At 71.5% G+C, this 57671-nt stretch carries 45 protein-coding genes (2 of these 45 cut by a window edge); 26 read left to right on the top strand and 19 right to left on the bottom strand.

Annotated elements, in window-relative coordinates:
- From DB32_RS40985 to DB32_RS40965, 5 genes are all read left to right on the top strand, one after another.
- Positions 1–1620, top strand: the 3' portion of a protein-coding gene (locus tag DB32_RS40985; protein WP_053238104.1) for an AMP-dependent synthetase/ligase. 39 nt of this gene lie to the left of the window's left edge; only the last 1620 of its 1659 coding nucleotides appear in the window; the start codon falls outside the window, past its left edge; it ends in the stop codon at positions 1618–1620.
- Entirely contained in the window at positions 1617–2699 is a 1083-nt protein-coding gene (locus tag DB32_RS40980) for an alpha/beta fold hydrolase (protein ID WP_053238103.1), read from the top strand. The genes DB32_RS40985 and DB32_RS40980 overlap by 4 nt, the downstream gene beginning before the upstream one ends.
- 72 nt (positions 2700–2771) lie before the next feature.
- Positions 2772–3998 carry a polyhydroxyalkanoate depolymerase gene (locus DB32_RS40975; RefSeq protein WP_053238102.1) on the top strand — a complete coding sequence of 409 codons (1227 nt, stop codon included), beginning with the start codon at positions 2772–2774 and terminating at the stop codon, positions 3996–3998.
- Positions 3995–4783, top strand: a complete 789-nt coding sequence (locus tag DB32_RS40970) for a 3-hydroxybutyrate dehydrogenase (protein WP_053238101.1) — start codon at positions 3995–3997, stop codon at positions 4781–4783. The genes DB32_RS40975 and DB32_RS40970 overlap by 4 nt, the downstream gene beginning before the upstream one ends.
- A 94-nt stretch (positions 4784–4877) precedes the next feature.
- Entirely contained in the window at positions 4878–6116 is a 1239-nt protein-coding gene (locus tag DB32_RS40965) for an extracellular catalytic domain type 1 short-chain-length polyhydroxyalkanoate depolymerase (RefSeq protein ID WP_075098155.1), read from the top strand.
- Between the two features lie 3 nt (positions 6117–6119).
- Here the strand turns inward: DB32_RS40965 and DB32_RS40960 are convergent, their stop codons facing one another.
- Together DB32_RS40960 and DB32_RS40955 are read right to left on the bottom strand one after the other, a co-directional pair.
- Complete coding sequence (locus tag DB32_RS40960; protein WP_053238099.1) at positions 6120–6950, bottom strand: hypothetical protein; 831 nt, start codon at positions 6948–6950, stop codon at positions 6120–6122.
- Between the two features lie 28 nt (positions 6951–6978).
- On the bottom strand, positions 6979–7629 hold the full coding sequence (locus DB32_RS40955; RefSeq protein WP_053238098.1) for a response regulator: 651 nt from the start codon (positions 7627–7629) through the stop codon (positions 6979–6981).
- A gap of 221 nt (positions 7630–7850) precedes the next feature.
- Between DB32_RS40955 and DB32_RS40950 the strand changes: the two genes are divergently transcribed.
- The 3 genes from DB32_RS40950 to DB32_RS40940 are packed head-to-tail and all read left to right on the top strand — an operon-like array spanning position 7851 to position 10115.
- Positions 7851–8999 carry a response regulator gene (locus DB32_RS40950; protein ID WP_053238097.1) on the top strand — a complete coding sequence of 383 codons (1149 nt, stop codon included), beginning with the start codon at positions 7851–7853 and terminating at the stop codon, positions 8997–8999.
- A gap of 15 nt (positions 9000–9014) precedes the next feature.
- Entirely contained in the window at positions 9015–9380 is a 366-nt protein-coding gene (locus tag DB32_RS40945) for a hypothetical protein (RefSeq protein WP_053238096.1), read from the top strand.
- Between the two features lie 9 nt (positions 9381–9389).
- Positions 9390–10115, top strand: a complete 726-nt coding sequence (locus DB32_RS40940) for a GTP-binding protein (RefSeq protein WP_053238095.1) — start codon at positions 9390–9392, stop codon at positions 10113–10115.
- Here the strand turns inward: DB32_RS40940 and DB32_RS40935 are convergent.
- The 5 genes from DB32_RS40935 to DB32_RS40915 all read right to left on the bottom strand — a co-directional run bounded on the left by DB32_RS40935 (position 10102) and on the right by DB32_RS40915 (position 17646).
- Entirely contained in the window at positions 10102–11334 is a 1233-nt protein-coding gene (locus DB32_RS40935; protein WP_083458382.1) for a metallophosphoesterase, read from the bottom strand. The genes DB32_RS40940 and DB32_RS40935 overlap by 14 nt on opposite strands.
- An 83-nt stretch (positions 11335–11417) precedes the next feature.
- On the bottom strand, positions 11418–12779 hold the full coding sequence (locus DB32_RS40930; protein WP_053238093.1) for a BamA/TamA family outer membrane protein: 1362 nt from the start codon (positions 12777–12779) through the stop codon (positions 11418–11420).
- Positions 12776–14443 carry a hypothetical protein gene (locus DB32_RS40925; RefSeq protein WP_053238092.1) on the bottom strand — a complete coding sequence of 556 codons (1668 nt, stop codon included), beginning with the start codon at positions 14441–14443 and terminating at the stop codon, positions 12776–12778. Before DB32_RS40925 ends, DB32_RS40930 begins: the two co-directional genes overlap by 4 nt.
- 148 nt (positions 14444–14591) lie before the next feature.
- The gene (locus tag DB32_RS40920; RefSeq protein ID WP_053238091.1) at positions 14592–15464 is read right to left on the bottom strand and encodes a DMT family transporter; all 873 of its coding nucleotides are present in this window, start codon (positions 15462–15464) and stop codon (positions 14592–14594) included.
- 121 nt (positions 15465–15585) lie between these two features.
- Positions 15586–17646 carry a GMC family oxidoreductase gene (locus DB32_RS40915; protein WP_169791718.1) on the bottom strand — a complete coding sequence of 687 codons (2061 nt, stop codon included), beginning with the start codon at positions 17644–17646 and terminating at the stop codon, positions 15586–15588.
- A 545-nt stretch (positions 17647–18191) separates the two neighbouring features.
- Between DB32_RS40915 and DB32_RS40910 the strand changes: the two genes are divergently transcribed.
- Both DB32_RS40910 and DB32_RS40905 read left to right on the top strand, forming a co-directional pair.
- Positions 18192–18728, top strand: coding sequence for a hypothetical protein (locus tag DB32_RS40910; RefSeq protein ID WP_157070280.1), 537 nt, complete (start codon positions 18192–18194; stop codon positions 18726–18728).
- A gap of 408 nt (positions 18729–19136) precedes the next feature.
- Positions 19137–29012 (top strand): Ig-like domain-containing protein, encoded by a 9876-nt coding sequence (locus DB32_RS40905; protein WP_157070277.1) that lies wholly within the window; start codon positions 19137–19139, stop codon positions 29010–29012.
- 144 nt (positions 29013–29156) lie between these two features.
- Here DB32_RS40905 and DB32_RS49285 read toward each other — a convergent pair whose 3' ends face one another.
- Together DB32_RS49285 and DB32_RS40895 are read right to left on the bottom strand one after the other, a co-directional pair.
- A complete protein-coding gene (locus tag DB32_RS49285) occupies positions 29157–29594 on the bottom strand; it encodes a hypothetical protein (protein WP_205627122.1) in 438 nt (145 codons plus the stop codon).
- A gap of 11 nt (positions 29595–29605) precedes the next feature.
- The gene (locus DB32_RS40895) at positions 29606–30253 is read right to left on the bottom strand and encodes a DUF1266 domain-containing protein (protein ID WP_083458379.1); all 648 of its coding nucleotides are present in this window, start codon (positions 30251–30253) and stop codon (positions 29606–29608) included.
- A 104-nt stretch (positions 30254–30357) separates the two neighbouring features.
- On the opposite strand from DB32_RS40895, the gene DB32_RS40890 reads away from it, so the two are divergent.
- Positions 30358–31719, top strand: coding sequence for a class I adenylate-forming enzyme family protein (locus tag DB32_RS40890; RefSeq protein WP_169791717.1), 1362 nt, complete (start codon positions 30358–30360; stop codon positions 31717–31719).
- 360 nt (positions 31720–32079) lie between these two features.
- Here the strand turns inward: DB32_RS40890 and DB32_RS40885 are convergent, their stop codons facing one another.
- From DB32_RS40885 to DB32_RS40865, 5 genes are all read right to left on the bottom strand, one after another.
- Entirely contained in the window at positions 32080–32652 is a 573-nt protein-coding gene (locus DB32_RS40885; RefSeq protein ID WP_053238084.1) for a COG4648 family protein, read from the bottom strand.
- Entirely contained in the window at positions 32649–32900 is a 252-nt protein-coding gene (locus tag DB32_RS40880) for a phosphopantetheine-binding protein (RefSeq protein WP_053239129.1), read from the bottom strand. The genes DB32_RS40885 and DB32_RS40880 overlap by 4 nt, the downstream gene beginning before the upstream one ends.
- 171 nt (positions 32901–33071) lie before the next feature.
- Complete coding sequence (locus tag DB32_RS40875) at positions 33072–34292, bottom strand: NAD(P)/FAD-dependent oxidoreductase (protein ID WP_053238082.1); 1221 nt, start codon at positions 34290–34292, stop codon at positions 33072–33074.
- 55 nt (positions 34293–34347) lie between these two features.
- On the bottom strand, positions 34348–35148 hold the full coding sequence (locus DB32_RS40870; protein ID WP_169791716.1) for a beta-ketoacyl synthase chain length factor: 801 nt from the start codon (positions 35146–35148) through the stop codon (positions 34348–34350).
- Positions 35145–36347 carry a beta-ketoacyl-ACP synthase gene (locus DB32_RS40865; RefSeq protein ID WP_053238080.1) on the bottom strand — a complete coding sequence of 401 codons (1203 nt, stop codon included), beginning with the start codon at positions 36345–36347 and terminating at the stop codon, positions 35145–35147. The genes DB32_RS40870 and DB32_RS40865 overlap by 4 nt, the downstream gene beginning before the upstream one ends.
- Positions 36348–36441: 94 nt before the next feature.
- Here DB32_RS40865 and DB32_RS40855 point away from each other — a divergent pair, with 94 nt between their 5' ends.
- The 12 genes from DB32_RS40855 to DB32_RS40805 all read left to right on the top strand — a co-directional run bounded on the left by DB32_RS40855 (position 36442) and on the right by DB32_RS40805 (position 49262).
- A complete protein-coding gene (locus tag DB32_RS40855) occupies positions 36442–37512 on the top strand; it encodes a hypothetical protein (RefSeq protein WP_157070271.1) in 1071 nt (356 codons plus the stop codon).
- Positions 37513–37630: 118 nt separating this feature from the next.
- A complete protein-coding gene (locus DB32_RS40850; protein ID WP_053238076.1) occupies positions 37631–38677 on the top strand; it encodes a tRNA dihydrouridine synthase in 1047 nt (348 codons plus the stop codon).
- Between the two features lie 231 nt (positions 38678–38908).
- Positions 38909–40000: a phosphate ABC transporter permease subunit PstC gene (gene pstC, locus DB32_RS40845; RefSeq protein ID WP_240481314.1), complete on the top strand. Its 1092-nt coding sequence runs from the start codon at positions 38909–38911 to the stop codon at positions 39998–40000.
- Entirely contained in the window at positions 39997–40902 is a 906-nt protein-coding gene (gene pstA / locus DB32_RS40840) for a phosphate ABC transporter permease PstA (protein ID WP_053238075.1), read from the top strand. The genes pstC and pstA overlap by 4 nt, the downstream gene beginning before the upstream one ends.
- 64 nt (positions 40903–40966) lie before the next feature.
- The gene (gene pstB, locus DB32_RS40835) at positions 40967–41710 is read left to right on the top strand and encodes a phosphate ABC transporter ATP-binding protein PstB (protein ID WP_053239127.1); all 744 of its coding nucleotides are present in this window, start codon (positions 40967–40969) and stop codon (positions 41708–41710) included.
- A gap of 513 nt (positions 41711–42223) precedes the next feature.
- Positions 42224–43657: a porin gene (locus DB32_RS40830; protein WP_157070269.1), complete on the top strand. Its 1434-nt coding sequence runs from the start codon at positions 42224–42226 to the stop codon at positions 43655–43657.
- A 24-nt stretch (positions 43658–43681) separates the two neighbouring features.
- On the top strand, positions 43682–44572 hold the full coding sequence (locus DB32_RS40825) for a phosphate ABC transporter substrate-binding protein (protein ID WP_075097747.1): 891 nt from the start codon (positions 43682–43684) through the stop codon (positions 44570–44572).
- 84 nt (positions 44573–44656) lie between these two features.
- Positions 44657–45031, top strand: a complete 375-nt coding sequence (locus tag DB32_RS47720) for a hypothetical protein (protein WP_157070267.1) — start codon at positions 44657–44659, stop codon at positions 45029–45031.
- A gap of 94 nt (positions 45032–45125) precedes the next feature.
- Positions 45126–46805, top strand: a complete 1680-nt coding sequence (locus DB32_RS40820) for a S8 family peptidase (protein ID WP_157070265.1) — start codon at positions 45126–45128, stop codon at positions 46803–46805.
- Entirely contained in the window at positions 46802–47455 is a 654-nt protein-coding gene (locus DB32_RS40815; protein ID WP_157070262.1) for a hypothetical protein, read from the top strand. The genes DB32_RS40820 and DB32_RS40815 overlap by 4 nt, the downstream gene beginning before the upstream one ends.
- 137 nt (positions 47456–47592) lie before the next feature.
- Positions 47593–48267 (top strand): RNA polymerase sigma factor, encoded by a 675-nt coding sequence (locus DB32_RS40810; RefSeq protein WP_169791715.1) that lies wholly within the window; start codon positions 47593–47595, stop codon positions 48265–48267.
- Positions 48264–49262, top strand: a complete 999-nt coding sequence (locus DB32_RS40805) for a tetratricopeptide repeat protein (RefSeq protein ID WP_053238071.1) — start codon at positions 48264–48266, stop codon at positions 49260–49262. The genes DB32_RS40810 and DB32_RS40805 overlap by 4 nt, the downstream gene beginning before the upstream one ends.
- Here DB32_RS40805 and DB32_RS40800 read toward each other — a convergent pair whose 3' ends face one another.
- The 4 genes from DB32_RS40800 to pyk form a co-directional block, all read right to left on the bottom strand.
- Positions 49263–49712 (bottom strand): hypothetical protein, encoded by a 450-nt coding sequence (locus DB32_RS40800; RefSeq protein WP_053238070.1) that lies wholly within the window; start codon positions 49710–49712, stop codon positions 49263–49265.
- Positions 49709–50758: an SMP-30/gluconolactonase/LRE family protein gene (locus DB32_RS40795; protein WP_240481313.1), complete on the bottom strand. Its 1050-nt coding sequence runs from the start codon at positions 50756–50758 to the stop codon at positions 49709–49711. Before DB32_RS40795 ends, DB32_RS40800 begins: the two co-directional genes overlap by 4 nt.
- A gap of 96 nt (positions 50759–50854) precedes the next feature.
- The gene (locus DB32_RS40790; RefSeq protein WP_053238069.1) at positions 50855–52201 is read right to left on the bottom strand and encodes a serine/threonine-protein kinase; all 1347 of its coding nucleotides are present in this window, start codon (positions 52199–52201) and stop codon (positions 50855–50857) included.
- Positions 52202–52381: 180 nt separating this feature from the next.
- Positions 52382–53788, bottom strand: coding sequence for a pyruvate kinase (gene pyk, locus DB32_RS40785; RefSeq protein ID WP_053238068.1), 1407 nt, complete (start codon positions 53786–53788; stop codon positions 52382–52384).
- Between the two features lie 124 nt (positions 53789–53912).
- On the opposite strand from pyk, the gene DB32_RS40780 reads away from it, so the two are divergent.
- From DB32_RS40780 to DB32_RS40770, 3 genes are all read left to right on the top strand, one after another.
- Entirely contained in the window at positions 53913–54683 is a 771-nt protein-coding gene (locus DB32_RS40780; protein WP_053238067.1) for a PDZ domain-containing protein, read from the top strand.
- Entirely contained in the window at positions 54680–55270 is a 591-nt protein-coding gene (locus DB32_RS40775) for a hypothetical protein (protein ID WP_053238066.1), read from the top strand. Before DB32_RS40780 ends, DB32_RS40775 begins: the two co-directional genes overlap by 4 nt.
- A gap of 212 nt (positions 55271–55482) precedes the next feature.
- Positions 55483–57363, top strand: coding sequence for a tetratricopeptide repeat protein (locus DB32_RS40770; protein WP_053238065.1), 1881 nt, complete (start codon positions 55483–55485; stop codon positions 57361–57363).
- Positions 57364–57398: 35 nt separating this feature from the next.
- On the opposite strand, the gene DB32_RS40765 is transcribed toward DB32_RS40770, so the two are convergent.
- Positions 57399–57671, bottom strand: the 3' portion of a protein-coding gene (locus tag DB32_RS40765; protein ID WP_053238064.1) for a crotonase/enoyl-CoA hydratase family protein. It continues 531 nt past the right edge of the window; 273 of the gene's 804 nt are visible here — the last part of the coding sequence; its start codon lies off the right edge, out of view; the stop codon is at positions 57399–57401.

The raw sequence follows: 57671 nt of genomic DNA, 5'->3' as shown, positions 1-57671 counted from the left end.
CGCGCGATCTTCGATGCGCTCCCCGCGCGGCGCGACCTCACACGCTTCGTCGTCGGCGACCGCGCGATCACGTTCGGCGAGGTCGCGCGGGAGATCGAGGACGTCGCGCTCTTCCTCGCGCACGACGGGCACCGCCCGACCGATCGCGGCGCGATCTTCGCGCAGAACCGCGTGGAGTGGATGAGCGCGGCGCTCGCGATCCAGAGCGCGGGCGGCACGATGGTCCCGGTCTATCCGTCGAGCACCACCGAGCAGGTCGCGTACGTGCTCGGGCACTCCGACGCGCGCGTCGTGTTCGTCGCGGGCGAGGAGCTCGTGCGCAGCGTGCTGCGCGCGCTGCCGTCGCTGCCCGCGCTCGCGCGCATCGTGCTGCTCGACGATCGCGACGAGTCGATCCCGGGCGACGTGCGCGAGAAGGTGATCACCTGGTCCGCGGCCCGGGCCCGAGGCCGCGCAATCGCCAACGCCGATCCGAGCGCGCTCGCGCGGATGCTCGACGCGATCTCGCTCGATTCGCCCGCGATCATGCTCTACACGAGCGGCACCAGCGGCCCGCCCAAGGGCGTGCCGCTCACGCACCGCAACGTCGGCGTGAACGGCCGCGACTGGCTCGAGGTGCTCGGGCCGCTCGTCGACGAGGGCATGACCGATCTGCTGTGGCTCCCGATGAGCCACGTGTTCGGCTTCGGCGAGGCGTGCATCGGCAACACGCTCGGCTGGACGAGCTATCTCGCCGATCCCGCGAGCGTCGTCGCGCGCCTGCCCGAGGTGAAGCCCTCGGCGTTCATGAGCGTGCCGGTCGTCTGGGAGAAGCTCGCGCAGGCCGCGATGCACAGCGACGATCCCGCGGAGCGCAAGCGGCGCTTCGACGCGGCGACCGGCGGGAACCTGCGCTTCTGTCTCTCGGGCGGTGCGGGCCTCAAGCGCGAGGTGAAGGAGCTCTTCCTCGAGATGGGCGCGCTCTTGATCGAAGGCTACGGGCTGACCGAGGCCTCGCCGACGCTCACGATGAACCGCCCCGACGCGTTCCGCTTCGACTCGGTGGGCAAGCCGTTCCCGAACGTCGAGCTCCGTCTCGCGGACGACGGCGAGATCCTCGCCAAGGGCGAGAGCATCTTCGCCGGCTATCACAAGGATCCCGCGGCGACGCGCGAGGCGTTCACCGAGGACGGCTGGCTCAAGACCGGCGACGTCGGCGTCTTCACCGAGGACGGCTTCCTGCGCATCGTCGATCGCAAGAAGGACATCCTCGTGACCTCGGGCGGCAAGAACGTCCCGCCCGCGAACATCGAGCAGCGCTTCGCCGACGACCCGCTCTTCCAGCACGTCGTCGTCTACGGCGACGGCAAGAAGTACCTCGTCGCCGGCGTGTGGCTGAACCCGCTCGCGGTCGAGCCGGGGCTCGACGGCGCGGCGCTGCACGCGCTCGTCGAGTCGAGGATCGCCGCGGTGAACGCGCAGCTCGCGAGGTACGAGTCGATCAAGCGCTTCGTGATCCTCGAGCCCGCGCTCTCCGTCGCGAGCGGACACCTCACGCCCACGCTCAAGGTGAAGCGCAAGGCGGTGTACGCGACGTTCGGCGCGCAGCTCGACGCGCTCTACGAGCGGAGCACGCGATGATCGAGCCGCTCGACGTGATCCGCGGGCTCGCCGCGATGTTCGGTCGTCCCGCGCCGCGCGTCGGGCAGACGCCTGCCGACGTGGTGCACGAGGAGAACAAGTGGCGCCTCCTCCGCTACGTACCGCGCCCCGAGGGCGTCGCGTTCCGCACGCCCGTGCTGCTGATCCCGTCGCTGATCAACCGCCACTACGTGCTCGACCTGATGTCGGGCAAGAGCTTCGCCGAGCACCTCGTCGCGCACGGCCACGACGTCTACGTGATCGACTGGGGCACCCCCGAGGCCGAGGATCGCTTCGTCACGTTCGAAGACGTCGTCGTCTCGGCGATCGGTCGCGCGCTCCGCGTCACGACGCGCACCGCGAAGGCGGAGTCGGCGCACGTGCTCGGCTACTGCCTCGGGGGGACGCTCGCGGTGATCCACGCCGCGCTCGCGCCCGAGCGCGTTCGCACGCTGATGCTCGTCGCGGCGCCGGTCGACTTCCACGACGACGGCCTGCTCTCGAAGTGGACGCGCACCCGCACCCTCGACACGACCGCGGTCGTCGACGGCGCGGGCAACGTGCCGTGGCCGCTGATGCAGGGCGCGTTTCATCTGCTGCGCCCGACGCTGCCCCTGGTGAAGGCGGTGACGCTCGCCGAGAAGGCGTGGGACGAGCCCTTCCTCGACGGCTTCTTCGCGATCGAGACGTGGGGCAACGACAACGTCAGCTTCCCCGGCGAGTGCTGGCGCACGTACATCGACGAGCTCTATCGGAAGAACGCGCTGATGACCGGCTCGCTGCGGCTCGGCGGGCGCACGGTCGAGCTCTCGTCGCTGCGCTGTCCGCTGCTCTGCGTGACCTTCGAGCACGACGAGATCGTCCCGCACCGCAGCGCATCGGCGGTGGTCGAGCGCGTCGCGAGCACCGACAAGGAGCACCTGCACGTCCCCGGCGGTCACGTCGGCGCGATGGTGTCGAAATCGGCGTCGAAGAAGCTGTGGCCCGCGCTGCGCACGTTCTGGGCGACGCGCGACGAGGCCACGCGGCTGCGCGGCGAGCTCATGCTGCAGCGCGATATGGCCGTCGCGTCGCGCTGACGAATCATCAATTCTCACCGCACAACGATCGTTGTTGCGGTGCAACACAGCACGTGGCATCGTGCCGATCGAATGCTGTACGTGCTGCACGATCTCTCTCGTCGCGCGCTCGCTCCGGTCGCGACGACGGCGCGTGCTTCGGCCTATCTGCTGCGCAAGTCGCCGTTCCTCGGCGCACCGTTCGCCGCCGCGGGCTGGGAGCTGCTGCACCGGCTGACCAAGGAGTACCCGCGCCCGTCGTTCGACCTCGCGTCGGTGTCGCTCGACGGCGAGTCGATCCAGCTGCGCGAAGAGGTCGTCGTCGCGACGCCGTTCTGTCGCCTCGTGCGATTCGCGCGCCGCGCGCCCGAGGCGACGCAGGCGACGCTCGACGCGCAGCCGAAGGTGCTCCTCTGCGCGCCGCTCTCCGGGCATCACGCGACGCTGCTGCGCGACATGGTCCGCGCGCTCGCGCCCGAGCACGACGTGTACGTGACCGACTGGATCGACGCGAAGCAGATCCCGGTCGACGCCGGGCGCTTCGGGCTCGACGACTACGTCGATCACCTGCTCGCGTTCATGCGCCACCTCGGCAGCGGCGCGCTCCACGTGATCGCGGTGTGTCAGCCCGCGGTGCCCGCGCTCGGCGCGGTGTCGCTCCTCGCGTCGGCGGGCGAGCCCACGCCGCGCACGCTGGTGCTGATGGGCGGGCCGATCGACGGACGTCGATCGCCGACCGACGTCAACCGCCTCGCGACCGAGCACCCGCTCTCGTGGTTCGAGGACAACCTCGTGTACCCGGTGCCGCACGGCCATCCGGGCGTCGGACGGCGCGTCTATCCGGGCTTCCTCCAGCTCACCGCGTTCGTGTCGATGAACCCCGACCGACACTGGAAGTCGTACCGCTCGTACTGGCTCGATCGCATCTCGGGCGAGCGCGAGAGCGCGGCCGCGCACGAGCGCTTCTACGACGAGTACAACGCCGTGCTCGACATGGACGCGGACTACTACCTCGAGACCGTCCGCGTCGTGTTCCAGGAGTTCGCGCTCGCGCGCGGTGCGTGGTCGGTGCGCGGAAAGAAGGTCGTTCCCGGCGCGATCCGCGACACCGCGATCCTCACCGTCGAGGGCGCGGAGGACGACATCACCGGCGCGGGCCAGACCCACGCCGCGCTCGAGCTCTGCACCGGCGTGCCCGCGGCGAACAAGCGCGCGCTCACCGCCGCGGGCTGCGGCCACTACGGGATCTTCTCGGGCCGACGCTTCCGCGAGTCGATCTTCCCCGAGCTGCGCGAGCTGATCGCGCGCCATCACCGATGACGTCGCTCCGCGGCAAGAGCGCGCTCGTCACGGGCTCGACGAGCGGCATCGGCCTCGCGATCGCCGAGGCCCTCGCGGCCGCGGGCGCGAACGTGATGATGAACGGCTTCGGCGACGTCGAGCGCGCGCGCGCGACGGTGCGCGCCGCGGGCGCGGTGCACGGCGCGCGCGTCGAGCACCACGGCGCGAACCTCGCGAACGTCGACGAGGTCGAGGCCATGCATCGCGCGGCGAGCGAGGCGCTCGGCGGAGTCGACGTCCTCGTGAACAACGCCGGGATCCAGCACGTGGCGAAGGTCGAGGACTTCCCGCCGGAGCGCTGGGACGCGGTGCTCGCGGTGAACCTCACCGCCGCGTACCACACGACGCGCCTCGTGCTTCCGGGCATGCGCGCGCGGGACTGGGGCCGCATCGTGAACGTCGCGTCGGTGCACGGCCTCGTCGCGTCGGCGGAGAAGTCGGCGTACGTCGCGTCGAAGCACGGGCTCGTCGGGCTCACGAAGGTCGTCGCGCTCGAGACCGCGCGCACCAACGTGACGTGCAACGCGATCTGCCCGGGGTGGGTCCAGACGCCGCTCGTCGAGGCGCAGGTGCAGGCGCGCGCGGAGCGCGAAGGACGTGATCCGAGCGCGGCGCGCGAGGCGCTCGTCGGTGAGAAGCAGCCGTCGGGCGCCTTCGTGTCGCCGTCGTCGCTCGCGGAGCTCGCGCTCTTCCTGTGCAGCGACGCGGCGCGCGAGGTGCGCGGCGTCGCGTGGAACGTCGACGGCGGATGGGTCGCTCAGTAGCTGCGGCGCACCATCGCGCTCTCGACGTCGATCGTATGGTGTAGAGCACGCGCGTCGCCGCCGAGTGGTGCGACGCAACAACCGGGGAGGGGACATGAAGAAGCTCGTCGCGGCGCTCTGCGTGAGCGCGTGGCTCGTGGGGTGCGAGGCCGGCGAGGACGTGGGCAGCACGGCCGGCGCGCTGAGCGAGGTGAGCAGCTTCGGCGCGAACCCAGGCGCGCTCCGCATGATGCTCTACACGCCGTCGAGCGCGCGCGCGGGCGCGCCGATCGTCGTCGTGCTGCACGGGTGTCTGCAGGCCGCGTCGGACGCGGAGCGCACCGGCTGGAGCACGCTCGCCGACACGTACGGCTTCCACGTCGTGTACCCGCAGCAGACCTCGTCGAACAACGGCGCGACGTGCTTCCGCTGGTTCGAGCCGGCGCAGGTGCGGCGCGACGCGGGCGAGGTCGCGTCGGTGGTCTCGATGGTCCGTCACGTGGTCGCGACGCGCGGTGCCGACGCGTCGCGCGTCTACGTGTCGGGCTTCTCGGCGGGCGGCGGTCTCGCGCCGGCGTTGCTCGCGACGTACCCCGACGTGTTCGCGGCGGGCGCAGCGAACGCCGGCCTTCCGTTCGGCTGCGCGAGCGGCGTGAGCGAGGCGTTCGGCTGTCAGAACGGCGGCGTCGATCGTTCGCCCGCGGAGTGGGCGGCGCGGGTGCGCGCGGCCGCGCCGTCGGGATGGAGCGGACCGTGGCCGCGCATCGCGATCTGGCAGGGCACGTCGGACTCCACGGTGCGGCCGGTGAACGCGACCGAGCTCGTCGAGCAGTGGACCGCGATCCAGGGGCTCGACACGGCGCCCGAGAGCAGCGAGACGATCGGCACGCTGCAGCGCACGCGGCACGTCGCGGCGGGACGCGTCGCGGTCGAGCAGGTGATCGTGCCGGGCATGGGCCACGCGGTCGCGATCCATCCGTCGAGCGGCTGCGGCGCGACCGGCTCGTACACCGCGAGCAGCGAGCTCTGCGCGGCGCGCGAGCAGGCGCGGTTCTTCGGGCTGATCGAGCCGCTGCCCGAGATCGACGCCGGCGTCGCGATCGACGCGGGATCGAGCGTCGATGCGGGCGCGAACGATGCGGGCGCGAACGATGCGGGCGCGAGCACGTGCGCCCAGCACACGTCGTCGAACTACGCGCACGAGCGCGCCGGTCGCGCGACGCGCTGCGGAGCCTACGGCAGCTACGTGTGCGCGGTGGGCTCCGGACAGCAGATGGGCTTCTGGAACGTCTATCAGTCGACGACGCTGCGCGAGCGGCCCGCCGGGTACTTCGAGATCGGCGCGTGTCCGTGACTGCTACTGCGCGATCGTGATCGTCAGCGTCGCGCGCGTGCTGCGGCGTGCGGTGGGGAACCGCACCGCGCGCAGCGCGCGCATCACGCACTGGATGGTCGCTCCGTCGCGCAGCGTGCCGCGGCCGCGCGTGGCGCTCGGACGACCATCGCGCGCGATGAACAGGTTGATCGGGAGCTCACCGCTCGCGGCGGTGCACCCATCGAACGTCGTCGCGGGGATCGCGCCCGCGATCTGATCGGTCGTGAGCGCGCCGCGCGCGGTGTCGACGCGCACCGTCGCGCGCGAGGTCGCCGGAGGCGGCGTGGTCGGCGTGGTCGTCGTCACCGGCGGTGTGGGCGGGGTGACCGGCGCGGCGCTCGGCGGAGGCACGGTGCCGTCGAGCGTCGCGAACACGTCGCCGGGGATCGCGAGCGCGCCGCCGGTGACCCCGGTGCGCGTGAAGTAGAGCGTGAACCGCACCATCGCGCCGCCGTCGGGCGCGGCGTCGGGCAGGCGGAACTCGCGCACCCGCGCGCGCGCGCACTCGTCGAACGTGTCGTCGCCGAGCGTCGACGCTTCTTCGGTCGCGCGGATCACCTGACGCGCCGAGACCCAGAGGCGCAGCCGCAGCGTGCCCTGCAGCGCGGGCGTGCGCGCGAGCCGCTCGCGATAGCACTCGAGCACCGGCCCGAGCGTCGGGCGAAGGCCCGTCGCGAGCAGATCGCGATAGCGATCCGGCGGACGTTGATCGGCCACCGTCAGATCGGCGACCGACACCGTCGCGGTGCCCTGGGCGAGCGTGGTGGACGGGAGCGCGATCAGCAGCGCGAGCGAGACGAGGATGGAGCGCACGGCGCGAGCTTATCAGCCCTCGCGGCGATCACTCCTGACCGCGCGCGAAGAGCGCGGCGCGCACGATGAGCTCGCCGACGCCGCGGATGCCGAGCTTGTTGCGGATGCGCGCGCGGTGCGTCTCGACGGTCTTCACGCTGACGCCGAGCGCCGACGCGATGTCCTTCGTCTCGTGGCCGCGCCCGATCAGCCGGAAGATCTCGACCTCGCGATCGCTGAGGAGCTGTCCCGAGCGAGTGCGCCAGCGCCGCACGAGGTGGGTCGCGATCGACGGGCCGAGGAACACCTCGCCGCGCGCCACCGCGCGCAGCGCGTCGACCAGCGCGATGTCGTCGGTCTTCGCGACGTAGCCGAGCGCGCCGAGATCGATCGCGCGCTGCGCCAGCATCGGATCGTCGTGCGCGGTGAACACCAGCACGCGCAGCTCGGGGAACCGGCTCTTCAGCACGAGCAGCAGGTCCATGCCCCAGTCGCGATCGAGCTCGAGATCGATCAGCACCACGTCGACACCGTGCGCCTCCGCGAGCTTGAGCGCGGCGCGCGCGTTCGATGCCTCTCCCACGACGAGGAACTCGCCGGGCACGCCGTTCAGCTGTGCCCGCAGCGCCGCCCGGATGATCGGATGATCGTCGACCAGCAGCAGCCGGTGGGGGCGTGATTCGTCGGGGGATGATCCCACTGCAGCGACCATACGCGCGGACGTACCGCGCGGATCATCGAACCTGAGGTGCGGCAGACCGCGCAGCAACGTCGGGGCATCCCTTACGTCGTCGGGCGCGGTCCCGACCCTGATCGCCGGCTTTTCCGACTCCCGTTCGCAGAGCGGTGGCTCTACGACTGTGCAGGAAGAGTCTTGTGACCTTGTAGCCGGCCTCGCCCCGTCGAGGCAACGGCCCGGACATGGCGAGCCACGCGAAGGTTCCGATCGAAGTTGCACACGCGCGTGTGCGCGTGTGTGTGATCGACCTCGACGCGCAGTCGCGCAAGCGGCTCGAGAGGGTGCTCTCCGAGCGCGACGACGTCGACCTCGTGACGTCGGGTGACGCGGAGATCGTCGTCGCGCCGTTCGACGGACGCTCCATCCCGCCACCCAGCGGGCGCACGTGGGTGCTCGCCGTCGCGGCGAGCAGCGCGCTCTCCGACGCGCTCGACCAGGGTGCCGACGACGTGCTGCTGCAGCCGTTCACCGCCGAGGAGGCGCGCGCGCGCATCGCGTTCGCGCTGCGCCACGTGAGCCGTCCTCGGGGCGCGACGCCGCGCGCCGCGCTCGCGGAGGCGCTGGCGCATCCGCGCGGAGGCGAGGTGGTGGTGCGCGTCGGTGACGAGACCACGCGCATCCACGTGCACGAGGGCCGCATCGTCTGGGTGCACCGCGCGGGCGAGCCCACGGGGCTCAGCGACGTGTTCCCCGCGCTCGATCGTCGCGAGGCCGCGGAGCTGACGCGCACTGCGCGCGAGACGCGACGGCACTTCGCCGACGTGCTCGTCGATCGCGGGCGCCTCGATGCCGCGGAGGTGCGCGAGGGCGTGCGCCGCTTCGTGGAAGCGCGGCTGGGCCCGACGCTCGACGCCGACGGCGCGGTCGCGCTCTTCGCGCCCGGCACGCTCGCCTATCACGCGCAGCTCTCGTTCGAGCGTCGCGAGGTCGCGCGCCCCACCCAGCCGCCGCCGCTCACGACGCGCGCGTCGGGCACGGTCGAGACGGTCGGGCGCGAGGCCTGGGTCGGCCTCGTCGCGGCGCTCCGCGGGAACGGTGCGTGCTCGGTCGCGATCCTCGACTGCGCGACCGGCGTCGCGGTGCTCGACGACGGCGACGACCTCGACACCGCGATCGCGTGGGGCCTCGCGCGCCTGATCACGCTCGACGGCGCGGCGCGCTCCGACGTGATGCTCGGCGGCGAGCGCGCGCACGTCGCGCGCGCACTGCCCGGCTCCGATCGCTTCGTGGTGTACGTCGCCTACGACGACCCCGCGGTGAACCTCGCGCTCGCGCGGCACGAGCTCGCCGCCGCGCTCGCATCGACCCCTTCCGCCACGCACGGAGCGTGAGCCTCGAGGAGAGACATGGCCGACATCAAGACATCGCTCGCGCAGATCCTGCAGATCGACGGCGCCACCGGCGCCGCGCTCGTCGACTTCCAGTCGGGCATGACGCTCGGCACCGCGGGCGCACCGGGCTTCGATCTCGAGCTCGCCGCGGCGGGCAACACCGAGGTCGTGCGCGCCAAGAAGAAGATCCGCGACAAGCTCGGCGTGCAGATGCAGATCGAGGACATCCTCATCTCGCTCTCGGGCCAGTACCACCTGATCCGCATGGTCGGGACGAGCCTCTTCTTCTACGTCGTGCTCGATCGCAGCCGATCGAACCTCGGCCTCGCGCGCCGCGAGCTCGAGTCGATCGAGAAGGCGCTCCAGATCGACCGTCGCTGAGCGATCGTCGTGGCGCGCTTCGATCGCGAGACGGGGCAGCTGGTGCTGCGGGTCGTCTACGACGGCCCGTCGCGCGCCGGCAAGACGACGAACGTCCGCACGCTCGCGTCGCTGCTGCCCGTCTCGCGCCGCTCGACGGTGCGGACGCCGGCGGAGACGCCGGGCGGATCGACGCTGCGCTACGACCTGCTCGACGTCGACGTCGGTCGCGTCGACTCGGCGCGCGGCGAGCATCCCGCGCGCTGCGAGGTGTTCAGCGTGCCGGGGCAGCTCTCGCTCGCGTCGCAGCGCGTCGCGCTGCTGTCGGCGGCCGACGTCGCGGTGCTCGTGCTCGACGCGACGCCGGGCGCGCACCGCCGGAACCGCGTGTCGCTCGAGGCGCTGCGCGCGTTCCGCGCGAGCGGGCTGCTCGAGGACGTGCCGCTCGTGCTCCAGGCCAACAAGCAGGACGTCGCGGGCGCGCTCTCGGGCGAGGCGCTCGCCGCCGCGCTCGACATCCCCGCGCGCCGCGTGATCGACGCGATCGCGGTGCGCGGGGAGGGTGTGCGCGAGACGTTCTTCGCGGCGCTCGCGATCGCCCGCGACGCGGCGCGTCCCTCGCTCGAGGCAGACGCGGTGCCGGTGCACGAGGGCTCCGATCCCGAGCGCACCGCCGGCGAGCTCGAGGGGCGCGTCGGCGGCGCGATCGATCGCGTGCTGCGCGCGATCGAGGACGACGAGCTCAGCGCTTCGTGAGCTCGACTCCGTCGAACTCGCGACCCGTGCCGTCGATCGCGTGGAGGCGCAGCCGCTCGCGATCGGCCTCGATCGACACGAAGTGGAACGCGGTCGTCGAGAACGCGGTGAACCACGACTTGCCCACGCTGCGCACGCTGCGTCCTCCGCCGCCGGTCACGACGTAGGTCACGCCCTCGATCGGGTTGGTGCGCTCGTAGTCGTGATCGTCGCCGCTCACGACGAGGTCGACACCGCCGTCGATGAAGAGCCGCTGGAACGCGTCGCGCAGGCTGCGATCACCGCCGTGGAAGCCGCTCGAGTAGAGCGGCGTCGAGATCACCGCGATCGTCCACGGCGAGCCCGCGTGCTCGGCGAGGTCGCGCTGCAGGAACGTGCGCTGCGGGCGCAGATCGACGTTCGAGTCGAGCACGACGACGTGCACCGGGCCCCAGTCGAACGAGTAGAAGCGCTCACTGCCGCTCGCGCGATCCGGCAGCGCGAACGCCTCGAGGTACGGCCCGGCCGAGCCCGTCGCGTGATCGTGATCGCCGATCGACGGGAAGAACGGGACCGAGGCCATGAGCTGCCCGTACATCGCGAAGTGCTTCGCCTCGAGCTGCCCGAGCGTGCCGTCTTCGTACGCGAGATCGCCGGTGTGCAGCACCGCGTCCATCGCGACGGTGCCGAGCTGCTCGCCGACCGCGACCTGATCGGCGTTCGCGCCGCCCGAGTCGCCGAACACCACGATGCGCGCGGTGCCCTCACCGGTGCGCGGCGCGGTGCGGAACCCGGTCGGTCCGTACACCACGTCGCCGTCGCGCGTGCGCAGGCGATAGCAGTAGATGCGATCGGGCTCGAGGCCGAGCAGCGGCACGCTCATCTGGCGCGCGTCGCGCAGGTAGCGCGTCTCGTCGAGCGCGGGCTCCGCGACGGTCGGCTCGTCGCCCTCCTGCTGCCACAGCTCGAGCAGCTCCGCGTGCTCGGCGCTGGTCGTCCACACCACGCGCGCCGAGTCGTGCGAGACCGACTGCACGTACGCCCAGCGCTTCACGTCGCCGCCCGGCTCCGCCCACTCGCCGCACTGCGCGCGGATCTCCGCGAACACGTCGACGCGCTGCGCCGGCGGATCGAGCAGATCCCCGGTCGTCGGTGACGCGAGGATGCCGTTCATGTCGTTGGCGCAGCCCGCGAGCACGAGCAGCACGAGGAAGGAGGAACCGACCGGAATGCGAGTCATGCGACGCGAGAACGTCGTGCTCTCGGCACCGACGTAAAGTGGGGATGTTTGCCGCGCTGTGAGCGTGGCGCGTCGCCACGGGATCAGAACCCCTGACGACTGCCGAAGACGAGCTGCACCGAGTCGATGCCCGCGCCGTCGACGAACGGCGCAGTGCCCGCCGCGACGGCGATCTCGACCGCGCCGTCGGGCTCGCCCGCGGTCGCGATGCCCATGCCGAACGAGAGACGCAGCCGCTCGAGCGCGAAGTCCTCGAGGTGCGCCCCGAACGCATTGCCCACCGACACGTGGAGCCGTCCGTCGAGCCGCGTCCAGATCGGATAGCGATACTCGAGCGTCGTCGCGACCGCGCTGCGTCCGCGGAGCTGACCGCGCAGGAAGCCCTGCATCAAGAGCTCCTCTTCACCGAGCGCGATCAGATCGGTGAACGGGATCTCCTCGTCGCCCAGCGGGTCCGCGAAGCGCGCGATGCCCCAGAGGCCGAGCACGCGATGCGCGCCGAGGTCGAGGAACGTGCCGACGCCGCCGCCCCAGCGCGCCCACCGGCGGCGCATCGGATCGTCGAGATCGAACACGAGCTCGCCGTGCGCTTCCACGCGCACGCCGTGGCCCGGCGCGGGCTCGGGCTCGCGGGTGTCGAGCGCGAACGACGCGCGCGATCGCGACACTGCGTACGGGCGATCGAGCCCGGGCGGCGCTTGGATCTCGCCCTGCGCGATGCCCTCCGCCATCGACGGAGAGTTGTTGGACAGCGCCGCGTAACCGCGCGGATCGAATTCGTGTCCGTCGACGCCGGTGATCACCTCGATGCGGCTCTCGCGCCAGAAGCGATCGGCGCGCACGCCGAGCTGCGCCTCGTACCACGCCTCGCGGAAGCGGTACTGCACCGCGCGCGCGTCCCAGCCGAGCCCCGAGAACACGCGGTCGGGGCGACGTCCGCCTTCGCCGCGCAGCTCGACGCGGAACCCCGAGCCCGTCGCGATCGCGTACGACGCGCTGCCCTGCAGGTAGTCGACGCCGCCGAAGTTGAACGAGGCGCCGAGCGAGTGCCCGGGCGCGACGTCGTCGTTCGAGAAGAACAAGAGACCGCCCGAGGGCTGGAGGCCGTACGCGACGAAGAACGTCGGCACGATGCCGGAGCGACGCTCGTTCCAGGTGAGCGCGTCGAGCAGCAGCGTGGGCCAGCGCTCCCGCTCCGCGGTCTCGAGGACGAGCCCGATCGGACGGCGGATGCCGTAGTCGAGCACGAGCGTGACCGGGAAGAAGACCACGCGCGGGACCCAGAGCAGCACCTCGCCCGCGTCGGGGCCCGGCTCGGCGCGACCGTCGTAGTCGGGGCGCGCGCGATGCGCGGTGATCGGCGCGTCCGGAGCCTCTTGCGCGTGCGCCGAGGACGCGACCGCGAGCACCGTGACGATCGCGAAGAAGAGCGCGCGCCACGTCATCGCGTCACCTCGCTCGCACCGTCCGTGCGCCGCTCGAGCCCCACCACGCGCCACGTCTCTCCGCGCTGCGCGAGGTGCACGTCGATCGGGTGCGTCTGCTCGCGACCGATCGTCCCCGAGCGCACGCGCACGATCGCGTAGCTCCGCGCGTGCTCCGGCATCGCGACGCACACGCGCGCGCCGTCCATCCGGATCGGCAGCGCGCCGATCACGCGCTGCTCCTCGTCGATCCACGCCGCCGCATGCGCTCGCGCGCGCACGCCGCGCAGCCCCGACGACACCGCGTGATCTTCGAGGCACAGCGCGCCCTCGTGCACCTCCGGCGACGCGAGCGCCGACACGCGCGTGAGCCATCGCTCGAGCACGCGCTCGCGACGTCCGAGCATCACCTCGAGCAAGCGCTCCTCGACGCGCGGATCGGAGAACCGACCGAGCGCGATCGCCGCGCGCAGGTGCGCCTCGTCGAAGCGCGAGACGATCCGCGCCATCCACGCGCAGTCGCGCTCGGTGCGACGCTCGAACGCGCCGTTCCAGTAGTTCGGGCGCCACGCGTCGGGATCGAACCGCTCGACGTCGTAGTAACCGAGGATCGGCCAGGTGGGCCCGCGCTCCGCGTCGTCCCAGGGCCGTCGTACGAGCCCGAGCGTGAGGAGATCCTCGGCGACGTGCTGCCCGTCGATCCACTGCGAGTGCCCGTAGCGCACCTGCTGTCGATGAGGGCCCTGCAGGTACCCGAGCGTGTCGCCGAAGTCGACGAGCCGGTGCAGCACCCAGCCGCGCCCGTCGCCCGTCTCCTCCCACGTCGCGAGCGTGTTGTGCTGGCGCGCGTCCCAGTGATCGAGCCACGCGTTGATCACGAACATCCCGCGCAGCTCGCGACGATCCTCGTGCGGCACGACGTCGTTGAGGTCGACGTCCCACGTGCCACGGTAGTCCCACGGGCCGAGCGCCGGCGAGTCGAACATCAGGCTCGCGGTCGCGCGCAGGCCGTGCTCGCCCTCCTGGAACACGGCGAGGATCTCCGCGAGATCCTCCTCTGTCATCGCGCGATCGGCGCCGTCGAGGCGCGCGCGCGGATCGAGCGAGACCGACGCGCGCTCGAAGTACACGACGCGGTTGCACGGCACGTGATAGCCGGCGGCGTGATAGAGCGCGGCGACGATCGCGTCCGCCGCGGTCGTCTGCTCGGGCTGCGTCTCGCGATCGGCCTTCAGCACGAAGCGCCGCCCGCTCGCGTCTTCGATCACGAAGCCGCTCGTCGCGCCGTCGCGCTTGCCCGACACGACGCGCCACGGCAGCACCGGCTCCTCGAACCCCTCGCCGCACGCGCCCGCCGCGAGCGCCTCGGGGCTGATCGCGCGCATGCCGATGCGGTTCTCGAAGAAGCTCGAGTCGGGCACCTCGTCGACGGCGTTCACGTTCACCGACTCGCCGCTGGTGTCGAACGCGAGCGCGCGCGCCGCCGGCCGCACGATCAGGTTGTCGGCCGCGTCCCAGATCTCCGGCGCGAAGCGCGCGTCCGGGCGTGGACCGAATGGATGTCGATCGTCGTCGCGCCAGACGATCGGCGTCGTCGTCGCGAACGAACGTGGACCGCTCGCACATCCGAGCGCGCCGACCGCGGCGAGCACGACCGCGACGCGCGTGAACGACCCCGTACCCATGCTCCGGAGCCCTGAGCAAAGGGAGCGCCACGCCAGGCCAGAATTGCGAAATCCTCGCGACTTCCGCGTGATCCGGCGCGAGGCAGCGTGCGCCGGGGAGCGCGTCCTCTGGGGCGTGATCGCAGCGGAGCGCGGCCTTCCGCCACGCTCACGCCGAGCGTCGCATCCCGACCATCACGCCCGCGATCGTCACGACGCACCCCGCGATCACCAGCGGCGTCGGGACCTCGGCGAGGATCGGCACCGCGAGCAGCGTCGAGAGCACGGGCTCGGCGCAGGTGGCGAGCCCCACCATCGTGGGCGTGGCGCGGCGCAGCGCGCGCGTGAGGAGCGTGTGCCCGACCACCTGCGGGACGAGCGCGGACAGCGCGATCCAACCGAGCGCCGCGCCGTCGAGGTGCGCGAGGACGTCGACGCCGAGCGCCGTCTCCGCCGCGCACACGAGGCCGAGCGCCAGCGCGCCGACGCCCGCCGCGACGCTCGAGAACGCGAGCGGCTCGAGGCGCTCGCCGAGCTCGCGCGCGACGAGCAGGTAGAGCGCCATCGCGAGCGCGCCGACGAGCGCGAGCACGTCGCCGATCAACGCATCGCGCGAGAGCGACGCGTCGGCGCCCCCGATCATCACCACGCCGATCGTCGTGATCGCGATCGCCCATCCGTGATCGCGCGTCGGGCGGTCGCGCCCTCGGAGCACGCCGATGATCGCGAGCAGCAGCGGCGTCGCGGTGACGAGCGTGACCGACGCCGCGACCGACGTGAGCGCGAGCGACGCGACCCACGTCCCGAAGTGCACCGCGTAGAGCAGCCCCGCGATCGCCGCGCTCCGACGCACCTGACGATCGAGCGTCCCGGCGCGCGCGGCGCGCACCGCCCACGGCGCGAGCAGGACCGCCGCGATCCCGAGCCGCAGCGCCGAGCTGACCAGCGGATCGACGTCGCCGGCGAGCCGCAAGAAGATCGCGGCCCACGCGATCGCGAACGCCCCGACCGCGAGATCGAATGCGACCGATCGCTCGTTCATGAACGATCGTTCACGAATCGGTTCCAGCTGGAGTGCTCGCCGGCGCAGGGCCCGCACGGGAGCGTGCGGAGCACGTGGATGGGAGGGCCCTGAGTCGGCGAGCCGATGTTTCGACTCCCTCTCAGTCGGCGAGGTGCGCGCTCGCGAAGCGCGTCGCGAGGGCGCGCGCGCCGCGGTGGGCGATCGCCTCGATCGTGAGCATCGGGTTCACGCCCGACGCGTTCGGGAAGCACGACGCGTCCATCACGAAGAGCCCGGGCGTGCCGTGCACCTCGTTCTCGTCGCCGCACGCCGAGAGATGTCGATCGGCGCCCATGCGCGCGGTGCCCATCTGATGGTAGCTGCCGTACGTCGTCTGGCAGGGCCCGTACCCGACCTCGTCGACGCGCGAGAGGAACGACGTGATCGGCTCGCCGCTCGCGGGGCGCCACGACACCGGCACCTGCTGCACGCTGCGCACCTCGCGCGCGCCTGCGGCCACGAGCGCCTCGGTCGCGCGCCGCACGCCCTCGCGCACGTTGACGAGATCGCTCGCGCTCGGCGCGTAGTCCCACACCGGCGGACCGAGCGCGCGCGCGCGCACCGTGCCCCAGCCCTCGTCGCGCAGCAGCACCGCGAACGCGGCCCAGTGTCGATAGCTTCGCAGGAGCGACTTCACGTCCGCGCCGCCGGCCCAGCCCTGCAGCAGCGAGAACTCGAGCGGATGGAGCGCGCCCGACTCGAGGCGGAACCCGTACCCGCGTCCGTCGAGGTTCGCGAACTGCGTCGCGATGCGCGCCTGCATCACGCCGCCCCAGGGATCGGTGCGCTCGTCGAATCGACCCCACGCGCCGGTCACCGGATGCACGCGCAGATAGCGTCCGATCGCGTCGCCGTGGATGCGGCTCTTCTGGAGCAGCACCGGCGTGTAGAGCGCGCCGCACGCGACGACGACCGCGCGTCCGAACACCGTGAGCGGCACGCGCGTTCCGTCGCGACGCGTCACCTTCGCGCGCACGCCGACCGCGCGTCCGTTCTCCATCACGATGCGCTCGGCGTCCGCGCAGGTGACGAGGCGCGCGCCCGCGCTCGACGCGTCCTCGAGCCAGGTGCGCATCGTCGATTGTTTGGCGCCGCTCCGACAGCCGAAGTTGCAGAACCCGCAGCGCTCGTCCTGCGCGCAACCGCGCACGTCGCGCGGCATCGGCTCGCAGCTCCATCCGAGGCGCGAGCACGCCTCTTCGAGGAACCGATCGCGCGCCCAAGGGCGCGACTCGGAGGTGGTCACTCCGATTCGCTCGCTGACTGCCTCGATCGAGCGCTGGAATTCCGCGCCTTCGAACACGTCGCGAAATCCGGCGACACGATCCCACTCCGCGCGAACGGCCGCGGGGGTCGCGAGCGACGTCGAGTAGTTCACGACCGTGCCGCCGCCGAGACAACGACCGCTGATGAGCGCAGTGCCGAGATCGCTGCTGAGCACCGTCGCGTACATCGCGCGATCGGCCTCGCGCGGATCGTGGGTCATGTCGCGCTCGGCGACGTACGGGCCCTTCTCGAGCACCACGACGTCGAGGCCTGCTTTGGCGAGCACGCCCGCGGCGACGCCACCCCCCGCGCCCGAGCCGACGATCACGACGTCGCACGTCCACGTCGCGGGCCGCTCGACGGAGATCGGCGACAGACGACGCGGCACGTCGGGCGGCGGAGAGAGCGGCCCGGGGTACTGCATCGCGTCCCAGATCGGAGCGCGCGAGTGCCCGGCCTCGGAGCTCGTGATCAGCGCGAAGACGAGCTGACGCATCGTCTTGAACGCCTGTCGCACGAAGAGACGCGGAGAGCGCCCCATCTCGAGCAACACCGCTTCTCCCTCGAGCGACGAGAGCGAGTCGAACGCGCGCGCCCGACCGAAGAGCGCGTATCCGCCGGTGCGTGATCCGAAGAGCCTCAGCAGCGCTTTGATCGCGAGACGATCGGCGTCGTGCGGCAGCTCGGCGAGCAGCCCGGGCAGTCGCGCGGCGAGCCCGAGATCGCGCGCCGAGAGACGATCCCCGGGGCGATCGGAGGCGAGCGAAGGAAAGAACGCATCCGCGATCGCCTCGAACGTGCGCAGCTCCGAGCGATCGAGCCGGATCACGCTGGGCCCGGGCGCAGCAGGCATCGTCGGCGGCTCGGGCGGGACCGAGAAGTGCGATGGACGCATCGCGGACGATGATGCCCGAAGTCCGGCGACGATCGCGACGCGCCCGATCTGCATTGGCGTGAACGTCTGCCGCGCACTGCTCGCAGGCATGCGCTACCGCGAACCGACGATCCCAGCCGCGAACGGCCGCCCCACACACATGGTACATGTCCGACGTGGGGACATCGCGATCGCTGTGTGCGCTCGTCGCTCTTGCGGGCGTCGCGGGAGCTTGCGAGGGGCGGAGCGCCGAGCCGCAGGAGCTCCCGAGCCCACCCGCCCTAGCCGGCGAAGCGCCGTCGATCGTCGCTCCGACCGACGTCTCCTCGGCGAGCTTCCCGAGCGACGGACGCGCGGCCGACGACTGCGCATCCCGGGCTCCTCCGTCCGATTTCACATTGATGATCGGAGAGGTCGTCGGGGCGCGTCGCGCGCGATCGGGAGCTCACATCATCATCAGAAGCGACGGTGCCTGGACAGCAGTGGATCCCAGTGTCCATCCGCACGCGGGACCCCCTTGGGCGCCCGACGGAGGCACGCTCTGGTGGCGAGCGAAGATCCGTGGGTTGCTCGATCGTCATGCACTGTCGCGTCTGCTCTGCGTGATGGATCGCGCCGACGTCTGGAGCGCAGTACCGGACGCGAGTGACTGCCGCATCCCTGCCGACCTGGGCTCCGCGACCCGCACGATCGAGATCCGCGCAGAAGGTCGCGCGCGTCGCCTCGAGATCGCGCCCGGAGCGTGCACCGAGACGAACGCTTCGCTCGCCGCGTTCGTCCGCACCGTGCGAGACATGATCGGTTGGGACCTGATTCGCACCGGACCCAACACGATCGTGAGCGAGTGGGGAGCGTCCGACTGCTTCGATGGGTTGCGAGAAGACGTCAGCCTGTCGCTCACGATGATGCTGGGCGCTGACGCCGCCCTGACGCGCGCCGAGCTGCACTCCTTCGCTGGGCCCCGCGCGGAGATCGCGACGTGCATCGAAGCGAGATCTCGTGCGAGCGCGTGGCCGGCCGACGTCCGACGAGCCCTTGGCGCGGGTGGGGCGCGCGTCGTGAGCGTCGATGTGTCGCTGACCGCGGCTAGCCGCGGTCGGTGACCAGTCGGGTCATCCAAACATCCGTCCTCATTCGAACATCGATCGCCGGATTGAGCGCGTCCGCGTTTCGCGCATCATCGCGCCATGACTCGGCGATCCCGTTGGATAGCGACATCCTTCTCCGCGTTCTCGTTGTGGTGGAGCGCGTGCACATCGACGAACGCAGACGTTGCCAGTGCCTCCGCTGCGGGCCGTGAGGCGGGCAGACCCGTTCGGCAGATTGCGTTCGTCCTCCATCCTGGCGCATCCGAAGGGGAAGACTGCGTACCCGACGGGCCCCCGGAGGTTCTCTTCGCATCCTATCGTTGCCGCAGCGGTGGCCCGCGACCGTGGGCCTTGCAGCGCGAGGGCTTGATCAACGCGATTGCGTCCTATCTTCCGGTCGACGGAAGCGTCGCCGTATCGGTCGTGCTCGCGACGGTCGGCCAGATGTCGTCCGACTCGGACGGCGTGGAGCACCTCGAGGGCAGCCGTGTCGCGATCCCGTACCGGGTGATCCGCGGCGCGCAGGCGCGAGCAGCGTTGATCGCGGAGATCCGAGCGCTCGATCTGCCCGTCGTGCGCCACCTGCCGCCCGCGCGGGATCAATGCCTGCCTGGCTATCCCGGGGGCGAGTGCACCCCACCTGCAGATCCCGCTTGGGGGTTCCACGTCGCTGCGGAGCACATCGGGGAACGCGCCCTGCCGCAGGTACGCCAAGAGATCTGCCTGGCCGTCGGCCGTCTCGATCCGCTGTGGATGCCCAACGCGCGCACCGACCTCGGCCACACACGGCCTTACGTACCCAACTACCCCAGGGAGGCGTTCGCGCCATCCGTGGCGTTTGCGTCCGCGCGCGAGCTGAGCAATCCGATCGATCGCGTCTCGGTCGTTGCTGTCGAATCGGACCGAGAATGGGCGCAGCCAGTCGACCTGCTCACGCGAGTCCACTGGACCTCCGAGGGCGATCTGCCGTCCGAAATCCGCCTCCGTTGGCGTGGCTGGGACGGCCTCCACGAGGTGCCCGTGGCGCGCGACCTGACCATCGCGCTCGACCCGCGGTGGGGGGCTGATCAGGTCGCAGTCGCAATCGTCGACGCGATCAACGAAGCCGTCGACGTGCCCGGCATCTTCGACGCCGAAGCGAGCTCGGACGGCTTCATCGCGCAGCGCTACGTCTCTTCGGAGGTCGATGAACCCATCACGCTGGAGCTCGATGCGGTCGCGACGAATCAGCTCCGGCTGGAGCCGTTCCCGGCGGCCGTGACTGGCGCCCGCGCAGTCTCGCAGTGGGGCGCGGCGACTCGACTCACGAACGGGCGGATGGTGGTGGGCGATGATCCCGAGTCGTGGGAACGGGGATTCGGGTCCTGCATCATCCCCGACATCGAGCTCGCGGCAATCGAAGCCAATCAGATCATCCAGGATTGGCACAACACCGTGCCATTGATCGAAGGCAAGGCGACACTCGTGCGTTTGTTCATGCAGCTCTCGCGTGAGGAGCGGCAGCGGAGCAGCGCGGCGCACGGACCGACCGTCACGGTGCGACTCCACGGGTATCGATGCAGTGAGCCCGCACCGGCTCCGTGCGACCGGGTCGAGACGTTCGCGCCGATGATTGGGACGCAGGACGCCGCCGTCCCTCGCGTCGCCGGCCGCGCACATCGCGCAGCATACGCATTTCCACTCCACTTCCGACTACCGGCGGAATGGCTCCGTGGACACATCGAGATCGAGGCTGCGCTGATCGGGGGACAGCTTCGATGCCGCGAGCATGCGGACGCCGAGACTCCCGGCGTGCCGGGGGACTGTCGGGCTCGACTGTCATTCGTGCGGCACGACGGGCCGATGCTGGCGATCTCGCCGCTGCGATTCGACACCGGTCATCCACAGCTCGACGTGCCCGAGACGGATGAGTGGTGGAACGTGATCGGATTCGCGACCGAGATCCTGCCCGTCTCTTCTGGCCAGGAGCGATACGACATGCGGACCGCGCAGCTCCGCACGCCACGCGCGGTTGCGTTCCCGGGGCTCGGCATGAACGCGAACGACGCGAACTACCTGCACCTCGTCCACACGTATGCGTACTACTTGCGCCAGTACGAATGTGACGCTGCGAATTGCGACGTCGGTGTCGTCGTCGCGGCGGTCTCCGCGGAGGCCCGCGACGTCGCCGCAGGCGTGGGCGCCGACGGTGTCGCCACGTTCAGCATGAACAGTACGACCACGGCCGCACACGAGCTCAGTCACGCGTTGGGCCGCCATCACGTGAACTTCTGCATGACGCCGCAGCGCGCCAGTGCGTGTCCCGAGCCGTACCCCTGGATGTTCCTAGCGGCCGGCCTCGACGATCCTGCGTGGGCGAATCCGCAGCTCAGACCGGCGCTCGGCCCGCTCACCCAAGGCCTCGACCGCGAGATTTTCGGCTGTGACCTCCGCGAGGGCCTGATCCACGCTACCGGCGATGCATGGGACTACATGAGCTATTGCTCGGCGCCCGCGAGATGGACGTCGTGGTTCGAGTACGAGCGACTGCTGCGTCCCGTGGAAGGCGGCGCGCATGGCGACAACATCGCTCGATTCACGCGAGCTCCTTGGGAACCGGTCGAATGGGACCTCCTCGAGCCCTGTGACGAGTCGAAGCCAGATTTCTCGCCGCTCGAGCCACCCTATGCCGTGCCGAGCCCGCGCCGCTTGATCGCCGGATGGGTCGATGAGAGCGGCCATGTCGTATTCCTTCCGTCCGTGCACCGCGACCGCCACGTCACCCGTATCACCGCGTTGGATCCCGATGGCACCAGCGCGAGGATCGAGGCGTCGGACGGCACCGTGCTCTTCGAAGGCGGAGTGCCGCTCATCGAGCCCGAAGAACAGGGCGATGACGCGCCGTCGATCTTCGCCGCATTCGTGCCCGTTCTTCCCGATGCGCAGCGGGTCCACATCGTCCGAGGGGGACACGTGCTCGGTACCCTCGAGGCGAGCCCGAACGTCCCTTCGGCGCAGCTGCGGGTCACGACGTCATCGTCGGCAGCGCGCGTGCAGCTCGACGCGTCCGACGCCGACCACGATTCACTGACTGCCATCCTCGAGTACAGTCCAGACGGTACACGCTGGCAGGTCGTCGGAGTCGGCCCGTCCACCGAGACGTTCCACGTTCCGTTCCGCTACCTCCACGGGAGCTCGAACGGGCGCCTTCGAGTCAGCGTGAGCGACGGCTTCTCATCGACTGCCGTCGTCTCCGACGGATTCGTCGTTCCGAACCAACCGCCGTTTGCATCCATCATCGAGCCTCGCGCCGATGCCGTGATTGGACGGCACGAGACTGTTCACTTCCGCGCGTACGCGCTCGATCGAGAAGACGATGGCCTCGGAGCTCGAGCACTCGTCTGGTCGTCGGACCGCGACGGTCTCCTCGGGACCGGATCTCCCGACGTGAATGTGTCGGAGCTTTCCGCTGGCGAACACGTCATCACGGTCACCGCAACCGACAGCGCCGGCAATCAGAGCCAATCCTCGAGTCGAATCACCGTTCGCTCGCCGCGCCCGGCGGGCGCTGACCTCGCACTGCGAACGGTTCTTCCGGATGCGATCCAGATCGGAGAGACTGCGGAGGTCGAAGCGGTCATCACGAACGTCGGCGGCACTTCCACCAGTGGCGACGTCGATCTCGCGATCACGATGCCCGCGGGGATCTCGATTCATGAGATCCACGCCGAAGATCTCGCGTGCACCATGGTCGACGCCGCCGCGCGCTGTACGGCCGACTCGCTGATCATCGAGCCGCACTGGAGCACCGCAGTTCGATTGATCGTCGGCGCGGCCGATCGCGGAGAAGGCTCTTACGAAGCGATCGCCGTCGCGCGCCTCACCGCCGCAGGCGACGTCGACGACCGCAACGACGAAGTCGAGTGGGGCCTCGCCGTGAGCGCGCTCGACGTGGTCGCGCGCGACCTCGATCCCGAGGGTGTGGCACCGGGCGCCGAGCTCTCGGGCGCGGTCGACGTCACCAATCGTTCGAGCGGCGTGGTAGAGGCCCCGTTCGCGGTGGAGACCACGCTCGACGCGCGGCTCGACATCCTCGACGCGAGTGGGCCCGGCTGGTCGTGCGTGCACGTCGCGAGCTCGCTGCGCTGCGATCAAGTGCGCGACGCCCTGCCGGGGAACGAGAGCGCGGCTCCGATCGTCGTGCGTGCGCGCGTGCGTCGCGGCGCGGTCGTATCGAGCGACTGGCGCCTGGACGTCGACGGTCCCGCTTCGCTGGCACCAGGCGAGGAGGGCGAATATCGCATCACCGGCACGAACCACGGTACCGGACCTCATCCGGGCCCGGTGCACGTCGAGCTCGCGTGGCCCGACGCGCACCTCGTCGTGTCGGTGCGGAGCGACGCGTTCGCGTGCGCGGCGCGAGTGAACGCGATCACCTGTCATCGCGAAGCCGAAGTTCCTGCGGGCGTGACGCTCGCGCCGATCTTGGTCCGGGTGCGCCGTGATGCGCCCGGTGACCTGCGCATCACCACGACGCCACCCGACGCGCTGACGCCGGGCGCGGCTGCCGACTACGTCGTTCGTGTGGAGAACGTCGGAGTCGGCACGTTCTACGGGACTGCCACGGTGAGCGCGGCCTTTCCTTCGAGCGAGACCGTCGAGGCCTCGTCCGGCGACGGCTGGCGCTGCACCACGGACGCGCACTCGATCGACTGCGCGCACTCGGACACGCACATCGTCTCGGGCGAAGCACTGCCGCTCTTGCGCGTGACCGTGCGCGCGGAGGCGTTCGGTGAGCTCGACGCGGGTCAGCCCGATCTCGACGGCGGGACGCCAGTCTCCGACTCCGGTGCTTCGATCGACGCGGCGCGCGATTCCGGCCCGACCTGGACGCGCGGAGTCGATGTCTCGGTGAGGGCTGGCGATGTTCGTGCGGTGGATCGGGACCCCTCGCTCGCCGATCCCGGATTCCGGCTCTCCGGCGTGTCCGATGGCTTGTGGTACGACTACGAGTACCCGTTCCGGCCGGGGCGACGCATCAACACGCTGATCCCCGCGTCGGGTGGAACCGACTACGGCGATGGGACGGAGGTGCTCGACGCGCCTCCGGCGCCGCCGAACCAGGTCTATCGGTCGTACCACCAGCCCGTCCAGGGCGGGTATTGGCACTACGACGTCTATCTACGCAACGTCGGCGACGCCCCGACGCTGGGTCCGATCGAGGTCGCGCTCACGCTCCCGCCCGGCGTCCGATTCGATCCGACGGTCGCGCTCACCGGGCAATCGAGCGTCCCGGAGGGCTGGAGCTGTGTGCTCGCGGATCCAGTGCTGACCTGCACGCGCGCCGAAGGGCTCCCGGCGATGCAGCGGCGTGGCGTCGTGCTCCCGATCCGTTTGCGCGTCGAGCTCGATGCGGATCGCGTCCAGCCGATCGACGTCGTGGTGCGCGTTCCGGGCGACGTCGACGCGAGCAACGACGTCGTGCACGACCGGCTGTACGACGTGCATCAGCCCTGGGGCCCCACGATGCGCGAGCGTGCCGAGGATCATCTTCCCCCAGCGCCGCTCGCGATCGATCTCACGACGTCGCGCACCAGCGTGCACGAAGCGAGCGCGCTCGATGTCGCCGTCGCGGTCAGCAGCACGAGCTCATCTCCGCTCGTCGCGCGTGCGATCGAGGTCGAGCTGTTCCGCGGCGAGACGCTCGTCGTCGTCGAGAGCGTGGGTGGCGACGGCTGGTCGTGTGACGCGCGCTGGGGCAGCGCGACCTGCCGTCGAGCCGATGCCGGCGCGCTCGAGCCGGGGGCTACACTTCCTCCGATCACCGCGCGCGTCGCGGCGGGGCCCGACGAGGACGGAGTGATGCCGATCTCCGTTTCGGCGCGAACCGACGACACCCGCCGAGTGTGGCAGTCGACGAGCATCGACGTGCACGAGTCGGATTGGGACCTGACTGGCACGCTCGTGTATTCTGCGTGTCCACCGGACTCCGACTGTCGGCCGCTCCACGATCCCGAGTCGACGGACGACGGCGAGCGCATGCCTCGCGTGCAGCTGCTCGACCTCGCGCGGCGGATCCGCGAGGAGGTCCCGTTCGCGCGCAGCTTCGCGGGCACGGAGCGCCTCGCGTGGGCCTCGGAGACGACGCTCTCGCCGACCGGCGATCGTGTGCTCGCAGTCCTGACTCGCGACACCGAGACCCTCTACGAGGTCTCGCTCGATCGGCGTGAGCCCGACGGCCGTTTGTCGACTCGCTATGTCGGGGGGCCGGAATCTCTCGGCTCTGGCGCGTACTCGGCCGACGGTGGAGCAGTCGTGCTCGGCGGCTCCATGACGCTTCCCGTCAGCGGGTCGGCTCTGTTGCCGTGGGACATCGACCGTCAGAACGACGTCGACGCGCTCGCGCTGCAACCCGCGTTCTCGCCCGATGCGCGGCAGATCGCGTTTCAGCGCGGCATGCCCGCGCAGATCTGGACCATCGACGTCGAGCGCAGCTCGGATGGCACCTGGAGCCCGACCAGCGAGCCGCGACGACTGACCGACGCGGCCGGGCGTCGTGAGACGGCGCCCGAGTACTCCCCCGATGGCAGCTGCGTCGCGTTCGCGACCGACGATGGGATCGTGCTGCGGTCGCTGACCGATGGCACCGAGCGGCTGCTCACGCACGCTGTGCGCGGCGAAGCCGATGGTCGTCCGACGTTCTCGCCCGACGGCCGCTGGATCGCGTTCGAGCGCGGGCCGCGCGAAGGGTTCGTGGAGGACCCGGCGCGGAAGCCGGAGAACTGGCGTCATCGCCGTCGGATCCTCGGCACCGTCTTCTTGCCGTTCGAGCACGGCATCTTCGCGCTTCCCGTCGAGGGCGGAGTGCCTCGGCTGATCGCGCGCGGTCGACACCCGAGCTGGGGCCCCGAGCGCGCCCTCGCGGCAATCCCGACCTCGCTTCCGGTCGCCGCGGCTCCTCCGATCGCACCGCCGGCGATCCGCATCGAGACGTCGCCGAGCGCGTTGGTCGTGCCGGAAGGCGGATCCCTCGAGATCGTCGGGTCGGTCGCTGCTGACGTCGCGCTAGACGGTCCGGTGCATGCGCTCGCGATCGTCGATCAGCTCTCGCTGCCATCCGCGGATCGCCGTACCCGCCGCGGGCTGACGCGACGCGCGGCGCGCGAGGTTCCACCCGACTGGGCGCCGCGCGCCGTCCATCCCGCGTTCTGCGACGTCTCGCGATCGCTCGACCTGTCACGGTGCCAGTCGGTCGCGCTCGTGCGTGGGCTGCGAGACGTGCCGGAGCTCGATGTCTCGGTGATGACGTTCGGCGCCGACATGCAGCACCGAGCGCCGTCGCAACCCTACATCCCGAGCGTCTTCATCGAGGATGTCGGGCCCGCGGAGGGCGTGCAGTCGGTCACCACACCCGCGGCCGATCTGGACGCGGATGGGCTCGCCGATCCCGACGAGACGATCGCGCTCGTCGCGACCACCGCGTGCTCCGACTCCGGCTACGGCGGCCGCTCCACGGCGTTCGCGCCACTGCCCAGCGCGGGCATGACGTGCCGGGTCGAGAACGCGCAACTCACGTACGACGACGTGCTCGCCGCGATGAACACGCATTTCGCGGCGCAGCCCGAAGGACGACGCGTCGCGTACCTCGTGTCGTCTGGCCGCGATCACGTGAGCGAGGATGGCGACTCGCCGCTCGCCGCGGCCATCCGCGCCGGCACGGTCGTGCACGGCGTCGGACGAGCCGCGCAGCCGGCGGCGCTGGATCTCGTCATCATCGTCGACGACCGGCTCGGTCGCGCGCGCGAGGCGCTCGCGCGCGCGATGACGATTCTCGCAGCGTCGAACGAGGCGCACACGCGCGTCCTCTTGGTGTCGGGTGAGAGCTGGCTCGCCGGCACGGCCCTGAGCGCAGATCCGCGCGCGACACATCTGCAGCACTCGTTCGGCGGCGAGTCTCCGATGCGCGCGATCAGCTCGCGGCAGCTCGAGCTCGCGGCGTGGGCACGACGCGACAGCGCGCTGCGCGTGCTCGTCGTGACCGATCACGACGTGAGGCCCCTCGGTGTCGTCACGGTGCTTCACGACCTCGATCGCGTCTTCGGTCGTGCCGCCGAGGTGCACGTGATCGCCCCCGAGGGCGCGCCCGGGCGTCCCGAGTCGTCCCCGTGCGATACGCAGCTCGCGCCGTTCGGTCGCGCGGCGAATCTCTACGAGATAGCCAGCATCACCGGAGGCCGCCGGACGTCGATCTGTCGCGACGACTTCACGCCCGCGATCGAGGCGTTGCTCGATCGCGGCGCGATCGACGCGATCTCGGAGTGCGATCCATCGAGCCCGCTGCGCCACATCACCGACGCGACCGGAGGGCGCTGTCAGACGATCGACTGGGCTGCGCCCGCGATCCCGTTCCTGCCCTGGACGGACCGTGACGGGCGAGATCACGTGGAGCAGGTCGAGCTCGCGCTCGGGGATCAGCGCGTGCTCGCGACGCTCGATGGCTCGGGCCGTTTCCGCGCGACGTTTCCGAGCGTGCCGGGCGGGACACACCAGGTGACCGCGTTCGCGCGCACCACGTCGGGTCGCGAAGCGACCACCACGAGCACGGTGCGCGGCAATCGCGCGCCGAGCGCCGCCGACGATGCGATCGCGGTCGTTCAGCGAATCGGGTCCGTGCGGGTGCTCTTGAACGATCGCGACGATGACGGCGATGCGCTCCGTGTCGTGTCGTGGACGCAGCCCGCGCACGGCACCGTGGCGTGCGATCCCGCTGGCCAGTGCCAGTACTCGACGACGCGCAGCGACGTTCGCGAGGACTCGTTCGAGTACGAGATCACCGACGCGTACGGGCTCCGCGCGCGGGCGCGCGTGAGCGTGTCGATCGACACGAACCGCGCGCCGAGCGCGCGCGACTTCGTCGTGCGCGTCGCGCCGTTCGGCGCGGTGCGTCTCGACGTGCTCTCGAACGCGAGCGACCCGGACGGAGACCCGCTCACCGTCACGACGCTCACTCCGTCGATGGGAGACATCCGCTGCGCGCAGAGCGAGTGCTCCTATCGCTCGCGCGCGTCGGCGGGAAGCGACACCGTGTACTACGCGGTCCGCGATCCCTCCGGGCTCTCGGCGAGCGGTCGGATCACCGTGATCGCCGACGCGACCGCGCCGCTCTTCCGCGCGACGGTCTCGAGCCCGAGCTCCACGACCGGAGGCGAGCCCTTCGCCGTCGACGTCGTGGTCACGAACGACGGCACGAGCGAGGGGAGCGGGGTCGTGTTCGAGCACGCACTGCCCGCTCCGTTCGTGCTCGAGTCGAGCGCGGGCGCTGGGTGGGTGTGTCGCGCTGCGACGAGCGTCGTGTGCGTCCACTCGAGCGCCGTCGCGCCCGGGGCGTCCCTTCCGTCGCTGCGGCTCGTGCTGCGCACGCCGGTGAGCGCGTCGTCGGCGTCGTCGTGGATGTCGACGTGGACCAATGGCGTCGTGTGGGGTCGTGCCGTCGAGCTCCACGGTCCGACCCGTGATCGCATCGCGTTCGGGTCGGTCGCGCAGCCCACGGGCGTGATCGACGAGGTACGCACGATCACGCTCGAGGTCGTGAACGTCGGAACCGTCGGCACCGAGGTCGGAAACGTCCTCGTGTCCACGCCGAAGTCGATCGCGATTCTCGACGTCGTCGGCGCCGCATGGGCGCCCGACTCGGCGGGCGTCGCATGGTTCGACGCACGCGTGATCGCGCCGGGCGAGCGCGTCGCGTACACGATTCGCGTGCAGCCGAGCGCAGAAGGCGAGCACGAGATTGGCATCACGCTCTCCTCGGACGACGTCGCGTCGAACGACCACACCACGGTGTGGCTCGCCGTGAGCGCGCCGGCGCCCGCGCGCGACGACGCGTGCTGGCGCGGCGAGCCCGACCCGACGGTGTGCGGCACGAACGGACAGACGTTCGTCGATCGATGCGAGCTCGCGGAGGAGGTCGGCATCGAGCACGACGGTCGCTGCGATCTCGCACTCGCGATCCCCGATGCGAGCACGACCGGCGTTACGACCGAAATCGACGTCATCGGTGGCGAGGGCTCGATCGAGGTGGGCGTGGCGGTCGAGGTGGCGCACCGGCGCCGTGGCGACCTGCGCGTCGTGCTCGTCACGCCCTCGGGCGCGACACGCACGCTCACGAGCCCGAGCAGTAGCACTGCGCGCGACTTCACTTGGCGGGGCGCGCTGCGCCTCGGCTCGCCCGGCGCGAACGGGACGTGGCATCTCCGGGTGATCGACAGCGTTACGGCGAACACCGGCGAGATCCGCTTCTTCTCGATCACACCACGCTGAGCACGCACGCACGCCCCGATCGGAGCACTCAGTTCGGTCGGCTCGTGCACACACCACCACGACAGCGCGTGACCGCGCGCGCGATCGCGCTCGGCCCGCGCCGATCACGATCTCGGGCCAGCCGCAGCGCGGCTCACGCGGCCGTCAGCCACCGCAGCGCGGGCACCGCTCGAGCGATGCGTCGATCACCGCGCCGCAGTGCGCGCACGTCCGGAAGCGACAGCGCGCTCGCGGCGCGCTCTCCCGGCAGCGGCGCTCGACGATCCCTCCCGCGACGACGCCGACCAGGCCGAGCCCGATCACCCCGATGATCGTGACGATCCCGTACAGCGAGCCCGCGCCCGATCCGCCGCCGCCTCCTCCGTGCACACCACCGCCGTGAAAGCCACCGCCGTGAAAGCCGCCGCCGTGGAAGCCACCGCCGTGATAGCCACCGCCGTGATAGCCGCCGCCACCGCCGTGGTGTCCGCCGCCACCGTGCCAGTGCCCGCCGCCGAAGCTGCCGCCGCTGTGCTGCGCCATCGCGCTCGACGCGACGAAGAGACTCGCGGCGATCGCCGCGATCACGAGAGCTCGAGCCATCACCGACCTCCTCACGCGCACAAGAACAGGTGGAAGGGCACGGCGTCCCAGTCGCGCCGCTGGAACGTCGCGACGTTCGCGACGCACCGCTGCTGGGACGCGTCGTCGCCCGAGCCGTCCGCGGGCAGCTGCGCCCAGCGCCGCCGCGCGACGAGGTACTCCGACGCGATCGCATCGAACGACGGATACGCCGCCTGGAGCTCGCGGCACGCGTGCAGCACCGCGCTGCGCGTGTACTCCCGCGTCACGTAGCCCGCGCGGTTCGCCGCGATCACGACGTGGATCGCGCGCACTCGATCCCACGCGCAGCATCGCGTCGCGAGCAGCGCCTGCACGCGCGCGACGGCGTCGTGGCCGTTCGCGATCCGCCACCAGCGCGCGAGCATCACCCGCGTCTCGCCCGGCAACGACGCGAGCCACTCGTCGTCGCCCATGATCGGCGCGATCGCGCAGCGCGCCCACGCATCGAGCGCGCGCGGCAGCGCCGAGCCGTCGTTCGAGCTCGCCGCGAGCTCGCCGAGCGGCTTCAGCACGTCGAAGCGCGCGACGAGCCAGCGACCGGTGCCCGCGTAGCTCAGCCGCGAGACGAACGCGATCGCGCCCGCGATGCTCGACACGACGAGCGCGACCGTGACCTCGACCAAGATCCTGGCGTCCATGCAGCGCCCGATGTCGGCTCGTCTGCGCGCGTGTTGTGCCGATGCGTCGCCGTGCGTGCGGGCACGTGGCGCGTCGCGCGCGCCTGCTATGGTTCGCGCGTCCCGTGACCCACTCGCTCCCGGCGCTGCTCGGACGCCATCAGGCGCACGACCCCGTCACGACCGGTCCCGAGCCCCGCAGCGCCGCGCGCTTCTGGGCCGACGTGCGCGCGATCGCAGCGCACCTGCCCGAGCTCGGGCGCGGCGATCGCGGTGGGCGCAGCGAGCTCGTGCTCGTCTGCCACGATCGCTATCTGTTCGCGGCGTCGATGCTCGCGGCGTGGGAGCGCGGCTACGTCGTCGCGCTGCCGCCGAACGCGCAGCCCGCGATGGTCACCGCGCTGCGCAAGAGCGGCACCGTGCAGACCGTGCTGCACGACGTCGACGACATGGCGGGCCTCGACGTGCGCGCGATCGTGGCGTCGCGCCCCGAGCCGAACGGCGAGGTCTACGCGCCGCCCGCGCCGCTCGCGAGCGATCGCCGCATCGTCGTCGTCTACACGTCGGGCACCACCGGTGCGCCGACCGCGTGCCCGAAGACCGCGGGCCAGCTCGTCGGCGAAGCGCGCACCCTCGCGCGCACCTTCGCGATCGGCCGCGGGGATCGCGTGCTCGCGACGGTGCCGCCGCACCACATCTACGGCTTGCTCTTCGGCGTGCTGGTGCCGCTGGTGTCGGGCGCGTCGTTCGCGCGCGAGACCGTGCTCCACGCCGAGCCGCTCGCCGAGCTGATCGCGCGCGATCAGACGCGCGTGCTCGTCAGCGTGCCCGCGCACCTGCGCGCGCTGCGCGTGCTCGAGCCGGGCCGCATCGAGGGCGTCGCGCGCGTCTTCAGCTCGGGCGCGCCGCTGCCCGCCGACACCTCCGAGGATCTGCGCGAGCGCTTCGGGTGGAGCGTCACCGAGGTGCTCGGCTCGAGCGAGACCGGCGGCATCGCGTGGCGTGATCGTGCCGGGGCGCCGTGGACGCCGCTCGAGGGCGTGAAGGTGCGCGAAGGCGAGGGCGGTCGGATGCTGATCGACTCGCCGTTCCTCGACCCCGGCGTGTCGCGCCCGTACGTCGGCGGCGATCGTGTCGCGGTGCTCGACGAAGGGCGCTTCCACCACCTCGGTCGCGTCGACGGAGTGCTCAAGGTCGGCAGCACGCGCGTGTCGATCGCGGAGCTCGAGGCGCGCCTGCTCGCGATCCCCGGCGTGTCCGACGCGGCCGCGCTCGCGATCGAGGTCGGCGGTGCGCGCGGCTGGGAGAGCTGGGCCGCGGTCGTCGCGCCCGATCACACCGCGCAGACGATCCGCGCCGCGCTCCTGCCGTGGCTCGATCCGGTGGTGATCCCGCGGCGCATCCGCATCGTCGACGCGCTCCCGCGCGACCCCGGCACGGGCAAGCTCCGCCGCGAGTCCCTGAGAGCGCTCTTCCAGTCGGAATAGGGCCCCAGAGCGAACACGATCGCTCGTCCGGGTCCCGGACTCGACGGACCGAACGTTCGGGCGCTCCCGTCCGGGTCGCCGACAGTTCCCCCCGAGCGCTCGGGGCACCGATTCCGAGATCCGGACAGTTCCCCCCGAGCGCTCGGGGGGACGATTCCGAGATCCGGACAGTTCCCCCCGAGCGCTCGGGGGGACGATTCCGAGATCCGGACAGTTCCCCCCGAGCGTTCGGGAGGACGTGTCCAACCCTCGGAAACGACTCGCAGAACGCTCTGGGGGTCGATTCCGGGATCCCGACGCGCGATCTCGAGCGCTCCGGGGGCCGTGTCCGGCTCCCGGCGCGCCGATCCCGGCCGCGCCTCACCCGAATTTCCGGCGGCGGACGAGGTACTCGGCCGCGAACATCAGGCCCATCAGCCCGTACGCGAGGCCCCCGGTGTAGACCGTCCACCACCAGACGGGTGCCAGCAGCGCGAGCGCGGCCGCCGTGCCGCCGTTGAGCAGGAAGAAGACACACCACGCCCAGGTCCACTGGCGACAGTGGCGCTGCTTCGCCTCGTCGAGCTCGGGCTCCTGCATGCGCGCGAAGCGCTCGATCATCGGCGTCGCGCCCGCGCGCAGCGTGCTGCCGAACTCCACGAGCAGCACCGCGTTGATCATCACCGGCAGCGCGAGCAGGAAGCGCCGATCGTCGGTCGCGATGCCGCCGAAGATCAGCAGCAGCATCGCGATGGGCACCCGCACCACCGACCAGAACGTCGCGCGATCGGCCTTGCGGAACCGCCACGCGAGCCCGGGCACCATCAGCCCGAGCACCATGATCGAGACCGCGCGCGCGCCGAAGTGCGTCAGCCCGTAGAACACCGCGAGCGGGTACGCGATCACCAGGATCGCGTTGAGCACGACGAGGGCGACGCGCAGCGCGCGCGTCACTTCGACTTGTGCTGCTGCACGTACCCCGCGAGGTTCTTCACGTTCGCGAAGATGTGCTTGTTCTGCTCGTCGTCGGCGCGGATGCGAACGCCGAACTTCTTGTCGATCGCCATCGCGAGCTCGAGCGCGTCGATCGAGTCGAGGCCGAGGCCGGTCACGAAGAGCGGCGCGTCGCTGTCGATGTCCTCGGGACGCACGTCGTCGAGCATCAGGGCCTCGACGATCAGCTCCTTGATCTGCTGTTCCAGTTCGCTCATCTGACGCGTCCCCGACGTGAAAAAGCGCGCAACAGTGGCCCCATCGGGGCGGCGTTGCAACTCAGTGCCAGCAGGAGTGCTCGGCCTCGGAGGGCCCGCACGGGAGCGTGCGCAGCACGCGGACGGGAGGGCTCTCCGTGGCCGAGCCGATTCGGACGGCTCTCAAGCCGGACCGTTCACCGTGGGCGGCAGCGAGATCACGCGGCGCTTGCTGCTCATGAGCTTCTGCTGGAACGGGTTGTCGTCGCGCCACACGTCGCCCGCGAGCACGCTCGTGAGCCCCTTGCGCAGCATCGGGTCCTGCTCGGGCGCGAAGAAGAGCCCGTGCAGCAGACCCGTGTGATAGAAGCTGTTGATCAGCGTCGCGAAGACGTCGTAGGCGTGCCCCACGTGCTTCGCGTGCGCGTCCATCAGCGCGGGATCGGCCTCGCGCCCTTCGCGCAGCGCGGCGACGAGCGCGTCGACGAGGTGCGACGCGCCGACCATGCCGAGCGACACGCCGCTCGAGAACACCGGGTCGAGGAAACAGGCCGCATCACCGGTGCACGACCATCGCGCGCCGTGCTGCTTCTCGTTGTGGAACGAGAAGCTCGCGAGCATCCCGGGGCGACGGTGGCGCGTCGCGCCCTTCGTGACGCGCGAGAGGAACGGGGAGCGCGCGATCGTCTCCTCGAGCCACGCGCTCTGGATGCCCTTGCGGCGCGAGACGAGCCCGATCGAGATGCGACGACCGCCGAGCGGGATCGCCCAGCACCAGCCGTCGTCGACGAAGAGGACCTTGATGTTGCCCTTCGTCGTCTCGCAGAGCTCGCGATCGATCGCGGGATCGAGCTCCTCGAAGTGCGAGAACGTCGCGGCGAGACCGAAGTCGACGAGCTGCTTCGTCGTCTTGGCGCGACGGCCGAGCACCGCGTCCTGGCCCGTCGCGTCGACGAGATAACGCGCCTCGTAGCTCGCGCGATCGCTCTTCACGAGCACACGATCGGCCTCGATCGCGATCTCGAGCGCGCGCTCGCCCTGGTGCACCTCGGCGCCGACTTCCTCGGCGCGCTGGAGCAGCACGTGATCGAACTTCGCGCGCTCGACCTGGTACGCGTGATCCGCGGTGCCGGGCAGCGCGTCGGCGAAGAGGTACTCGGTGTGGCCGCCGATGCGCTCGTCGAGGAACTCGGCGCCCGCTTTGTAGAGGAAGCCGTGCTGGTCGGGATCGACGCCGAGCCGGCGGAACACCTCGAGGTCACAGGGCAGGAGGCTCTCGCCGATGTGGAAGCGCGGGAACACCTCGCGCTCGAGCACCAGCACGCGGAAGCCCGCCTGGGCGAGGAGGTTCGCGGTGGTCGACCCGGAGGGACCACCGCCGATCACGATGACGTCGTGCTGCATGGGTTGGAGTCGGCGATCTCTGGGGTCGCGCCGCGCGGGCCGTCCAGGCTTCGTCTCACGTACGCACGGGCGCGAGCGGGCGCACGTGCATCGACCACGGGCGCGCCACGCCGAACGCGAGCGGCACGCGCCCTTCGCGACGCTCGAGCACCGCGTCGATCAGCGGGAGCACCGTCGCGACGGGGTTCGTCGCGAGCTCGCGCGAGAGCGCGCGGCCGCGGAACGCGTCGGGCAGCGGGAGCGCCTCGTCGTCCATGCGCAGTCCGTCGAGGATCGCGAGCGCGCCGCGCGCGGGCTGCTCGCTCGCGAGGCAGAGCCCGATCGCGAGCCCTTCGCGCGCGCACTGCGCGTCGAGCGGCGCCGGCAGCGCGTCGTCGGCGGCGCTGATCACCGCGTCGCCGCCGCGCTCGTCGAGCAGCGTCCAGGTCTCGATCAGCGCGGCCTCGACGCTGCGATCACCGGCGGCGATCGCAGTCGAGAACCCCTGGTTGCCCTGACCGATCGAGCCGAGGCCGCTCGCCGAGTTGTGCACGCTGTTCTTGAACCGCATCGGCGAGAGCTGTCCGTCGCCCGCGAAGATCGTCTGCAGCTGGACGATCATCGTCTCGATCTCGCCGTAGCCCGACGTGTAGATCGTCGCGACCGTCCTGGGATCCGCGCCGCCCGCCTCGCACGCCGCCGCGGCCGCTTCGCCGAGCATGCGCGTGAGGCGCGAGGTCCCGCGGGCCAGGCGCGGCGGCACCCATCGCGCGCTGCAGTCGGTCACGCTCGCATCGCGCGCGTCGTCGACGAACGCCGCGAGATCGCGGTACCCCGGCGACCAGAGCGAGATCCCGGTGAGATAGAGCGGCCTCACGAGACGCGCTCCATCGGGATCCCGATCGCGAGGCACACGTTGCTGCCGCCGAACGCGAACGAGTTGCTCAGCACGCGCTTGATCGAGCGCTCCGGGCCTTCGAGCGGCACCTGGATGCGGATCTCGGGGTCGAGCTCCTCCGAGCCGAGCGCGCGCGGGAGCCGCTGGGTGCGCACGGCGTGGATCGCGAACACGCCCTCGGTCGCGCCCGCGGCGCCGAGAAGATGGCCGGTGTAGCCCTTGGTCGACACGACCGGGACGCGATCCCCGAAGAGCGAAGCGATCGCGAGCGACTCGGACATGTCGTTCTGCTGCGTCGCCGTGCCGTGCGCGTTGAGGTGATCGACGTGCTCGGGGAGCATGCCCGCCTGCTCCATCGCGCGCTGCATCGCCTCGCGCGCGCCGCGTCCCTGGGGCTCGGGCGAGCTCATGTTGTACGCGTCGCTCGACTCGCCGACGCCGAGCAGGTGCACGCGCAGCGGATCCGAGACCTGATGCGCGTCGTCGCGCTCGAGGAGCATGAGCGCGGCGCCCTCACCGATGTTGATGCCGTCGCGCCCCTTCGCGAACGGGCGGCACCGCTGCTCGCTGAGGATCCCGAGGCCCTTGAAGCCGTGGAGCGTCATGCGGCAGAGCGAGTCGATGCCGCCGACGAGCGCGGCGTCGACGAGCCCGGCGCGGATGAGGCGCGCCGCGGACGCGTGCACCTTGCCGCTCGACGAGCACGCGGTGCTCACGACGTAGGTCGGACCTTCGATGCCGGTCACGCGCGCGTAGAGCTCGCCGAGCGCGTCGAAGCCGTGCTGGGTGCGCAGCGAGAAGCTCTCGGGAAGACGGCCTTCGGTGACCCAGTGGCGGAACGCGAGCTCGGTGGCGTCGAGCCCGCCGGTGCTGGTCCCGATCAGGATCGCGACGCGTTTGGCGCCCCAGCGCGCGATCGAGCGATCCACCGCGTCCTTCACGTCGTCGAGCGCGAGCATGCCGAGCCGCGCGAGCCGGCAGTCGTACGCCTCCTGACCGCGCGGGAGCGGCGGGAGCGGGTCCGGCGTGGCGCCCACGAACGTGGGGAACGGCAGCTCGAAGGGCGGCGGGGCGAGACCGGTCCTGCCCGCGTCGAGGCTGGCCAGCACGTCGCGCGTCGTGGTGCCCAGCGCGTTGACGGCGCTCCAGGCGGTGATGGGTAGAGGGGTGAATCCCATCGACGGAATGCCTCTTATATCAGCACGTTCCGAGGGTTCAAGCGCGACACGCCGGGCACATCCGCGCGAGGGGAGGACGCGCGCGGAGGGCGTCGTGTTCAAGGGTGCGATGCGCTGGCGGAATCGCACGCGCGGGGGGCGCGGAGAAATCCCGTCGAATGTTAGGCTCGCGCTTCTTGAACGCGAAAACGGCGCCGTGTTACAAGCGCCGCCGGCTTACGGGACCTGGAAATCCCGGGGCGTCGCGTTCGTGGCTCTCATCAGGAGGCACATGGGGATGGACTGGAAGAAGTTGGCTTGGTGCGCTGCGCTCGCTGGCTCGTCGATGAGCCTGGTCGCCTGCGGCGGTGACGACGGCGGCGACGACACGATGGACCCGGTGACACGCTCGTACGTGGTCTCGACCATCTCCATCCCGATGACGACGTCGCGGCACAACGATCCCGCGCCGGGCTTCAACCTCGATGGCGTGGACTCCGACGGCTCGGCGACGGGCGCGACCTGCGTCGAGCGCTCGCCCGACTACACCTCGCAGAACGATCCCGGCGAGAGCGGCGTCGACAACGCGCTCGGCGGTCTCGTCGACACGATCGGCTCGCTGCTCGGCGATGGCGACATCGACTCGACGCTCGCGGAGCAGATCACCGAGGGCAGCCTGCTGATCATGATGCAGGTCCGCGACATCAACAGCTACACCAACGACTCGAGCGTCCAGGTGCAGCTGTACCTCGGCAGCGTGCCCGGTGGCGGCGCGCCGATGGTCTCGGGCTCGACGCTCGCGCCCGGCCAGACCTTCGACGGCATGGCGATCGGCGGCGTGCAGACCGGCTCGATCGTGAACGGCCGCCTGCGCGTCGAGACCGAGCTCCTCACGATCGCGATCAACACCGGTGACGTCGCGCTCGACCTCAACATCCGTGACGCGCAGGTCCGCGCGAACATCACCCCGACCGCGCTCGCGAACGGCGCGATCGGCGGCTCGGTCCGCGTCGAGGAAGTCGCGGAGGCGGCCGAGGAGATCATGGCCGGCCTCGGCGGCACCGTGCTCGACATCCTGGGCAACATCGCCGACCTCGAGCCGACGGCCGACGACCCGCTGACCTGCGAGTCGCTCTCGGTGGGCATCCTGTTCAGCGGCGTCGAGGCGACGGTCTCGGGCAGCTGAGCCCGAGCGTCTCGAGAGAGACGCACGACGAGGCGGGGGATCGGCGCGAGCCGGTCCCCCGTTTCGTTTTCGGGGCGCTCGACGCCTGCCCCGCTCTGCTTCACAAACACGGGCTCCCATGTCCGCGCAGTTCGACTTCGACGCCTACTTCCGCTCCAAGCCCGCCATCCTCGCGCCGATGGAGGACGTGACGGACGCGGTGTTCCGCAAGATCTGTCGCGATCGCGGCGCGGACCTCTGCTTCACCGAGTTCGTGAACGTCGAGGGGCTGCTCCGCGGGTGCAAGAACGCGGCGCACAAGATCGATCTCGAGCCGGGCGACCACCCGACCGTCATCCAGATCTACGGCGCGGATGCCGAGCGCCTCGCCGAAGCGGCCGAGGTCGCCGAGCGCGCGCAGCCGGTCTGGATCGACGTGAACTGCGGGTGCTGGGTCCCGAAGATCGCGCGTCGCGGCGCGGGCGCGGGGTGGCTGCGCGATCCCGACGCGATGGTCGCGATGGCGAAGATGCTCGTCGAGCGCGTGTCGCTGCCGGTGACGGTGAAGACGCGCATCGGGTACGAGGGCGAGGTCCACGCGGGCACCGGGATGATCGTGGGCACTGCGTCTCCGGAGAATCCGCCGATCCTCGAGCTCGCGCGTCGCCTCGAGGACGTCGGAGTGCGCGCGCTGACGCTGCACTGCCGGACTGCGCGCATGGGGCACTCGGGCCAGGCGGACTGGAGCTGGGCGCGCCGGGTGCGCGAGGTCGTCTCGATGCCGGTGCTGGTCAACGGCGACGTGAAGAGCGCGGACGACGCCGAGCGCGCGATGCGCGAGACCGGGTGCGAGGGCGTGATGATCGGTCGTCACGCGATCGACCATCCCTGGATCTTCCGGGAGGTCCGGGCTCGCCTGGATCGCGGGGAAACGGTCGCGCCCCCGACGATCGTCGAGCGCTTCGCGACCTGTCGCGAGCACCTGGCCGCGATGGTGGCCGAGCGCGGTGAGGCGCGCGCCGTGCGCGCGATGCGGCGTTATTACCCGGGCTATCTGCACGGGGTGCACGGTGGCGCAGTCGCCCGTCGCGAGCTGAACACGACGGACACCGTCGAGGGCGTGCTCGCGCTGTTCGAGCGGCTCGAGGCGCGCGCGCGGCTCGAATCGCCCGCCGCCGCGGCCTGATCGCCCGTCCCCGCTCGGTCACGTCCCGGCGCGGAGACCGCGCTTGGTGGTCGGCGTAGGCACGCCGCGCGCAAACGGGCCCTCGAAACGCGATGTTCGTCACTTCCTCCCAGCCCGACACGGCTCGGATCCGGGGCCGTCACACGGCCGTCACAGAGGTCCGGTAGGAGAGGGCCGCGCGTCGATGTCCACGCCGGCATGCATCCCCGGCCTGCTTTCGCGGGAGGCCTCGTGAGCCAGTCGCGTGACGAGGTGATCGTCGCGGCGTCCGCCGCCGTGGCCCCGCCGACGACGGCCGCGCCGGCCGTGGCGGCCGTCCCGAAGCGGGTGCCCGAGGTGGCGACGATGACCCCCAAGCCGCCGCTCGGGCGCGGATATCGCGCGCCGCTGATGGACCGCATCGCGGAGCGCGTGATCCTCGTGCTCGCGACGGTGGCGGTGCTCGCGATCGCGCTGATCTTCATCTTCGTCGCGAAGGAAGCGATCCCGATCTTCTTCGAGCCCGAGGCCCAGGAGGAGATCTCGGGGCTGCTCTCGCTCTTCGTGCCGCACCAGTGGCCGGGGTACGAGGAAGCGGTCTACGTGTGGCAGCCGGTCGGCGGGACGCCGAAGTACAACATCGTCCCGCTCTTCGTCGGCACGCTGAAGATCACGTTCGTCGGGATGGTCTTCGCGGTGCCGCTCGCGGTGCTCGCGGCGGTGTTCGTGTCGCAGTACGTGTCGCCGCGCTGGCGCGACGTGCTCAAGCCCGCGATCGAGCTGCTCGCGAGCGTGCCCTCGGTCGTGCTCGGGTTCTTCGCGCTGATGCTCCTCGCGACGTTCGTGCAGGACGCGTTCGCGCTCACCTATCGCTTGAACGCGATCGTGGCGGGCATCGCGCTCGGGCTCGCGATCGCGCCGGTCGTGTTCACGGTCGCCGAGGACGCGATCACGTCGGTGCCCAAGCACTACGAAGCCGCCGCGCTCGCGCTCGGCGCGCGCAAGCACCAGGTCGTGCTGCGCGTCGTGCTGCCCGCCGCGCTTCCCGGGATCGCGGCCGCGATCATCCTCGGCTTCGGCCGCGCGATCGGCGAGACGATGGTCGTGCTCATGGCGTCGGGCAACGCCGCGGTCATGGAGATCTTCGACCCGACGACGAGCGCGCGCACCGTGACCGCGACGATCGCGAGCGAGCTCGGCGAGGTCGCGCAGGGCGACGCGCACTGGCGCGTGCTCTTCCTGCTCGGCGCGATGCTCTTCGTCGTCACGTTCGTGCTCAACCGCTTCGCGGTCGTCGTCGTCGAGCGCCTGCACAAGCGCCTCACCGCGGGCGGGCAGCAATGAGGTACGGCACCGCGGACTGGGTGCTCGCGGGGCTCTCCGGGCTCGCGCTCGCGATCCTGATCGGCGCGCTGTTCGCGATCCTCGGACCGGTCGCGGTCGAGGGCGTTCCGCGCATCGACGCGGGGTTCCTCAGCGAGGCGCCGAGCTCGGATCTCGTGGGCGGCGGCATCTGGCCCGCGATCTTCGGCACGATGCTGCTGACGCTGCTGATGACGATCGCGGTGGTGCCGATCGGCGTCGCGACCGGGATCTACCTCTCGGAGTACGCGACGCGCACCGGCGTTCTCGCGAAGATGGTGCGCGCCGCGGTGCACAACCTCGCGGGTGTGCCGTCGATCGTGTTCGGCCTGTTCGGGCTCGGCTTCTTCGTGCTGTTCATCGGACGCGGGCTCGACAGCGCGATCTACGGCGACGACGGCGGGCCTCCGGTGTGGGGCCAGCCCGCGGTGATCTGGTCGGCGCTCACGCTCGCGGTGCTCACGCTGCCGGTCGTGATCGTGACCACCGAGGAGGCGCTGCGCGCGGTGCCGCACGATCTACGCCTCGCGTCGATGGGCCTCGGCGCGACGCGCTTCCAGACGATCTGGCGCGTCGTGCTGCCCAACGCGACGGGCGGCATCCTCACCGGCGTGGTGCTCGCGGTGAGCCGCGGTGCGGGCGAGGTCGCGCCGATCATCTTCACGGGCGCGGCGAACTTCCTGCCGTACCTGCCGACCGATCTGCGCGACATGTACATGCACCTCGGCTACCACGTCTTCGCGCTCTCGACGCAGTCGCCGAACGTCGATCTCGCGCGCCCCACGCTCTTCGCGACCGTCGCAGTGCTGCTCGCGCTCACGTTCGCGCTCAACCTGATCGCGATCGTGCTGCGCATCCGCACGCGCTCGAAGACCTATGCCTGAACAGACTTCGTCGGTCCCCTCGAGCACGTCGTCGTGGACGCCGCCGTCGCCCGAAGCGGTGAAGATGCAGGCGACCGAGCTCAGCGTCTTCTACGGCGCGAAGCCGGCGATCAACAAGGTCTCGCTGCCGGTGCTGCGCAACGAGGTGACCGCGCTGATCGGTCCCTCGGGCTGCGGCAAGTCGACGTTCCTGCGGACGCTCAACCGCATGAACGATCTGATCTCGGGCACGCGCGTCGACGGCAAGGTCGTGCTCGACGGGCAGGACGTGTACGCGCGCGGCGTCGATCCCGTCGAGGTGCGGCGACGCGTCGGGATGGTGTTCCAGAAGTCGAACCCGTTCCCGAAGAGCATCTACGAGAACGTCGCCTTCGGGCTGCGGATCGCGGGCGAGAAGAACACGCGCGTGCTCGACGAGAAGGTCGAGAAGAGCCTGCGCAACGCGGCGATCTGGGACGAGGTGAAGGATCGCCTCGACACCTCCGCGCTCGCGCTCTCGGGCGGTCAGCAGCAGCGCCTCTGCATCGCGCGCGCGCTCGCGGTCGAGCCCGAGGTGATCCTGATGGACGAGCCCGCGTCGGCGCTCGATCCGATCGCGACCGCGCGCATCGAGGAGCTCATCCGCGAGCTGCGCGAGCGCTACACGATCGTGATCGTGACGCACTCGATGCAGCAGGCCGCGCGCGTCAGCGACTTCACCGCGTTCTTCTACATGGGCGAGCTCGTCGAGTACGGCGAGACCAAGCGCATGTTCACGAAGCCGCGCGAGCAGCGGACCGAGGACTACATCACGGGCCGCTTCGGCTGAGGTTCCGGAGGGGTCTTGGAAGACCCCTCCCCCCGACCGGCGAAGCCGGATCGGGGCCCCCCTCCCCGAACACTGCGCGCGGGGCCCCAGCTCCGCTTGCTTCTCGTTCGGGTCGCGGCGTGGAGGCTGATTGCGACCGAGAGCCGGATCGGCCGCCGCGCGCCGGAACGCCGTCGGCGACCCGCTCGCGTCGACGCTCGTTCGGCTGACGTTCGGGTTCGGGTGACATCGTCGGCGATGTCTCGAGCCAGGGGCTGTGTGCCCTGTCCGACGTGTCGACGTCCTAGGGGTGCATCATCGGCTGCCCCATCGTCTCGTCACGCGCCTGCGCGCGCCGCGTGCCCCAGCGCGCCTCGGGGGTGACGGCAGTGTGACGTCGATGCGACGCCGAGGCCCTCGCGCGCGGTGCGCGTCACCGATTGTCTGCTCCGTCGCGGTGTCGTCACCCACGTGACACGCAGCGCGAGTACGAAGCCGCGCGAACGAGCCTGGCTCGTCGCGGGAGGTTCACGGATGTCACGCCACAGGAGCATGGCGGTCGGGCTCGTCGCGATCGCGACGATCACGATGCCCTTCGTCGTCGGGGGCACGACGGCGGAGGCCCAAGAGAGCGACACGACTGTGACGACCGAGGCCGCGGCCGCTCCGGTCGCGCCCGACACCGACACGTCCGAGCGACCGCCCGAGGAGATCCCGCCGCCGCCCGCCGGGAGCACCGAGCCGCCCGCGGAGAGCGCGCCCGCGCCCACCACCGAGCCCGCGGCCGAAGCCGAGGAGGAGGCCGACGAAGAAGAAGAGTCGTCGCCCGAGGCGGAGGAGCCCGACGTCGAGGTGACGGCCGAGCTCGGCCGCGGCGTGGAGATCTCGGCCGGTGACGCGTTCTCGCTCCAGCTCCGCGCGCGCGTGCAGGTGCAGGCCGCGCTCGCGCACGCGACGCAGACCGCGATCGACGCCGGCGCCGACGAGCACTGGGCGCTCGACTTCCAGATCCGCCGAATGCGGCTCGTGTTCGCGGGCCACGCGCTCACGCGCGACCTCCGCTACTACATCCAGCTCGGCTTCTCGCCGCGCGACATGGAGCGCGACCTGCTCGTGCCGGTGCGCGACGCGTATCTCAACTGGCAGGCGCACCGCGACATCGGCGTGCGCTTCGGCCAGATGAAGGTGCCCTACGGCCTGCAGCGCGTGGTCTCGTCGTCGGCGCTGCAGTTCGTCGATCGCTCGAGCGTCGTCGCCGAGCTGAACCTCGACCGTGACATCGGCGTCACGCTGATCTCCGAGGATTTCCTGGGCCTGAACGGTCTCCTGCAGTACCAGGCGGGCCTCTTCGGCGGTCGTGGGCGCAATCGTTTCGGTGGCCTCGACTCGGCGCTCGTCGCCGGCATGGTGCGCGTGAATCCGTTCGGCTCGTTCGATCACCTCTCCGAGGGCGACATCTCGCGCAGCATGCAGCCGCGTCTCTCGATCGGCGCGAGCGCCGCGTACAACATCGACTCGAACCGCGCGCGCAGCACCCACGAGAACGTGCTGCAGGTCGCGCGCTTCGACTACCTGCACCTCGACGCCGACGTGCACTTCAAGTGGGCGGGCTTCTCGTTCCTCTCGGAGATCATGTACCGCGAGGCGAACCAGCCCTCGGCGACCGGCACCGTCGACGGCGAAGACGTGACCGAGTACAGCCGCTCGGCGTGGGGCTGGTTCGCGCAGGCGGGCTACGTGCTGCCGCCGATCCCGATCGAGTTCGCCGCGCGCTACGGCGAGACGCGCCCGCTCGATCAGAACGACCCGGCTGCCGAGTTCTTCTTGCTCCGCGAGCTCGGCGGCGCGGTCAGCTACTACATCGCGCAGCACGCGCTGAAGGTGCAGCTCGACTACTTCTACTACTTCGGCGACGACCCGCGCGCGGAGCGTCATCAGGTGCGCCTGCAGGCGCAGCTCTACTTCTGATCGGGCTCGGGGAGGATCGAAACGATGCGTGCTCTCAACGTCTCTCTCGCGAGCGCGTGCGCGCTCGCTCTGGCGCTCGCCGCGTGCAGCGGAGGTCATCGTGATCGCGGCCGTGGCCAAGAGGAAGGCGCGGCGACCACCGAGGGCGCGGGCGCGCGGCTGAGCTTGAAGGGCTCGGACACGATGGTCGTGCTCGCGCAGCGCTGGGCCGAGGGCTACTCGCGCAGTCATCCGGGCAACACCGTCGAGGTCTCGGGCGGCGGCAGCGGCACCGGCATCGCGGCGCTGCTCAACGGCACGACCGACATCGCGAACGCGAGCCGCCCGCTGCGCGAGTCGGAGCGCACGCAGCTCACTCAGAACGGCGTGGCGCCGACCGAGACGCGCGTCGCGCTCGACGCGCTCGCGGTCTACGTGCACCAGGACAACCCGGTGCAGTCGCTCACGATGGATCAGCTCGCGCAGATCTATCGCGGACAGATCACGAGCTGGTCGGCGGTGGGCGGGCCCGATCGCCCGATCGTGCTCTACAGCCGCGAGAACAACTCGGGCACCTACGCGTACTTCAAGGAGCACGTGCTCGACGACGCCGACTTCGCGGTGACCGCGCAGACGCTCCCCGGCACCGCCGCGGTGATCAACGCGGTGTCGCGCGACGCGGGTGGGATCGGCTACGGCGGCATCGGCTACGCGTCGGGCGTGCGCACCGTCGCGATCGCGGGCGAGGACCGACAGCCGGTCACGCCGACGATGGAGAACGCGACGTCGGGTCGTTATCCGCTCGCGCGCTTCCTGCTGATGATCACGCGCGGCGAGCCGAGCGGGACGTCGCGCGAGTTCCTCGACTGGGTGCGATCCCCCGACGGTCAGGCGCTGGTCGAGCAGGCCGGGTTCTACCCGCTGCCCTCGAGCTGATCGCCCCATCGCCGTCGGGAGAGAGAGGAGCCGACGCGCCGCGAGGTGCGTCGGCTTCTCCTTTTTGTCGCGAGATCGCCGCGCGTGAGGTTCGTCTGCCTGTCGGGCACGCCGAACGCTGTTCGTCGCGGTGGTGGGTGCCTGATGGGCATGCCGAGCGCTGCTCGCAGCGATGGTGGGTGCCTGTCGGGCACGCCGAACGCTGCTCGTCGCGGTGGTGGGTGCCTGATGGGCACGCCGAACGCCGTTCGTCGCGGTGGTGGGTGCCTGTCGGGCACGCCGAACGCTGCTCGCAGCGATGGTTCGTGCCCGATGGGCACGCCGAGCGCCGTTCGTCGCGATGGTGGGTGCCCGATGGGCACGCCGAACGCCGTGCGTGGCGGTGGTCGTGCTGTCGGGCACGTCGAGCGCCGCACGCGCGTGTCTCACACCCTGACACCGATCTCGTCGGTGCGTTGATCGTTTCGCGGTGCGCTCGGCCCCTAGAGGGTCGTCCACAACACGCCGGGGCCGCGATGCACCACGCGTCGCGCGAGAAGGCGAGGAGGAGCGCATGTCGAAGACGATGCGCGCGGTGGTGCTCTGCGCCGCCGCGCTCGGAGGCTGTGTCGCGCCCACGAGCGATGCGATCGACGACACGGGCGAAGACGCGCCCGCATCGATCGAGAGCGAGCTGCTGCCCGGCGCGCTCGACGTCGACGCGATGGAAGTCGGGCCGATCGAGGGCCGCTACATCGTCATGCTCGATCGCGAGTGGCTCGACGAAGAGATCGCGCGCGCGCCGCTCGAGCCGCGCGTTCCCGGCGACGAGCTCGCGCCCGGCACCGCGGTCATGCACGACCCCGCGATGCTCGAGGACCGCGCGCGCGAGGTCGCGGCGGACCACGGCGTCGCGTTCGTCCACACGATCGGCATCATCGACGGCTTCGTCGTCGAGGGCGCGAGCGCTGCCGCCGTCGATCACCTGCGCGACGACGCGCGCGTCGACGTCGTCGAGCAGGACGAGATCATCCGGCTCTACGCGACGCAGTCGAGCGCGACGTGGGGCCTCGACCGCCTCGACCAGGACGATCTGCCGCTCGATCGGAGCTACACGTACAGCTCGACGGGCGCGGGCGTCACCGCGTACATCGTCGACTCGGGCCTCCGCGACACGCATCGCGACTTCGCAGGTCGCGTGCGCGCCGGCGTGACCTACGTGAACGACGGCCGCGGCACCGGCGACTGCAACGGGCACGGCACGCACGTCGCGGGCACCGTCGCGGGCACGACGTGGGGCGTCGCGAAGGAAGCGCTGATCGTCCCGGTGCGCGTCTTCGGATGCAGCGGCAGCGGCTCGAGCTCCGGCATCCTCACCGGGCTCGACTGGATCGTGCGCTCGCGGAGCGGTCCGGCGGTCGTGAACATGAGCCTCGGCGGTCCCGCGTCGACGGCGAGCGATCGCGGCATCAGCAACACGACGGGCGCAGGCGTGACCGTGGTGGTCGCCGCGGGCAACGAGTCGCAGGACGCGTGCAACGTCTCGCCCGCGCGCGCGCCGAGCGCGATCACCGTCGCGGCCTCGACGTCGCGCGACGTGCGCGCGTCGTTCTCGAACTTCGGTCGTTGTGTCGATCTCTTCGCGCCCGGCCAGGCGATCACGTCGGCGGGCACGTCGTCGGACACGGCGAGCACCTCGATGAGCGGTACCTCGATGGCGTCTCCGCACGTCGCGGGCGTGGCGGCGCTCGTGCTCGGCGTGAACCGCGCGGCGACGCCCGCCGACGTGATCGCGACCCTCCTCGCGGGCGCGGTGAACGGCAAGATCGGCGATCTCCGCGGCTCGCCGAACGTGCTCCTCTCGGTGCGCCGACTGAGCGGCGGCACGATGCCGGATCCCGATCCCGAGCCGGATCCCGATCCCGAGCCGGATCCCGATCCCGGCACGCCGTGCACCGGCTGCGAGCGCTTCACCGGGACGCTCTCCGCGGGCGCCCGCCAGACCCAGCCGGGCGGCACGTACTTCGAGGCGCGCGCGGGCACCCATCGCGCGATCCTCCGCGGCCCCGCGGGCACCGACTTCGACGTGCGCCTCTACCAGTGGAACGGCAGCGCGTGGACCGAGGTCGCGAGCTCGCTGAGCCCGCAGTCGACCGAGCAGATCACCCACACCGCGAGCGCCGGCTACTTCACGTACCAGGTGCACGCGTACTCCGGCTCGGGCAGCTACGAGCTGTGGATCGGGAGGCCGTGAGCAGCGCGGCCCACGGCGCTCGCATCGTGGCGGCGATCACGCTGGTGATCGCCGCTTCGGCGTGCGAGGGCGCCGCGCTCGAGGGTGGCTCGCGCCGCGCCGGCGGCGCGCTCGCGTGCGCTCCGATCTGCGACGACGCTGCGTCTTCCGACGGCAGCACTGCGTGCTCACCGGGGACGCGTTGCGTCGCGGGGCGCTGCGTCGGATGGGCGCTGCGCGATCGCTGCACCGTCGATCTCGAGTGCGGCACCACGCGCTCGATCTGCGGCACGAACGACGACTGCGCGGTCGGTGAGGTCTGCGTGGATCCCGGCGGCGGCGTCGGGCGCTGCGCGTGGGTGCAGGACCCGGGCGTCGCATGCGACGGGTTCGGGATGGAGATCGATCTCGCGCCGATCGCCGGCGGCGCCGCGGTGCGGGTGTGCGTCGAGGGCGGCGCGACGTGCCGCGGCGGCTCCTGCAGCGAGGGCTGCGAGAGCGACGCGCAGTGCACGCGCCCGGGCGCGCCGTGGTGCGACGCGGTGCTCGGCGAGTGCGTGTGCCGCGGCGACGAGGACTGCGTCGGGCCGGGCGGCGCGCGCTGCGTCGACGGCGTGTGCATCGGCGGCGGGGAGACCGGTGAGTGCTCCGAGTCGACACCCGCGATGTGAGGAGGTACATGGGGATGTACGTCGATCTCTCACGAAAAAGCGAGGTCTCACGGCCCCGAGTGATCGCTCGGGCCGGGATGCATCCCCTAGAGTGTCGCCCCGGGAGCTCCCCGCGGGTGATGCAGCAGGACGGCGGAATGAGCGACTCGGGGCTTCTGCGGGTCATCGACGAGGGCGCGGGCGACGGCGCGCGAGAGCGCGCGTTCCCGCCACGCGAGCGCACCGAGTCCGGCATGCGAGCGCGTGATCCCTCGACGGTGCTCGCGTTCGCGGCGATGCAGGGCGACTCCGACGCGCTCGAGGCGCTGCTGCGCGACCTGGCGCCCACGCTGCTCGCGGTCGTGCGCGCGGTGCTCGGCGTCGGGCACCCGGATCGCGACGACGCGCTGCAGGAGTCGATGATGGCGGTCGTCGACGCCCTGCCGGCCTTCGAAGGGCGCAGCAGCATCACGCGCTACGCGAGCCGCATCGCGCTGCGCCTCTGCCTCGAGCGCCGCAAGCGCGCCCAGCGCTACCGCCAGCAGGTCGCGCTCGTCGAGGAGATCGACGCGCTCGCCGCGATCGGCGAGGACGACGGCGAGGCGTCGCGCCGTCGCGAGGCGCTGCGCGGGCTGCTCGAGCAGCTGCCCGAGGTCCAGGCCGAGACGCTCGCGCTGCGGGTGTGCCTCGGCCTCTCGCTCGAAGAGGTCGCCGAGGTGACCGGCGCGCCGCTCAACACGGTGCGCAGCCGGGTGCGTCTCGCGCGCGAGTCGCTGCGGCATCGCATCGAGTCCGATCCCACGTTGGCCGAGCTGCTCGGAGGGGCCCGATGAAGCCCACGGATCGCGGGAACGGCACGCCGTCGCCGGAGCGCAGCACGGTGGAGGGCTGGGTCGACGTGGCACGCCGCGGCGATCCCGACGCGGCCGAGACGCGCCGTGCGCGCATGCTCGTCGCGTCGCATCGCGAGGCGAAGCTCGAGTCGACGCTGATGTCCGACTTCGACGCGGCGCGCGCGCCGCGCGAGGGCGACGAGAAGATCGTCGACGACGTCGTCGCGAAGGTGATGGCCGCGCGGATGCGCCGCAGCAGCGAGCGGCTGCGCCCGCCGTCCGCGGCCGATCGGCTGCGGGTCGAGACCGAGCGCGCCGAGGCCGAAGCGCGACGCCGCGCCGAGGAAGAGCGCGCGCTCGCCGAGGGACCGCGCGTCGCGAACGCGATCGCGACGCCGGGGCCGCAGCAGGCGCTGCAGATCGAGCGCAAGCCGCTGCGCGGCGTGGGCATCGCGCGGGTCGCGGGCACGCTCAGCGCGGGCATCGCGCTCGGCGCGCTGATCGCGTTCGTCGCGGTCGAGGGCTTCGGGGTCCGCATCGCGCCCGATCCCGATCACGGCACCGCGCCCCGCAGCGCGGCGATCGACGCGCGCCGCGAGCCTCGCGAGGCACCGCCTCCGCCGCGCGATCCGCGCGAGGTCGCGGTCGAGGACGCGCTCGCGATCCTCGAGGTCGAGTCGGGCGATCACGCGTCGTCGCGCCGCCTCGAGGGCGCGCGTCGTCTGATCGAGCGCGGCGAGCTCGCGCGCGCCACGCGCGTCCTTCGCTCGATCTCGCGCCGCTGGCCGCGCCGCAGCGAGGCCAACGCCGCGACGCTCGCGCTCGGTCACGTGTACCTCGCGCTCGGCTGGCCGCGCTCGGCGGAGCGCGTGTGGAGCCGCTGGGTGCGCCAGCACCCGCACGAGCGGCACGCGCTCGAGATCCGCGCGCGCCTCGCCGAGCTCGCGACGATCGACACCAGCGCGATCGGCGAAAGCGACGACGACGGGCGCTGATCAGAACACGCCGTCGATGCGGATGCCCCCGGGCGTCGGCGCGATCGTGAGCGCGACGTTCGGGGGCTGGTCGTGGATCGCGTCGGAGAGCGCGACGATCGCGTGCACGAGGTGGAACGTGCCCGCGAGCGCGAACCCGAGCACGTACGTCACGTCGAACCACGGGACCTGGTGGTCCGAGGTCGCCGCCGTCGCGGCGTAGGTCCCCGCCCACGCGAGCTCGAGCGTCGCCCACGCGATCTCGGCGAACGCCCAGCCCTCGGGCATCGAGCGCCGCTCGGCCGCGTAGACGATGTCGGCGATCAGGAACGTGATCTCACCGGGCGCGATCGGGATCAGCACGAGCGCCGACGAAAGCTGCGGGCCCGAGACGCCGCCATCCGCGCGCGCGAGGCCCGGCGTGATCGCGACGAAGAGCGCGAGCGTCGCGGCGAGCACCGTCGTCTTCACGGGATCCCCGCGATCACGAGGCCACTCACTCGGTAGAGCCCGGTGCGCGCGGTGACGTAGAGCGTGCGTCGATCGGCGTCGCCGAACGCGCAGTTCGCGGGCTGCTCGTCGATCTCGATCGTGCCCCACTCGCTGCCGTCGGGGCGCAGCACCATCACGCCTCGGCTGCTCGTGACGTAGAGGTTGCCCGCGACGTCGACCGCGAGGCCGTCGCTGCCCGGCGTGTCGTCGGTCAGCACGCGCGGCGGCGAGAGCGAGCCGTCGTCCTCGACGTCGAAGACGCGCACGCGACCGTGCTGGCTGTCGGCGACGTAGAGCAGCGACTCGTCGGGCGAGAGCGCGATGCCGTTGGGGCGGGTGTCGAGCGCGCCGCGATCCTCGACGTGCAGCGTGCCGCTCGGATCGATGCGGTAGACGCCGTGGAAGTCGGTCTCCTGCGCGCGACCCTCGAGCCCGTAGGGCGGATCGGTGAAGTAGATCGTGCCGTCGCGCGCGACGATCAGATCGTTCGGCGAGCTCAGCGTGTCCCCGTCGATCTCGGTCGCGAGCGGGACCCACGTCGTGCTGCCCGGGCTCTGCTCGCGCGCGACGCGACGGCCGACGTGCTCGGCGCGCAGCACGCGTCCTTCGCCGTCGATCGCGAGCCCGTTCGAGCCGCCGCTCGGCATGGCGAACAACGTGATCGTCGAGGGGGGCGCGAGCTGGTGGATGCGATTGCGCGGGATGTCGCTGAAGATCAGCACGCCGCGCTCGGGGAGCCACTGCGGGCCTTCCACGAAGCCGAAGCCGCCCTGCACGCGCGTGACCTCGACCGAGCCGCCGAGCGGATCGACCGGCGGGCCCGCGTCGACCGGCGTGAACGCATCGGGCATCGCGACGAGCGCGTCGATCGGTGTCGACGCATCGAGCGGCGCCGACGCATCGATCGGCGCCGAACCGTCCTGGCGTGGACCGCCATCGAGCGCGGCGGTCGTGTCGTCGTCCCCGCAGCCGAGCATCACGCCTGCGATCGTCGCGACCGCGATTCGTGCTTTCCAGTCGAGCATGGACGAGAGTCTACCGGTGCGCGCCAGTGCCAGCGCTGGCACTGCCAGTGCCAACGCTGGCACTGCGAGTGCCAGCGTTGGCACTGGAGACGCGCATCACTGCGCGCGCGCGGCGCGCAGCGCGGCCTCGACCTCTTCGAGGTCCGAGCTCTCGGGGTCGAGCTCGCGTGCCCGCGCGAGCTCGCGCTCCGCGTCGTCGAAGCGCCGCCGCTCGAGGTGATCGCGCGCGCGATCGATCGCGTCCTTCGCGGCGTCCTCGCGCTCGAGCCGCGTCATGCTCGCGATGCCCGAGTCGCGTCCCGCAGCGCCGGCGTCGACGCTCGCGCCCGCGTCGATCACGACGATGCCCGCGTCGACGTCGAGCTCGGCGCCCGCCTCGCGCGCGGCGCGCACCACGATGCCGCCACCTGCGCCCGCGTCCTCGTCGGCGATCGCGGCGTCACCCGCGTCCTCACCGACTCCGAGCGCCGGCAGCCCGCCCAGCCCGAGCACCAGCGCGACGCCGATCACCGCGCCGCCGATCAGCACGCCGCCGAACACCCACGCGCCGCCGCCGCGACGCGCCGGGCGCGCGGGCATCGTCGCGCTGCCCTCTTCGATCAGCCCCGCCTCGACGAACGCGTGATCGAGCGCCTCGACCATCTCGATCGCCGAGCCGAAGCGCGCCTCGGGATCCTTCGCGAGCCCGCGCAGCACGACCGCGTCGACCTGCTTGGGCAGCGAGCGCGTGCCCGCTTCGCTCGGCGGCGGCGGCGTCTCGTGCACGACGGCGTGCGCGACCGAGATCGCGTCGTCGCCCGGGAACGCGCGCACGCCGCTCACCAGCTCGTAGACGACCGCCGCGAACGAGAAGAGATCGCTGCGCGCCGAGTAGCTGCCCTTCGCGAGCGTCTCGGGCGCCGCGTAGCACGGCGTGCCGAGGAACTGCCCTTCCTTCGTGAGCGCGGCATCGGGCACCCGCGCGACGCCGAAGTCCGCGAGCTTCGCGCGCCCGTCCTCCGCGACGAGGATGTTGTCGGGCTTCACGTCGCGGTGGATGATCCCGGCTGCGTGCGCGACGTCGATCGCGCCCGCGATCTGCGCCGCGACGTCGATCACCTCGGCCGGCGGCAGCGCGCCGCGGCTCCGCAGGATGTGCTTGAGCGTCGAGCCCGGGACGTACTCGAGCACCAGGAAGGGCCCGAGCCCGTCCTCCTCGCCGACGTCGTACACCGCGACGATCGACGGGTGCGAGAGCCGCGCGGCGGCGCGCGCCTCGTTCTTGAAGCGCTCGAGGAAGCTCTTCTTGTGCTTCTCGTCGAGATCGAGGTCGCGGACCGTCTTGATCGCGACCTTGCGATCGAGCGCGGGATCGCGCCCGAGGTAGACGGAGCCCATCGCGCCCTGCCCGAGCAGGCGGTCGACGACGTAGCGTCCGATCTTCTCCGGGATCTTCCCGTGCATCCTGAGGGCGGGGAGAGTGTCGCGGATTCCGGCCGCGCGCCAAAGAGGATCGGAGGGTGGGTGCGCAGAGCACTCATCGGGGGCGGGACCAGCGACCGATCACGACCACGACCACGTCGACGCCCACGATCACGTGAGGCGGTCGCGCGCGCGAACGTGGTCGTGGTCGGCCGTCTGGAATCAGAGCCGATGCAGCTTGATCGTGTTGGTGCCGCCCGAGAGCGGCCAACCCGTGACCAGCGCGAATTCCCCGCCCTGCTTGCACATCTTCTCGCGCACCAGGAGCGACGTCGCGATGCGCAGCGTCTCCTCGAGATCGTCGGGCGGGATCTCGACGCGCGGGAACACGCCCCACTCGAGCGCGAGGCGCGTCGCGACCTCGGGCCGCGACGTCACCGCGATCACCGGCGAGCGCGGGCGGTTCTCGCTCAGCACGCGCGCGGTGCGCCCGTCGCGCGTGAACACGACGATCGCCTCGAGCGGCATGATGTACGTGAGTCGCGCCGCGGCGCGCGCCGCGGCCTCGGTGAAGGTCCACTTCTCGTCGCTGAGCGGCGCGAGGTCGGTCGCGGTGCGCAGCTCCTTCAGCGACTCGCGCTCCACCTCGCGAACGATCGCGTCCATCATCTGCACGGACTCGACCGGGTACTTGCCGCTCGCGCTCTCGCCGCTGAGCATCACCGCGTCGGTCCCGTCGAGCACCGCGTTCGCGACGTCCGCCGCCTCCGCGCGCGTCGGGCGCGGGTTGCGGATCATCGAGTCGAGCATCTGCGTCGCGGTGATGACGACCTTCCCGCGCTTGTTGACCTCGCGGATGATCCGCTTCTGCATGAGCGGCACGAACTCCGCGCCGACCTCCACGCCGAGATCGCCGCGCGCGACCATCGCGCCGTCGGACACGTCGAGGATCGCCTCGAGGTTCTCCATCGCCTCGGGCTTCTCGATCTTCGCGATCAGCGGGGTGCCGCGCGCGAGCGCCTTCGCGTCGAGCACGTCCTCGGCGCGTCGCACGAACGAGAGCGCGACGTAGTCGACCTTCAGCGTCTCGACCGCGAACTCGAGGTCCTTGCGATCCTTGTCGGTCACCGCGGGGGTCGAGAGCGCGGCGCCGGGCACGTTGAGGCCCTTGCGATCGCTCAGCTCGCCGCCGATCTCGACCTCGGTGACCACGTCGGTGTCGGTCGTCTCGATCACGCGCAGCCGCAGCAATCCGTCGTCGAGCAGGATGTGCGTGCCCGGGCCGACGTCGCGCGGGAGCGGCTCGTAGATCTGGTTGACGATGTCCTTCGTGCCCGGGACGTCGCGGGTCGTCAGCGTGAAGCGCTGCCCCGGCTCGAGCAGGATCTTGCCCTCGACGAAGCGCCCGATGCGCATCTTCGGGCCGCAGAGATCGGCGAGGATCGCGAGCGGTCGCCCCGCGCGCGCCGCGGCCTCGCGGACCATCTGCGCGCTCTTCGCGTGGTTCTCGTGCGAGCCGTGCGAGAAGTTCAGCCGCGCGCAGTCCATGCCTGCCGCCACGAGCTTGTCGATCATCTCGGGCGTGCTCGAGGCCGGGCCGAGCGTGCACACGATCTTGGCGCGTCGCATACGAGGCTCCTACCACGACCGACCCGGTGCCGACGAGTGGCGACACGCAGAGAGTCGTGACGCACCGTTCCATGGGCCGAGAGCTGGCGAGGGCGCAGAGGATCGGACTACCCTCGCGCCGGAGATGCGACCTGGACGTCTCGTTCTCGCTTTCTTCCTGCTCCTGGCCGTCGGATGCGCGTATCCGCGCCGCACCACCTCGCTCTCGCCGGTGCGCAACACGGTCACCTCGACCAGCAGCCCGAGCGACGTCTGGTCGCTGACGGTGGCCTCGGCGAGCGTGCCTCCGCGCAGCCGCGGCGCGCTCGCGTGGGACGGCACGGACGGATTGCCCGACCCCTTCGTGCGCATCTACCGCAACGACGAGCTCATCTACGAGTCGGAGACGCGGAACGACACGCTGACGCCGGAGTGGAACGTCGTGCTGCCGCGCAACGTGTATGCGCCGAGCGACGCGATGTTCCGCTTCGAGGTGTGGGACCGCGACGAGGTCGGCGCCGATCCGATCGGGATCTTCCGCCATCGCGGGCTGCCGCCGAACGTGGTGCCGGGCGCGGATGCGCGCGTGCTGCTCGACAGCGGCGCGCAGCTCGCGCTGCGTCTCGCCGCGCCGCAGGCGCACCACGGCGTGGGCGTGCGGCTCTACGAGGTGCGCGGTGACGCGCTGGTCGTGGTCGAGGTCGAGACCCACTCGCCCGCGGGCCGCGCGGGGCTGCGCCCCGGCGACGCGATCGTCGCGATCGGTGGGCAGAGCGTGTCGGGGCTCGGCTCGCAGCGCGCGCCGGGCGCGCTCTCGATGGCGGCCGAGCGACGCGAGCGACTGCGGGTGCGCGGCGAGCGCGGCGACACGCGCGAGGTGGAGCTCGATCAGGGCTTCACCTGGCTCACGATGTGATCGCGCGCGTCGCGACCGCGGCGCTGATCTTCGGTCTCGCCGCGCGCGCGGAGGCGCAGCCCGACGTGCAGATCTCGTCGCGGCTCGCGCTCGGTGGAGGCGCGGAATTCGCGCAGACCGAGGACGCCGATCCCGGTGCGCTCTTCGAGCTCGCGCTGCGCGCCGAGGCGCTCTTCGGCGACGCGATCGCCGATCGCGCGCGCATCGGTCCGGCGATCGACGTGCGCGCCGCCAATTTCCGGTCGATCGAGCTCGCGGGCGGCGCGATGGCGCTCCTGCCGATCGGGAGCGACTTCGGGATCACGCTGATGGCCGGCGCGGGATACGCGCTGCGGGATCCCTACGAGCCGATGCAGGATCGGCACGGCGCGATCGCGCTCGCGACGCTGGCGCTCGCGTACCGCCCCTACGATCACTTCGACGTGTACGGGCACGGCGTCTCGCTCTACGCGAGCGGGCGCGCGGCGTTCGCACGATGGGAGTCGTGGGAGGCGGTGATCGGCGTCGAGGTCGATCTCGAATTCGTCGTGTGGAGCCCGATCGCGTTCGTGATCACCGCCGTGAGCGGGCGCGACCCCGGCGAATGACTGGAAACAACGGCTCGCCCGCCGGGCCCTGCCGTACGCGCGCTTCGCGCGCTCCCGTCCGGGACCGGCGGGACGAGCACTCCCGCAAGGACTGGAAATGCGCGCAGCGTGCTCCGTCGTCGCGCCAGAATTCGACGTCCGGATCCTACCTGACCCGTTCTCTCCGTGACCCGAAGAGATAGGATGGCGCCCTCGCTGCTCGGGGGGAGCTGGTGCCCGAAGTCTCGCGTCCCGTGGTGCTCTTCGACTCGTGGGTGCGTCTCACGGAGAGCACCGACTCGGGGCTGGGCCGCGGGGCGGTGTTCGAAGGGCTGCGCTGCGTGCTCGTCAGCGGCTGTCCAGGCCACGCCGACGAGCTCGCGCAGGAGCTGCGCGCGCGGGGATCGCTCGTCGTGGTGTGTGGTCGCGAGGGCGATGGCCTGACGCGCGCGACGGCGCTCGACCCCCAGGTCGTGCTCCTCGACGAGACGCCCGATGGGTCGTCGCAGGATCTGTGGGAGCGGCTCGGGCGCGAGCCGGCGTTGCGCGGTGCGCGGCCGGTGCGGTTCCGCTGGGCGCAGCTGCGACGCACCGCGAGCGCGCCGCTCGACGTCGAGGCGATCGCGCTGCGCATCGCGCCGGTGATGCAGACGCACCACGCGTTCTGGCGCTCGGCGGCGGCGGGGCACGGGTTCGAGGCGGCGCTCGATCGCATCGGGTCGGTGGGCTCGCTCGTGCGGCTGCTCGCGTCGGGCGCGGGCACGCTGCGCGGGGTGATCGCGTCGGTCGCGGGCGACGCGGAGATCGTCGCGGTCGATGGGCTCGTGGTCGCGGCGCGATGGACGCCGCACGGCGAAGGCGCGTCGCTCGAAGGGCTCGCCGCGCTCGCGATCGCGCTCGACGTGGAGCACGGGATCGTCGCGGTCGATCGCCTCGAGCGCCCGTTCGAGGCGAACGTGGTGCTACCGGTCGACGAGGCGATCGCGCGGGCGCGCAGCGCGGTGGGCGACGGGATCGATCTCGCGCGGACGAGCCCGCTGATCGAGCCGCGGGGCGCGCGCTCCGAGCCGCCGCGCCGCGCTTCGTCGCGACCACCGCCTCGGCCCTCGCGCGAGCAGCTCGCGGAGCTGCTGCGCGGGCAGGCGCGCGGGGACGAGGCGACGCGCGAGGAGCTGCCGCACGACGCGTTGCGGCGCCAGGGCGCGCCCGGCGTCGAGCACGACGAGGCCGACGATGCCGCGGAAGGGCGCAAGCCGCGGCGCGTCGCGAGCGGGACACGCCTGCGCGCGAGCCGTGACGAGCCGTGGCTCGGCGTCGAGGCGCAGGCGACACGGCGCATGCTCGTGCTCGTCGGCGACGACGATCCGACGACGCCGATCGCGAGCTCGGCGCGCCAGGCGCTCGCGGCGCGCACGGTCGACGAGGACGCGACCACGCCGATCGCGAGCGCGATGCGCGACGCGCTGACCGCGCGGATCGCCGAGGAGGACACGCTCGCGGCGCCGCCTGCTGCGCCGGTCGAGGAGGCGACGACACCGGACGTCCCGCCGGAGAGCGAGCTCCTGCCCGAGCCTCCGCGCCCGCGCGACGACGCGCGCACGCGGCGACGTTCCGCGCTCGCGATCGGGATCACGTGCGTCGGCGCGCTCGCGACGCCGGTGATCGTCGCGACCGGGATCGCGCTCGCGACGCGCACCAGCGCGCCTCCGCCGCCCGCGGCGCCCGCGCCGACCGCGGTCGTCGCGCCGCCCGAGCGAGCTCCGGTCGTCTCTCCGCCGCGGCGCGTCGAGCCGCGACGTCCTGCGATCGCGGCGCCCGCCCCGGAGCAAGAGGTCGCGCTCGATCAGGATCTCACCGAGCGTCGCCGGCGATCCGACGCGCTCGTCGCCGCGGCGCGGCGTCACCTCGACGACGGCGACCGCGACGGTGCCGAGTCGCGCTTGCTCGAGGCGCACCGCATCGCGCCGTTCAACCCGCATCCTTCGGCCGCGCTCGCGCGCATCTACGCCGACGAGGGGCGCATCGATCTCGCGCGCCGGTGGATCGATCGTGCGATCGACCTGCGCCCCCGACGCACGCAGTACCGCGCCTTCCGGCGCGCGCTCGACCGCTGAGAGCGGGCCCTCCGCCAGCGAGCACAGGTGACCACTCACTCCGGATCGCGGAACGACGCGGCGCGCTTCGCCATCACGGCCTGGACCGCTTCCATCTGGTTCGGCGATCCGAGCAGGCCGACCTGGAGGTCGCTCTCGAGCCGGAACGCGTCGAGCGTCGAGAGCGCGGGCGCCTGATCGAGCAGCGCCTTGCCCGCGCGGATCGCGTGCGGGGACTGCGACGCGATCGTTCTCGCGAGCTCGATCGCGGCCGCGAGCGGATCCGTCTCGACGCGCGTCGCGAGGCCGATGCGCACCGCTTCTTCCGC

Origin of the sequence: Sandaracinus amylolyticus (genome assembly GCF_000737325.1) — a bacterium.
GTDB lineage: Bacteria > Myxococcota_A > Polyangia > Polyangiales > Sandaracinaceae > Sandaracinus > Sandaracinus amylolyticus.
The sequence above is the reverse complement of the archived record's forward strand: the minus strand, read 5'-3'. Positions and strand labels throughout refer to the sequence as shown.

Excerpts from the sequence above, each read along its gene's own strand:
- DB32_RS40980 (WP_053238103.1), top strand. The coding sequence starts at position 1,617 with ATGATCGAGCCGCTCGACGTGATCCGCGGGCTCGCCGCGATGTTCGGT.
- DB32_RS40975 (WP_053238102.1), top strand. The coding sequence starts at position 2,772 with ATGCTGTACGTGCTGCACGATCTCTCTCGTCGCGCGCTCGCTCCGGTC.
- DB32_RS40970 (WP_053238101.1), top strand. The coding sequence starts at position 3,995 with ATGACGTCGCTCCGCGGCAAGAGCGCGCTCGTCACGGGCTCGACGAGC.
- DB32_RS40965 (WP_075098155.1), top strand. The coding sequence starts at position 4,878 with ATGAAGAAGCTCGTCGCGGCGCTCTGCGTGAGCGCGTGGCTCGTGGGG.
- DB32_RS40950 (WP_053238097.1), top strand. The coding sequence starts at position 7,851 with ATGGCGAGCCACGCGAAGGTTCCGATCGAAGTTGCACACGCGCGTGTG.
- DB32_RS40945 (WP_053238096.1), top strand. The coding sequence starts at position 9,015 with ATGGCCGACATCAAGACATCGCTCGCGCAGATCCTGCAGATCGACGGC.
- DB32_RS40935 (WP_083458382.1), bottom strand. The coding sequence starts at position 11,334 with ATGACTCGCATTCCGGTCGGTTCCTCCTTCCTCGTGCTGCTCGTGCTC.
- DB32_RS40930 (WP_053238093.1), bottom strand. The coding sequence starts at position 12,779 with ATGACGTGGCGCGCGCTCTTCTTCGCGATCGTCACGGTGCTCGCGGTC.
- DB32_RS40925 (WP_053238092.1), bottom strand. The coding sequence starts at position 14,443 with ATGGGTACGGGGTCGTTCACGCGCGTCGCGGTCGTGCTCGCCGCGGTC.
- DB32_RS40920 (WP_053238091.1), bottom strand. The coding sequence starts at position 15,464 with ATGAACGAGCGATCGGTCGCATTCGATCTCGCGGTCGGGGCGTTCGCG.
- DB32_RS40915 (WP_169791718.1), bottom strand. The coding sequence starts at position 17,646 with ATGCGTCCATCGCACTTCTCGGTCCCGCCCGAGCCGCCGACGATGCCT.
- DB32_RS49285 (WP_205627122.1), bottom strand. The coding sequence starts at position 29,594 with ATGGCTCGAGCTCTCGTGATCGCGGCGATCGCCGCGAGTCTCTTCGTC.
- DB32_RS40895 (WP_083458379.1), bottom strand. The coding sequence starts at position 30,253 with ATGGACGCCAGGATCTTGGTCGAGGTCACGGTCGCGCTCGTCGTGTCG.
- DB32_RS40875 (WP_053238082.1), bottom strand. The coding sequence starts at position 34,292 with ATGCAGCACGACGTCATCGTGATCGGCGGTGGTCCCTCCGGGTCGACC.
- DB32_RS40865 (WP_053238080.1), bottom strand. The coding sequence starts at position 36,347 with ATGGGATTCACCCCTCTACCCATCACCGCCTGGAGCGCCGTCAACGCG.
- DB32_RS40850 (WP_053238076.1), top strand. The coding sequence starts at position 37,631 with ATGTCCGCGCAGTTCGACTTCGACGCCTACTTCCGCTCCAAGCCCGCC.
- pstA (WP_053238075.1), top strand. The coding sequence starts at position 39,997 with ATGAGGTACGGCACCGCGGACTGGGTGCTCGCGGGGCTCTCCGGGCTC.
- pstB (WP_053239127.1), top strand. The coding sequence starts at position 40,967 with ATGCAGGCGACCGAGCTCAGCGTCTTCTACGGCGCGAAGCCGGCGATC.
- DB32_RS40830 (WP_157070269.1), top strand. The coding sequence starts at position 42,224 with ATGTCACGCCACAGGAGCATGGCGGTCGGGCTCGTCGCGATCGCGACG.
- DB32_RS40825 (WP_075097747.1), top strand. The coding sequence starts at position 43,682 with ATGCGTGCTCTCAACGTCTCTCTCGCGAGCGCGTGCGCGCTCGCTCTG.
- DB32_RS40820 (WP_157070265.1), top strand. The coding sequence starts at position 45,126 with ATGTCGAAGACGATGCGCGCGGTGGTGCTCTGCGCCGCCGCGCTCGGA.
- DB32_RS40810 (WP_169791715.1), top strand. The coding sequence starts at position 47,593 with ATGAGCGACTCGGGGCTTCTGCGGGTCATCGACGAGGGCGCGGGCGAC.
- DB32_RS40805 (WP_053238071.1), top strand. The coding sequence starts at position 48,264 with ATGAAGCCCACGGATCGCGGGAACGGCACGCCGTCGCCGGAGCGCAGC.
- DB32_RS40795 (WP_240481313.1), bottom strand. The coding sequence starts at position 50,758 with ATGCTCGACTGGAAAGCACGAATCGCGGTCGCGACGATCGCAGGCGTG.
- DB32_RS40790 (WP_053238069.1), bottom strand. The coding sequence starts at position 52,201 with ATGCACGGGAAGATCCCGGAGAAGATCGGACGCTACGTCGTCGACCGC.
- pyk (WP_053238068.1), bottom strand. The coding sequence starts at position 53,788 with ATGCGACGCGCCAAGATCGTGTGCACGCTCGGCCCGGCCTCGAGCACG.
- DB32_RS40780 (WP_053238067.1), top strand. The coding sequence starts at position 53,913 with ATGCGACCTGGACGTCTCGTTCTCGCTTTCTTCCTGCTCCTGGCCGTC.